The 56,075-nt window shown below is 67.2% G+C and carries 56 protein-coding genes (2 of these 56 only partly in view); 36 read left to right on the forward strand and 20 right to left on the reverse strand.

What is annotated here, in order from left to right:
- The 10 genes from E9536_RS35545 to E9536_RS35590 all read left to right on the forward strand — a co-directional run.
- Positions 1-338 carry the 3' end of a nitroreductase gene (locus E9536_RS35545; protein WP_136472415.1) on the forward strand. Its footprint begins 382 nt before the window's first position, so the window shows 338 of its 720 coding nt (coding positions 383-720); its start codon lies off the left edge, out of view; the stop codon is at positions 336-338.
- Between the two features lie 146 nt (positions 339-484).
- Complete coding sequence (locus E9536_RS35550; protein WP_027788898.1) at positions 485-973, forward strand: hypothetical protein; 489 nt, start codon at positions 485-487, stop codon at positions 971-973.
- A gap of 5 nt (positions 974-978) precedes the next feature.
- Complete coding sequence (locus E9536_RS35555; protein WP_021163082.1) at positions 979-1,794, forward strand: endonuclease/exonuclease/phosphatase family protein; 816 nt, start codon at positions 979-981, stop codon at positions 1,792-1,794.
- 158 nt (positions 1,795-1,952) lie between these two features.
- On the forward strand, positions 1,953-2,600 hold the full coding sequence (locus E9536_RS35560) for a LysE family translocator (protein WP_136472417.1): 648 nt from the start codon (positions 1,953-1,955) through the stop codon (positions 2,598-2,600).
- Positions 2,601-2,833: 233 nt separating this feature from the next.
- Complete coding sequence (locus E9536_RS35565; protein ID WP_027788896.1) at positions 2,834-3,604, forward strand: ferredoxin--NADP reductase; 771 nt, start codon at positions 2,834-2,836, stop codon at positions 3,602-3,604.
- Positions 3,605-4,019: 415 nt separating this feature from the next.
- Positions 4,020-4,835, forward strand: coding sequence for a quorum system sensor histidine kinase RqpS (gene rqpS / locus E9536_RS35570; RefSeq protein ID WP_059700434.1), 816 nt, complete (start codon positions 4,020-4,022; stop codon positions 4,833-4,835).
- Between the two features lie 7 nt (positions 4,836-4,842).
- Positions 4,843-5,499, forward strand: coding sequence for a response regulator transcription factor RqpR (rqpR, locus tag E9536_RS35575; protein WP_021157028.1), 657 nt, complete (start codon positions 4,843-4,845; stop codon positions 5,497-5,499).
- 232 nt (positions 5,500-5,731) lie between these two features.
- Complete coding sequence (locus E9536_RS35580; RefSeq protein WP_027788894.1) at positions 5,732-7,138, forward strand: amino acid permease; 1,407 nt, start codon at positions 5,732-5,734, stop codon at positions 7,136-7,138.
- Positions 7,139-7,722: 584 nt separating this feature from the next.
- Positions 7,723-8,226, forward strand: coding sequence for a hypothetical protein (locus E9536_RS35585; RefSeq protein WP_027788893.1), 504 nt, complete (start codon positions 7,723-7,725; stop codon positions 8,224-8,226).
- Positions 8,227-8,436: 210 nt separating this feature from the next.
- Positions 8,437-9,462, forward strand: coding sequence for an XdhC family protein (locus E9536_RS35590; RefSeq protein WP_027788892.1), 1,026 nt, complete (start codon positions 8,437-8,439; stop codon positions 9,460-9,462).
- Between the two features lie 106 nt (positions 9,463-9,568).
- Here the strand turns inward: E9536_RS35590 and E9536_RS35595 are convergent, their stop codons facing one another.
- From E9536_RS35595 to fliE, 6 genes are all read right to left on the reverse strand, one after another.
- Positions 9,569-10,303: a PepSY-associated TM helix domain-containing protein gene (locus E9536_RS35595; protein WP_059688321.1), complete on the reverse strand. Its 735-nt coding sequence runs from the start codon at positions 10,301-10,303 to the stop codon at positions 9,569-9,571.
- A 269-nt stretch (positions 10,304-10,572) separates the two neighbouring features.
- Positions 10,573-10,890 carry an EscU/YscU/HrcU family type III secretion system export apparatus switch protein gene (locus E9536_RS35600; protein ID WP_021157023.1) on the reverse strand — a complete coding sequence of 106 codons (318 nt, stop codon included), beginning with the start codon at positions 10,888-10,890 and terminating at the stop codon, positions 10,573-10,575.
- Positions 10,887-12,239, reverse strand: a complete 1,353-nt coding sequence (locus tag E9536_RS35605) for a flagellar hook-length control protein FliK (RefSeq protein ID WP_136472419.1) — start codon at positions 12,237-12,239, stop codon at positions 10,887-10,889. Before E9536_RS35605 ends, E9536_RS35600 begins: the two co-directional genes overlap by 4 nt.
- A gap of 145 nt (positions 12,240-12,384) precedes the next feature.
- A complete protein-coding gene (locus E9536_RS35610) occupies positions 12,385-12,717 on the reverse strand; it encodes a flagellar protein FliT (RefSeq protein WP_059523069.1) in 333 nt (110 codons plus the stop codon).
- On the reverse strand, positions 12,714-13,148 hold the full coding sequence (gene fliS, locus E9536_RS35615; protein ID WP_021164034.1) for a flagellar export chaperone FliS: 435 nt from the start codon (positions 13,146-13,148) through the stop codon (positions 12,714-12,716). Before fliS ends, E9536_RS35610 begins: the two co-directional genes overlap by 4 nt.
- 225 nt (positions 13,149-13,373) lie before the next feature.
- Positions 13,374-13,718: a flagellar hook-basal body complex protein FliE gene (fliE, locus tag E9536_RS35620; protein WP_021164033.1), complete on the reverse strand. Its 345-nt coding sequence runs from the start codon at positions 13,716-13,718 to the stop codon at positions 13,374-13,376.
- Between the two features lie 249 nt (positions 13,719-13,967).
- On the opposite strand from fliE, the gene fliF reads away from it, so the two are divergent.
- Genes fliF through E9536_RS35655 form a run of 6 tightly spaced genes read left to right on the forward strand, consistent with a single transcriptional unit; the run spans position 13,968 to position 20,795 of the window.
- The gene (gene fliF / locus E9536_RS35630; protein ID WP_059700441.1) at positions 13,968-15,731 is read left to right on the forward strand and encodes a flagellar basal-body MS-ring/collar protein FliF; all 1,764 of its coding nucleotides are present in this window, start codon (positions 13,968-13,970) and stop codon (positions 15,729-15,731) included.
- Positions 15,721-16,716, forward strand: a complete 996-nt coding sequence (gene fliG / locus E9536_RS35635; protein WP_027788887.1) for a flagellar motor switch protein FliG — start codon at positions 15,721-15,723, stop codon at positions 16,714-16,716. Before fliF ends, fliG begins: the two co-directional genes overlap by 11 nt.
- Entirely contained in the window at positions 16,709-17,392 is a 684-nt protein-coding gene (fliH, locus tag E9536_RS35640; protein WP_049117285.1) for a flagellar assembly protein FliH, read from the forward strand. Before fliG ends, fliH begins: the two co-directional genes overlap by 8 nt.
- A complete protein-coding gene (gene fliI, locus E9536_RS35645) occupies positions 17,386-18,954 on the forward strand; it encodes a flagellar protein export ATPase FliI (protein WP_027788886.1) in 1,569 nt (522 codons plus the stop codon). The genes fliH and fliI overlap by 7 nt, the downstream gene beginning before the upstream one ends.
- A 5-nt stretch (positions 18,955-18,959) precedes the next feature.
- A complete protein-coding gene (fliJ, locus tag E9536_RS35650; protein WP_021163734.1) occupies positions 18,960-19,418 on the forward strand; it encodes a flagellar export protein FliJ in 459 nt (152 codons plus the stop codon).
- A 30-nt stretch (positions 19,419-19,448) separates the two neighbouring features.
- Positions 19,449-20,795, forward strand: coding sequence for a flagellar hook-length control protein FliK (locus tag E9536_RS35655; protein ID WP_136472421.1), 1,347 nt, complete (start codon positions 19,449-19,451; stop codon positions 20,793-20,795).
- 27 nt (positions 20,796-20,822) lie between these two features.
- On the opposite strand, the gene E9536_RS35660 is transcribed toward E9536_RS35655, so the two are convergent.
- On the reverse strand, positions 20,823-22,463 hold the full coding sequence (locus E9536_RS35660; protein WP_136472423.1) for a GMC family oxidoreductase N-terminal domain-containing protein: 1,641 nt from the start codon (positions 22,461-22,463) through the stop codon (positions 20,823-20,825).
- A 221-nt stretch (positions 22,464-22,684) separates the two neighbouring features.
- On the opposite strand from E9536_RS35660, the gene E9536_RS41705 reads away from it, so the two are divergent.
- Positions 22,685-23,149: a hypothetical protein gene (locus E9536_RS41705; protein ID WP_168799610.1), complete on the forward strand. Its 465-nt coding sequence runs from the start codon at positions 22,685-22,687 to the stop codon at positions 23,147-23,149.
- Positions 23,150-23,188: 39 nt separating this feature from the next.
- Positions 23,189-24,631: a coniferyl aldehyde dehydrogenase gene (locus E9536_RS35675; protein ID WP_136472425.1), complete on the forward strand. Its 1,443-nt coding sequence runs from the start codon at positions 23,189-23,191 to the stop codon at positions 24,629-24,631.
- 81 nt (positions 24,632-24,712) lie between these two features.
- Here the strand turns inward: E9536_RS35675 and E9536_RS35680 are convergent, their stop codons facing one another.
- Together E9536_RS35680 and E9536_RS35685 are read right to left on the reverse strand one after the other, a co-directional pair.
- Complete coding sequence (locus E9536_RS35680; protein ID WP_059700450.1) at positions 24,713-25,744, reverse strand: serine/threonine protein kinase; 1,032 nt, start codon at positions 25,742-25,744, stop codon at positions 24,713-24,715.
- Between the two features lie 49 nt (positions 25,745-25,793).
- Positions 25,794-26,006 (reverse strand): hypothetical protein, encoded by a 213-nt coding sequence (locus E9536_RS35685; protein ID WP_004198969.1) that lies wholly within the window; start codon positions 26,004-26,006, stop codon positions 25,794-25,796.
- Between the two features lie 840 nt (positions 26,007-26,846).
- Between E9536_RS35685 and E9536_RS35695 the strand changes: the two genes are divergently transcribed.
- Together E9536_RS35695 and E9536_RS35705 are read left to right on the forward strand one after the other, a co-directional pair.
- Entirely contained in the window at positions 26,847-27,752 is a 906-nt protein-coding gene (locus E9536_RS35695; RefSeq protein ID WP_136472427.1) for a DMT family transporter, read from the forward strand.
- Between the two features lie 407 nt (positions 27,753-28,159).
- On the forward strand, positions 28,160-28,345 hold the full coding sequence (locus E9536_RS35705) for a hypothetical protein (protein WP_011353526.1): 186 nt from the start codon (positions 28,160-28,162) through the stop codon (positions 28,343-28,345).
- 110 nt (positions 28,346-28,455) lie between these two features.
- Here the strand turns inward: E9536_RS35705 and mgrA are convergent, their stop codons facing one another.
- The gene (gene mgrA / locus E9536_RS35710; protein ID WP_021163510.1) at positions 28,456-29,499 is read right to left on the reverse strand and encodes an L-glyceraldehyde 3-phosphate reductase; all 1,044 of its coding nucleotides are present in this window, start codon (positions 29,497-29,499) and stop codon (positions 28,456-28,458) included.
- A 193-nt stretch (positions 29,500-29,692) separates the two neighbouring features.
- Here mgrA and E9536_RS35715 point away from each other — a divergent pair, with 193 nt between their 5' ends.
- A complete protein-coding gene (locus E9536_RS35715; protein ID WP_021163509.1) occupies positions 29,693-29,899 on the forward strand; it encodes a DUF3185 family protein in 207 nt (68 codons plus the stop codon).
- A 149-nt stretch (positions 29,900-30,048) separates the two neighbouring features.
- Here E9536_RS35715 and E9536_RS35720 read toward each other — a convergent pair whose 3' ends face one another.
- On the reverse strand, positions 30,049-30,822 hold the full coding sequence (locus E9536_RS35720) for a phytanoyl-CoA dioxygenase family protein (RefSeq protein WP_136472429.1): 774 nt from the start codon (positions 30,820-30,822) through the stop codon (positions 30,049-30,051).
- A 352-nt stretch (positions 30,823-31,174) separates the two neighbouring features.
- Here E9536_RS35720 and E9536_RS35725 point away from each other — a divergent pair, with 352 nt between their 5' ends.
- The gene (locus E9536_RS35725) at positions 31,175-31,516 is read left to right on the forward strand and encodes a hypothetical protein (protein ID WP_021163507.1); all 342 of its coding nucleotides are present in this window, start codon (positions 31,175-31,177) and stop codon (positions 31,514-31,516) included.
- Between the two features lie 123 nt (positions 31,517-31,639).
- Here the strand turns inward: E9536_RS35725 and metK are convergent, their stop codons facing one another.
- Entirely contained in the window at positions 31,640-32,827 is a 1,188-nt protein-coding gene (gene metK / locus E9536_RS35730) for a methionine adenosyltransferase (protein WP_011353531.1), read from the reverse strand.
- Between the two features lie 265 nt (positions 32,828-33,092).
- Between metK and lpxL the strand changes: the two genes are divergently transcribed.
- Complete coding sequence (gene lpxL, locus E9536_RS35735; protein WP_021163506.1) at positions 33,093-33,977, forward strand: lauroyl acyltransferase LpxL; 885 nt, start codon at positions 33,093-33,095, stop codon at positions 33,975-33,977.
- Positions 33,978-34,007: 30 nt separating this feature from the next.
- Here the strand turns inward: lpxL and E9536_RS35740 are convergent, their stop codons facing one another.
- Positions 34,008-34,310: a HigA family addiction module antitoxin gene (locus E9536_RS35740; RefSeq protein WP_060197811.1), complete on the reverse strand. Its 303-nt coding sequence runs from the start codon at positions 34,308-34,310 to the stop codon at positions 34,008-34,010.
- Between the two features lie 236 nt (positions 34,311-34,546).
- On the opposite strand from E9536_RS35740, the gene dapF reads away from it, so the two are divergent.
- From dapF to E9536_RS35790, 9 genes are all read left to right on the forward strand, one after another.
- Positions 34,547-35,416: a diaminopimelate epimerase gene (gene dapF / locus E9536_RS35745; RefSeq protein WP_027788876.1), complete on the forward strand. Its 870-nt coding sequence runs from the start codon at positions 34,547-34,549 to the stop codon at positions 35,414-35,416.
- 37 nt (positions 35,417-35,453) lie between these two features.
- Complete coding sequence (locus E9536_RS35750) at positions 35,454-36,182, forward strand: DUF484 family protein (protein WP_136472431.1); 729 nt, start codon at positions 35,454-35,456, stop codon at positions 36,180-36,182.
- A 14-nt stretch (positions 36,183-36,196) separates the two neighbouring features.
- Positions 36,197-37,117: a tyrosine recombinase XerC gene (xerC, locus tag E9536_RS35755; protein ID WP_136472432.1), complete on the forward strand. Its 921-nt coding sequence runs from the start codon at positions 36,197-36,199 to the stop codon at positions 37,115-37,117.
- Between the two features lie 76 nt (positions 37,118-37,193).
- The gene (locus tag E9536_RS35760; RefSeq protein WP_136472434.1) at positions 37,194-38,408 is read left to right on the forward strand and encodes a class I SAM-dependent rRNA methyltransferase; all 1,215 of its coding nucleotides are present in this window, start codon (positions 37,194-37,196) and stop codon (positions 38,406-38,408) included.
- A gap of 201 nt (positions 38,409-38,609) precedes the next feature.
- Entirely contained in the window at positions 38,610-39,689 is a 1,080-nt protein-coding gene (locus tag E9536_RS35765) for a GTP-binding protein (RefSeq protein WP_021156274.1), read from the forward strand.
- Positions 39,690-40,185: 496 nt separating this feature from the next.
- Positions 40,186-40,602 (forward strand): RNA polymerase-binding protein DksA, encoded by a 417-nt coding sequence (gene dksA, locus E9536_RS35775; RefSeq protein WP_006477498.1) that lies wholly within the window; start codon positions 40,186-40,188, stop codon positions 40,600-40,602.
- Between the two features lie 242 nt (positions 40,603-40,844).
- Complete coding sequence (hslV, locus tag E9536_RS35780; RefSeq protein WP_021156275.1) at positions 40,845-41,381, forward strand: ATP-dependent protease subunit HslV; 537 nt, start codon at positions 40,845-40,847, stop codon at positions 41,379-41,381.
- A 10-nt stretch (positions 41,382-41,391) separates the two neighbouring features.
- Complete coding sequence (hslU, locus tag E9536_RS35785) at positions 41,392-42,735, forward strand: ATP-dependent protease ATPase subunit HslU (protein WP_042972634.1); 1,344 nt, start codon at positions 41,392-41,394, stop codon at positions 42,733-42,735.
- A gap of 178 nt (positions 42,736-42,913) precedes the next feature.
- On the forward strand, positions 42,914-43,276 hold the full coding sequence (locus tag E9536_RS35790; protein WP_136472436.1) for a hypothetical protein: 363 nt from the start codon (positions 42,914-42,916) through the stop codon (positions 43,274-43,276).
- 22 nt (positions 43,277-43,298) lie between these two features.
- On the opposite strand, the gene E9536_RS35795 is transcribed toward E9536_RS35790, so the two are convergent.
- The 3 genes from E9536_RS35795 to E9536_RS35805 form a co-directional block, all read right to left on the reverse strand.
- On the reverse strand, positions 43,299-43,841 hold the full coding sequence (locus E9536_RS35795) for a response regulator transcription factor (RefSeq protein WP_021156278.1): 543 nt from the start codon (positions 43,839-43,841) through the stop codon (positions 43,299-43,301).
- Positions 43,842-43,854: 13 nt separating this feature from the next.
- Positions 43,855-45,273 (reverse strand): ATP-binding protein, encoded by a 1,419-nt coding sequence (locus tag E9536_RS35800; protein WP_136472438.1) that lies wholly within the window; start codon positions 45,271-45,273, stop codon positions 43,855-43,857.
- Positions 45,274-45,365: 92 nt separating this feature from the next.
- Positions 45,366-45,590: a cysteine-rich CWC family protein gene (locus tag E9536_RS35805; RefSeq protein WP_136472440.1), complete on the reverse strand. Its 225-nt coding sequence runs from the start codon at positions 45,588-45,590 to the stop codon at positions 45,366-45,368.
- Between the two features lie 318 nt (positions 45,591-45,908).
- Here E9536_RS35805 and argB point away from each other — a divergent pair, with 318 nt between their 5' ends.
- From argB to slmA, 3 genes are read left to right on the forward strand one after another with little or no spacing between them, the layout of a single operon-like run.
- Positions 45,909-46,808 (forward strand): acetylglutamate kinase, encoded by a 900-nt coding sequence (gene argB, locus E9536_RS35815; RefSeq protein WP_006490510.1) that lies wholly within the window; start codon positions 45,909-45,911, stop codon positions 46,806-46,808.
- Positions 46,805-47,596: a pyrimidine 5'-nucleotidase gene (locus E9536_RS35820; protein ID WP_059700460.1), complete on the forward strand. Its 792-nt coding sequence runs from the start codon at positions 46,805-46,807 to the stop codon at positions 47,594-47,596. The genes argB and E9536_RS35820 overlap by 4 nt, the downstream gene beginning before the upstream one ends.
- Entirely contained in the window at positions 47,563-48,225 is a 663-nt protein-coding gene (gene slmA, locus E9536_RS35825) for a nucleoid occlusion factor SlmA (protein WP_059700462.1), read from the forward strand. Before E9536_RS35820 ends, slmA begins: the two co-directional genes overlap by 34 nt.
- 87 nt (positions 48,226-48,312) lie before the next feature.
- On the opposite strand, the gene E9536_RS35830 is transcribed toward slmA, so the two are convergent.
- The 4 genes from E9536_RS35830 to E9536_RS35845 form a co-directional block, all read right to left on the reverse strand.
- Positions 48,313-49,341, reverse strand: coding sequence for a fimbrial protein (locus E9536_RS35830; protein WP_124818074.1), 1,029 nt, complete (start codon positions 49,339-49,341; stop codon positions 48,313-48,315).
- A gap of 140 nt (positions 49,342-49,481) precedes the next feature.
- Complete coding sequence (locus E9536_RS35835; protein ID WP_136472442.1) at positions 49,482-52,106, reverse strand: fimbria/pilus outer membrane usher protein; 2,625 nt, start codon at positions 52,104-52,106, stop codon at positions 49,482-49,484.
- Positions 52,107-52,268: 162 nt separating this feature from the next.
- Complete coding sequence (locus E9536_RS35840; protein ID WP_136472444.1) at positions 52,269-53,036, reverse strand: fimbria/pilus periplasmic chaperone; 768 nt, start codon at positions 53,034-53,036, stop codon at positions 52,269-52,271.
- 124 nt (positions 53,037-53,160) lie between these two features.
- A complete protein-coding gene (locus E9536_RS35845; protein ID WP_059700468.1) occupies positions 53,161-53,694 on the reverse strand; it encodes a fimbrial protein in 534 nt (177 codons plus the stop codon).
- 670 nt (positions 53,695-54,364) lie between these two features.
- On the opposite strand from E9536_RS35845, the gene E9536_RS35850 reads away from it, so the two are divergent.
- Positions 54,365-56,075: the 5' portion of an autotransporter outer membrane beta-barrel domain-containing protein gene (locus E9536_RS35850; RefSeq protein ID WP_136472445.1), read on the forward strand. 1,154 nt of this gene lie beyond the right edge of the window; the window shows 1,711 of its 2,865 coding nt (coding positions 1-1,711); the start codon lies at positions 54,365-54,367; its stop codon lies off the right edge, out of view.

Below are 56,075 nucleotides of genomic sequence, written 5' to 3' on the forward strand. Positions count from 1 at the left end.
CGCGCATGCATGCGCAGCACGCGCGCAACTTCCGTTTCTTCGATGCGCCGGTCGCGCTGTTCTTCACACTCGACCGCGTGATGACCCACGGTGCATGGCTCGACTGCGGGATGTTCCTGCAAGGCGTGATGACGGCCGCGCGCGCACGCGGGCTCGATACTTGCCCGCAGGCCGCGTTCGTGCCGTTTCACCGGATCATCACCGAACACCTCCGCATTCCCGCCAACGAACAGTTGGTTTGCGGCATGTCGCTCGGCCATGCGGACCCGGACGCGATCGAGAACCGCCTCGTCACCGAGCGCGCGAGCGTCGCGGAGTTCGCGCGTTTTTTCGGTTGAAAACGCATGACGCGGCCCTACCTTTCGAACAGGACCGCATCGTGCGGCGAACCTGTCGCGACGCGTCCTGTCACATCACGACCAAAATCGATCGGGCGTAAGATGTGCGTCCGTTCCCCGCTATCGCGCGTTCCCGGAGACGTTTCATGCTGAAACACGGCCTGGCCGTCCTGCTCGCGAGCATCGTGCTCGCCGCCCATGCGCAGAGCCCCGCGCCGGCCTCCGTCGCGTGGGAGATCCAGGTGGTACGCGACGGTCAGACCATCGACACGTTCCAGCAGCGCACCACCGTGGGTCAGACCCGCACCGACACCCATCGCTATCCGTCCGCCGTGCCGGTCGGCTGCGGCAATGCCGCGCGCGTCGTGCCGACCGAGCGCTCGCGCTCGGTGACGGTCGCGCCGCTCACCGTCGATGCCGGCGCGAACACCGTGTCGCTCGCGCTCGACGTGCAGGAAACGCTCGACGACGAAAACGCGACGCGCAGCGATCCGTGCGTACCCGCTTCGCCGCGGCAAATCGTCGCGAGCCACCCCGGCCTGACGGTCGGCGCCGACGCGTGGACCGACTGGACGCTCGTCGAACAGCGTCCGCACCTCGTGTACCGCGTGCGCGCGCACGTCGCGAAGGATTGAGCGTCATGTCCGCCGACGCTCTCTCCCTGCCGTTCGCCGAACCGCACGCCGCGCCCGACGAAATCACCGCGGTGAGCTGGAACCTGCACAAGGGCCGCTCGCCGCTCGGCTTCACCGCGTGGAACGCGATGCGCAACTGGATGCAGTCGACGCACGCCGACGTGTATTTCCTGCAGGAAGCGATGGCGCGCCGCATGCCGCGCCCGATGCTCGCCCCCGGCTTCGGCGCGCCGATGGACGACGCGGTCGACGACGTGTGGCACTGCCAGGCCACCGAGATCGCGCAGGCGCTCGACTGGCAGATCGCGCTCGGGCCGAACGTGTTCAAGCCGTCGTGGCGGCACGGCAATGCGATCCTGTCGCCGCATCCGCTCGACCTCGGCGGCCGCTGGGACATCTCCGCGCACCGCTTCGAGCGGCGCGGGCTGCTGGTCGCGCGGGCGACGCTCGCGGGCGCGCGACCGGTCACGCTGCTGTGCGCGCACCTCGCGCTCACGCGCGCCGCGCGGCTGCGCCAGATGCACTGGATCGCGCACTGGATCGTGCGCAACGCGGGTGACGGCCCGCTGATGCTGGCCGGCGACTTCAACGACTGGCGCAACGATTCGGTCGCGCTGTTCGGCGAGATCGGGTTGTCCGAGGTCGCGACGCTGCTCGGCGAATCGGGCCGCACGTTCCCCGCGTTCTCGCCGGCGCTCGCGCTCGACAAGATGTTCGTGCGCGGGCTGACACCGCTCGAATGGCGCGCGCCGTCCGGCGAGGCCGCGTGGCTGTCGGACCACCTGCCGTACATCGCGCGCCTGCGCCTCGATCCGCAATAACGGCTAAACGGCTGCAAAACGCTCGCAACAACGACCGCGACCGCGAGTCGATCACGCGTCCGGTCGCCCCCGGCCAAAGCGCGGCCGCGCGGCGCGCGGCGCGCGCTACATTAACGGCTTGCCCGTTCCTCCCGCGCCCGCCGCCGGGCCGCGCCGCCATGAACTACCTGCCGATCCTGCTGCAAATCGCCGCCGTCTATCTCGTCGCCGCGATCACCCCCGGCCCGAATTTCTTCATGATTTCGCAACTGTCGCTCGCGGGGCGGCGCAGCCTCGGCGCCGCGTCGGCGCTCGGCGTCGGCACCGCGTCGGTCGCCTGGGCCTCGCTCGCGATGCTCGGCCTCGCGGCCGTGCTGCACCAGGTCGAATGGCTGTACGAGGCGATCCGGATCGGCGGTGCCGTGTACCTCGTGTATTTCGGCTTCAAGCTGCTGCGCTCGGGCGTGCGCCGCGACGCGGCACCGGCCGACGCGCCCGACGAACGCGCGCCGCTGGCCGCGCCGCACGCGCGCGACTACCTGCGCGCGTATCGCAGCGGCCTGTTCACCTGCCTGACGAACCCGAAATCGTGCGCGTTCTGGACCAGCGTGTTCGCCGCGATGCTGCCCGCGCACGTGCCGCTGTGGTTCAACGGCGCGGTGCTGGTGACGATCGGCGTGCTGTCGGCCGGCTGGTATTCGTGCGTCGCGTACCTGTTCGCGAGCCCGCGCGCGCAGCGCGGTTACCGGCGCGTGCGGCGCCCGCTCAACGCGCTGTGCGGCGTGGCACTCGTCGGCCTCGGCGCGAAACTCGCGGCCGAGCGCTGAAAACTGAAAGCAGATTGAAATAATTCGTTGCGCCAAATCCGCGCAGCCGCGGGGGTCAAGCCCGCGATCCGCGCCAACAGGGTAAAATAACGAGTTCCTCAATCGTCTGTCATCGAGAAGGCGCGTGTCCGACGCGCCGGCCGGCCGATCCTCGATCGGGCCGTCGCACTCGGTTTTTTGCCCGTTTTTGGGCCCGTTACTCGCGTTCGCTACGCGCGTCCGTTTTCAAAGCCATGAGCAAATACGACACCGCCACCGTCCAATCCGTCCATCACTGGACCGACACGCTGTTCAGCTTCACCTGCACCCGTGAGGCGAGCCTGCGCTTCAACAACGGCGAATTCACGATGGTCGGCCTCGAAGTCGACGGCAAGCCGCTCGCGCGCGCCTACTCGATCGTCAGCCCGAACTACGAAGAGCATCTCGAATTCTTCAGCATCAAGGTGCAGAACGGCCCGCTGACGTCGCGCCTGCAGCATCTGAAGGTGGGCGACACGGTGCTGATCGGCAAGAAGCCGACGGGCACGCTGGTTGCCGACAACCTGCTGCCGGGCAAGACGCTGTGGATGCTGTCGACGGGCACGGGCCTCGCGCCGTTCATGTCGATCATCCGCGACCCGGACATCTACGAACGCTTCGACAAGGTGATCCTGACGCACACGTGCCGCCTGAAGGGCGAGCTCGCGTACATGGACTACATCAAGCACGACCTGCCGGGCCACGAGTACCTCGGCGACATCATCAAGGAAAAGCTCGTCTACTACCCGACGGTCACGCGCGAAGCGTTCGACAACGAAGGCCGGATCACCGACCTGATCGCGACGGGCAAGCTGTTCACGGATCTCGACGTCCCGCCGTTCTCGCCGGAAAACGACCGCGTGATGCTGTGCGGCAGCACCGCGATGCTGAAGGACACGACCGACCTGCTGAAGCAGGCCGGCCTCGTCGAAGGCAAGAACAGCGCGCCGGGCCACTACGTGATCGAACGCGCATTCGTGGACTGATCGATCCCCAGATTTGCGCGTCATCAAGAACCGGAGCGAAAGCTCCGGTTTTTTTTCGTCCCTACTTGGCGAATTCGTAACAAATTGGGATCATCCCATCTCAAATAGTTACATTTGGATACGTCATCGTCCGGTGCTCGGGTGTCAGTGTTTTTCCTACAACACGTTCATTCCGATTATTCACATTTACCCTTAAATGTCCGCCCGACATGACCTTTTCGGAAATTTTGAGATATTATTCGCCGCGCGTGGTTGCCGTTCGGATGAGAGTGGAAGGGTCGGATGCAAGTGTTACAAGACGTAACTTTTGTTACCTCGGCAGGGGGCGATTCTCTGGCGGCGACCGTCTTCGAAACGGCAGCCGATCCACGCAGCCAGCCGGTGTCTGAACCGCTTTCTGACAGCAGGGAGAGTCATGGATACGTCGCTTAACGCGCCTTTGGGCGCCCACGCCCCGTTCCCGTCGCAACAGCTCGTGCCGGGCTGCGCCGCGACTCCGCCCATTACCGACGCCGCGCCGAAACGCGGCGCCTCCGCCGCGCGGATCGCAGCGCTGTCTGCCCAATTGCTCGCCGCCGACGAAGCCGCTCGCCGCCACCTGGCCGGCGAGTTGCATGACGGGCTCGGCGCCGAACTCACCGCAGCGCGTTTCGCGCTCGCAAACGTTCAAACGTGGCTGCCGGCCGACGCGCCGGACGGTTGCCTGCGCGCGCTGGAGCTGGCGCAGCAGGCGCTCGACGCCGCAACCGACGCGAATCGCCGGCTGATCGACGAGCGCGACACGCCGGCGCTCGACGCGGGCGTGGTCGGCGCGTTGTCGTCGTGGGTCGACACCCATGCGGCACGCACGGGCCTGCGCACCAGCTTCGTGTGCGCGGCCGATGCGCGCCTGACGCAGGTCGCCGGCGCCGGCGCACTCGCGGTATTCCGCGTCGCGCAGGAAGCGTTGTCGAACGTCGCGAAGCACGCCCGCGCGACGTCGGTCGACGTGCGGATCGTCACCGACGGCACGCATCTGTCACTGATTGTCTCCGACGATGGTACCGGTTTCGCCCGCAGCCGCCGCAGCGGCTACGGTCTCGCCGGCATGCGCGCCCGCTGCGAGGCGTTCGGCGGCAGCTTCGAGACGGCCACGCCGGAAGCCGGCCACGGCACGCGCGTCACCGCGCGCTTCGCCTGGGATTCGCTGCTCGCGGTGCCCGTCACGGCCCGCCGCGCGTCGCTTTCGTGAGGTCGTCATGAGCCTGAACATCCTGCTCGTGGACGATCACGCGATCGTCCGGCAAGGGATCCGCCAGTTGCTGATCGACCGTGGCGTCGCGCGCGACGTCACCGAGGCCGAGAACGGCGGCGACGCCATGGCCGCCGTCGACAAACAGGAATTCGACGCGATCCTGCTCGACATCTCGCTGCCGGACACGAACGGCATCGAGGTGCTCAAGCGCCTCAAGCGCAAGCTGCCGCGCACGCCGGTGCTGATGTTCTCGATGTACCGCGAGGATCAGTACGCGGTACGCGCGCTGAAGGCCGGTGCCGCCGGCTACCTGTCGAAGACGGTCAACGCCGCGCAGATGATCGGCGCGATCCAGCAGGTCGCGGCCGGCCGCAAGTACGTGAGCCCCGCGATGGCCGAGGCGCTCGCCGAATACGTGTCGTTCGAGAACGAGCCGCTGCCGCACGAGAAGCTGTCCGACCGCGAATACCAGACGCTCTGCATGCTCGCGTCGGGCAAGCGGCTCACCGACATCGCGAACACGCTGTCGCTGTCCGTGAAGACGGTGAGCGTGTACCGGTCGCGGCTGCTCGAGAAGATGCGGCTGTCGAACAATGCGGAACTCACGTTCTACGTGATGAGCAACCAGCTCGTCGACATGGCGCCCACGGCCGGCGCCTGATTTCCCCGCCCGGCCCGACTCACCTGACCCGCCCCGGCGACGCGGCGCATGCTGCGCCGCCGCCGAGTGCCGTCCGCCGACCGTCCTTTTGGCGCGCAAGCGCTTGTTTTATCGGACTATTTCGCGGCCTACCGCTGCGCCGCAGCGAGTCTTGCGCGCCAAATCGGCTAAAATTGCGGGTTTTCACTCAGTCAGCGCTATCGCGCCCGCGCGCGCTGGCGATTCATCCGCAATGTCTCTCTTCCGCAAGAAAAACGTCGATCGCATGATCGCCGGCGCGCAAGCCGCCGGGCTCAAGAAAGCGCTCGGCGCGATCGACCTCACCTTCCTCGGCATCGGCGCGATCATCGGAACCGGCATCTTCGTGCTGACCGGTACCGGCGCCGTGCAGGCCGGCCCCGCGCTGATGCTGTCGTTCGTGATCGCCGCGATCGCATGCGGCCTCGCGGCGCTGTCGTACGCGGAATTCGCGTCGACGATCCCCGTCGCCGGCTCGATCTACACGTACTCGTACGCGACGCTCGGCGAACTCGTCGCGTGGATCATCGGCTGGGACCTGATGCTCGAATACGGCCTCGCGTCGTCGGCCGTGTCGGTCGGCTGGTCGGGCTACCTGCAGTCGCTGCTGCAGGGCTTCGGGCTGACGCTGCCCACCGTGCTGACGGCCGCGCCCGGCGCGGTGCCGGGTGTCGTCACGTGGTTCAACCTGCCCGCGTTCCTCGTGATGATCGTGATCACCACGCTGCTGTCGATCGGCATCCGCGAGTCGACCCGCATCAACAACATCATGGTGTTCATCAAGGTGTCGGTCGTGCTGCTCGTGATCGCGGTCGGCGTGTTCCATGTGACGCCCGCCAACTGGAAGCCGTTCATGCCGCACGGCTGGAACGGCGTGTTCGGCGCCGCGGCCGTGATGTTCTTCGCGTTCATCGGCTTCGACGCGGTGTCGTCGGCGGCCGAGGAAGTGAAGAATCCGAAACGCGATTTGCCGATCGGCATCATCGCGTCGCTCGCGGTGTGCGCGGTGCTGTACGTGACGGTCGCCGCGGTCGCGACCGGCATCGTGCCGTCGGCCCGGTACGCGAACATCTCGCACCCGATCTCGTACGCACTGCAGGTCGCCGGCGAGACGTGGGTGGCGGGCTTCATCGATCTCGGCGCCGTGCTCGGCATGCTGACCGTGATCCTCGTGATGAGCTACGGCCAGACGCGCGTGATCTTCGCGATGTCGCGCGACGGGCTGCTGCCGGCGACGCTGTCGCGCGTGCACCCGCGCTACGCGACGCCGTTCCTGACGACCTGGCTCGTCGGCCTGTTCTTCGGGCTGATCGCCGCGCTCGTGCCGCTCAACGTGCTCGCCGAGCTGATCAACATCGGCACGCTCGCGGCGTTCTCGATGGTGTCGATCGCGGTGCTCGTGCTGCGCCGCACGCACCCCGACCTGCCGCGCGCGTTCCGCTGCCCCGGCGTGCCGGTCGTGCCGATCCTCGCGGTCGCATCGTGCCTGTTCCTGATGCTGAACCTGCAGCCCGTCACGTGGGCCGCGTTCGGCATCTGGCTCGTGATCGGCCTCGTGATCTACTTCCTGTACTCGCGTCACCACTCGAAGCTCGCGCACGGTCGCCACGACGCGCACTGAGCGCCGCCGTGCCGCACGGTCGCCATGACGCGCACTGAGCGCCGCCGTGCCGCACGCGGCACGGTGCGCACCCGCGGGGCCGCCATCCGGCCCCGCCCCCTCCCCTCCGCTCCCTCGCCCGTCTCGCCGCCGCGTTGCGTTTCCCGCAACGATTCGCGCGGCAGTTCCCGTTTTCATCGGCTGTTTTTCGAATACCGGTATATTCGATTCCGATCGACAAATTAATCGATGAAAAATGTAATTCAATTGAATTGAATATGAATAGAAGAAAATAATCTCGCGAACGACATTGAACTCTTTCATCCGCCAAACTAGTATTCAGGTCGGCCGGCCGCACACACCCGCCCAGCCTGCGTCAGACGGGGAATTCGCCGCAGCATGAGCGCAACGCGATGCAATCGGCTTCATCGAATCGCATTTCCATCAAACAGAAATTCATTGCGTGTTCACGAACGAATTTTCAGCATCTTTTTAATTAAAAACATTTAAAACCGGATAATCCGGTCGCTGGTATTGAATTGCCTCCGAGCGGAGGCATGTCGCTGCACCTGTCCGAAGTTCAACAAGAACCAGAGAGGTCTGTCATGAGCAATACATTGGTCAACGTCACGGCGAAGGTCGAAATCAGCGCGACCAACCAGACGATTGCGGGGCTCAGGGATTATCAAAGCAAGAACTGGGCGATCGGGCTGAACGGGGATACGCTCGCGCCGGATGGTTTCCTCACGTTCTTCACGGAACGCAACCTGCCGTTCAGCTACTACGTCCGCGCGCGTGGCGTCTCGGTCGGCGAGCCGAGCGCATACCAGGCGAACATCGAGACGCTGACGCAGCACATCGCCGCGATTCGCGCGTCGGAGACGAACCAGGTCCAGGCGACGATCCGCGAGCTCGAGCTGTACAAGTCGCGGAACTGGGCGATCGGCCTGAACGGCACGACGCTGCAGCCGGACAATTTCCTGCCGTTCTTCGGCACCCGCTCCGTGCCGTTCGAGTATTACGTGCGCAGCGGCGGCGTCGAGCTCGGCTCGCCGAGCGCGTATGACAACAACATCCGCAACCTGACGCAGTATCTGGGCTCGCTCTGACGCATCGCCCCGCCGGGCGGATGTGTCCGCCCGGCAACCTGCCGACGGCCCGGCACGGGCCGTCCCGCTCGCCTTCCCCGCCGCTGCGCGCCTCCCCCGCCCCGTTTTGCGCCTTCCCCCGTCCCTGCACGCTTGTCGCGGCCGGTTCATAATCGCGCCATCGAACGGCGGCCCGCATCGACGGGTGCGCCCGGCAACAGGAAGAAGATGATGGAAAGCGTCGATCTCGATGTATTGAAATCCAGCGCGCGCTGGCTCGAAGAAGGGCGCCGCGTGCTGCTCGTGACGGTCGTGAAGACCTGGGGCTCGTCGCCCCGCCCCGAAGGCGCGATGCTCGCGGTCCGCGAGGACGGGCTCGTGGTCGGTTCCGTGTCCGGCGGATGTATCGAGGACGACCTGATTGCCCGCGTGCATGCGAGCGGCATCGCGGCCGACGCGCGCCCGGAAGCGCTCAAGTACGGCGTGACGGCCGAGGAAGCACATCGCTTCGGGCTGCCTTGCGGCGGCACGATCCAGCTCGTGCTCGAGCCGCTCACGCGCGACAGCGGGATAACCGCGCTGTGCGCGGAAGTCGAGGCCGGGCGCCTCGTCACGCGCACGATGACGCTCGCGACGGGCCGCGCATCGCTGTCACCCGCGCAGGCCGCCGACGGGCTCGCGTTCGACGGCGAGCGGCTCGTGACGATCCACGGGCCGCGCTACCGGATGCTCGTGATCGGCGCCGGCCAGTTGTCGCGTTATCTGTGCCAGATCGCGGTCGGGCTTGACTACCAGGTGACGGTATGCGATCCGCGCGAGGAATACACCGATGCGTGGGACGTGCCGGGCACGCGCGTCGTGCACACGATGCCCGACGATACGGTGCTCGAGATGAACCTCGATGCTCGCTCGGCCGTGATTGCACTGACGCACGATCCGAAGCTCGACGATCTCGCGCTGATGGAGGCGCTGAAGACGCCCGCGTTCTACGTGGGCGCGCTCGGCTCGCGGCGCAACAACGCGGCACGGCGCGAGCGGCTGCGCGAATTCGACCTGAGCGAAGCGGAACTGGCCCGGCTGCACGGGCCGGCCGGCATCTACATCGGCAGCCGGACGCCGCCGGAAATCGCGATCTCGATCCTCGCCGAGATCACCGCCGCGAAGAACCACGTGTCGCTGCCGACAATCCTGCAGGTCGAGGGCGCGAAGGCCGCGCGGGAGATCGCGGCGAACAGCGGCGCGGCGTGCGGCCTCTGATCGGCGGGCGGTCGCGCGGGATATGCGGCCGCAACGGGCTAAGCCGACGAAGCCGACGAAACTGACGACAGCACACGCGCCGGCTGCCGGCCGGCGCGCCCGCCGGTCAGGTCAGGCCGGCGGCAAGCGCCGCGGCGACCGAACCGACCACCAGCACGACGCCGACCGTGCGGCGCTTGTTCAGCTCGGTCCACAGCAGCACGCCGGTCAGCGACAGCAGGATCAGCGAGCCCGCGATCGTGTCCATCAGCAGCACCCAGCCGAGATTCATCCCGACACCGCGATGCAGGTTGTTCAGCGTCGTCAGGAACGTGTTGCCCGTACGCTTCACGGAGACGTAGCCGTTGCCGACCCAGTATTCGGCCTGCAGGTTCTGGTGCGGGCCGAACAGGCCGAACTGCCAGTGCTCCGGCTGCATCACACGCTTGTCGCCCCACGCAACGGGCTGCGCGGCCTCCTTGCGCATGCGCCCCGGCTTGCCGTCGAAATTCAGCTCGTGCTGCAGCCACTTCGTCATCGCGGCGGGCGTCTTCGGCACCGGATCCGGCAGCGCGATCTGCATCTCCTCGACCTGCGGCTCGCCCGTCGAAATCTTCAGCGGCGGCGCGCGGTGGTTGAGCAGCACGCCCGTCACGCCGAACAGCAGGCCGAGCACCGCGCCCCACAGCCCGACCCAGCCATGCACCTTGCGCAGCCACTTGATGAAGGTCGCGCGGCGCGAACGCTGGCGGCGCGCGGCCAGTTCGTCGTCGCTCAGCGGGCGGGCCGCCGGGTGCAGCACGGTGACGCCCGCGCGGGCAGTACCCGTCTTGGGCGGATTGATCGTTTCGGGCGCGTTCACGCGAGAGGTTCCATTCGTTCAAAACAACGGGCGGCGCGCAAAACGTGCGCGCCGCCCGGGCAGCATGAAAATGAGAATGGATATCATTACACAAACAAACCGGCGGCTCAATCCACCCGGGTGCGTCGCGGCACGCCCGGCAAGAGCAAGAAGGCGGAAAAAGCGCGCGCGTTGCGCCACGATGCCGGCCGATAACCGGAAAATGCCGCCCGAATGACCTTGCAAGACCAGGACAGCATTTCGTAAGAAGTCGCGCGATGCCGGGCGATTCAGCGCAGCGGCGGCAGCGGAAAGCGCGGTGTGGTGTCGTCCGGCGCGGGTTCGGTGCGGTCGAGCGCGTACAGCCACGCGAGCAGATCCGCGACCGCCTGGTAGAGCTGCGGCGGAATCCGGTCGTCGAGGTCGACCTGCATCAGCAGCGACACCATCTCCGGTGCCGTATGCACGTACAAGCCCGCATCGTGCGCACGCGCGACGATCATCTCGGCGAGCACGCCGTAGCCCTTCGCGACCACGCGCGGCGCCGCATCGCCGCCCTTCGGATCGTAGACGAGCGCGGCCGCGCGCTTGCGGGACGTCATGCTCATGGCAGCGCCTCGTCGTCGCTATCCGGCGCCTGCGTCGCCGGGCCGCCGGCCGAACCGCGCGCATACGCGGCGGCGGCCGCCTGGGCTGCAAACAGGTCGAAGCCGTCCGGGCCGTCGTCGACCGCGCGGATCGACAATCCACCCACCCGCAGCCCCGACACCTCGAGCCGCTGCCGCAGCGCGGCCTCGTGCCGCGTGAGGCGGTCGGCGCCCGTCTGGTTCGCACGCAATCGCGCGACCAGTTGCGTGCCGTTCAGCACCAGTTCCGCGTCGACCGTGCCGAGCGACGGCAACGTCAGCGTCAGGCGCGTGCGCCATGCGATGCCGTCGCCCGGGCCGTCGTCGCCGCGCGGCGCGCGGCTGCCCGGATCGTCCGGCTCGATCGTCCAGTCGAGCCGCGCGCCGGGCCACGCCTCGCCCGTCCAGCGGAACTGGTCGGTCGCGAGCGCGTCGAGCTGCTGCCTGACGAGCGGCACGGCGGCCGGATGCACGGGCGCCAGCGTCTGCGCCTGGGAGTCGGACGACGCGGTGGCCAGTTGCGGGGGCGTCCCGCGCACATCAGGGCGTTCGCCGAGCAGATCGAACGTATCGGGCGGCAGCGACGCGCCGTGCCGCGCGCCCGCCGGCAAGCCTTGCGCAGGATCGCGTGTCGGTGCGCCACCCTGGGCCGGTGTACCCGGCTGCGCCGTCGCCCGCGCGGTCGCGGGCAGCGGCGGCCGCTGCGCGAGCAGTTCGTCTAGCACGTCGGTCGAGTCGTGCTGCGCGGCATCCGGGTCGACCGGCGCGAGCGCGGCCGCAAGGCGCGCCTGCGGCTCGCGCATCAACGCCGCGAGCGGGCGCTGGCCGGCCAGCCACTGCGCCAGATGGGATTCGTAGAAAAGGCCGCTTTCGCTCACGGCCTGCGCGAGCGCTGCGCGCAGCGCCGCGACCGGCAGGGCTGCGGCCGCTTCGTGTGCCGCCGCAGCAGCGGAAGATGCCGCGGCGGAGGCCGGTGTGGAAGGCGCAGCCGAATCGGAAGCGGCCGGCGCGCGGGCCGGCAAGGCCGTATCGGTCAGCAGCACGGTGGGATCGGCCAGCAGCGGCACGCGCCCGGCAATGGCCGGCGTCGAGTCGCCACCGGCCCGCGAGATCGCGTCGAGCACGCGCCCGACATCGGACAGTGCGGTCTGGGTAGAGGCCGGCGGCGCGGCCGGCGGGCTGCCGGCCGAAGGCGTGGACGCCGTGCCGGTGCCCGGCGTGCCGACCTGCGAGGTCGCGCCGCCGCCGGCGGGCGCCGATACGGTGCCGGTCAGCAGGCTGTCGAGGCGGCTCGCCAGCAGCGCGGCCGCAACGGAGTCGATACCGGTCATGATCGGAGCCTGCTCACCTCAGCCACATCGTTGCGAATCCGGGAACGGCACGCCGGTGCCGCTCGCGGGAACTGCGCGCCTCCCGCAACGGGCTCGTGCGCCCCGCGCCCGCCCCTCCGCCTCCCGGCTTCCCGGGAAACGGGCCCTACCCGCGCGCGCGGTAGAGATCGGTCAATACCTTGGTCGAGCGCCGCGCCTCGAACAGCGCGGACAGCCGCGCGACGTCCGGGCTCGCGAGGTCGCGGATCGCGGCGTCGTCGGCCAGGATGCGGCGGATCAGGTCGAGCTTGCGGCCGAGATCCGATTCGTCGAGCACGACGCCCGGATCGGCTTCCTTCAGCCCGTCGACGAGTGCCGTGAATTCGGCCTGCAACCCCGGCAACGCGCTCCAGTCGGCGCTGCGGGCGGCGCCCAGCATCCGGCCCGACACGGCGGCGAGCGCCTCGTAACGTGCGAAGTATTCGGCCTTGCGATTCATCTCGATGCTTCCACTGCCTGTTGCGCGGCCATCCGCGCGACTTCCGGGGCGATCCCCGTCCATGCTTCCTCGAGCGTCGCGAGCAGCCCGTCGACCTCGACCAGCATCGCGTCGCTCGCCTGTGCGTTCGCTTCCAGCAGACGCCGGCCGATATACGCATACAGCGCGTCCAGCCGCTCCGCGATCTCGCCGCCCGCGTCGCGGTTCAGCGACGCCTTCAGCCCGCTCTCGACGATCCGGATCGCCTTGCCGATCGCATCGCCGCGCGCGGACACATTGCCCTGCTGCAAATGCATGCGCGCCAGCGCAACCGCCTGCCGCGCGCCCTGGTACAGCATCGCGATCAAACGGTGCGGGGAGGCGCCCATCACCCCCGTCTCGACGCCGACACGCGCGTATGCACTGGCTCCAGCGTGTCCTGGGGAAAACATGCGCTTCTCCTTGTTATGCCTTGGCTATACGGGAACCGCCGCCGTGCATCGCACGACGCGGCCTTCACCGGAGTTATCGGAAGGGATTTGAAAAGCTTTAGGCAAGCGCGGCCTGCCGCCGGGGCGCCGAAGGCGCCGGCCCGGAGGCCTTCCCTGAACGACTTTCGCCGGATGGCCGCCCACGGGTGCCCGTCGCCGGGTACCCGTCCCCGGGTGCCGCACGCATCACACCGACATCTGCATGATGTCGTTGTAAGCGCTCACCAGCTTGTTGCGGACCTGGAGCCCGAACTGGAAGCCGATGTTGGCTTTCTGCATGTCGACCATCACGTCGTTCAGCGAGACGTTCGGCGCACCGACCTCGAACGCCTGCGCCTCGCCGAGCGCGTGCTGCTGGTCGCCGCTGATCTTGTCGAGCGACGCCTTCATCGCGCTCGCGAACGTGCCGGCCGTCGCCGCGCCTGAACCGGCCAGCGCTGCCGTCGGGCTCGCGACGCCGCCGGACGCCTGCGCGGCCATCGACTGCATCTGTTGCAACACCGAACCGATTCCGCTGACGTTCGCAGTCATGCTGTCCCCAAAACCGAGAGAAGAGACCCGGCGCACCGGGTGTTTCCGCCGGCGCCGCACCACGCGCACCATGCCGGATCGCGAAAAAGGATAGCAGCGCGCCGCGCGTCAAAGCCGAGAAAGTACGGGGGAAACCCCGCTCTTTTCAGTCGATCGGAACAGGGCCCGGGTCACGATAATCGCATCGTGTCATTGTCCGCCCGCTCGCCCGAGCGAGCTCAGTCGTCCCGCTCCGGAGAAACTCGACGCATGGATTCGCAGGCCAACTCGCTGATCAACCCAGACGCCCGCGCGGGCCTCGCCAGCCCGGCGCCCGGCGCCGCCGCGGCCGCCGCGTTGCCGGGCGCGGGTGGCGCAGGCGCGGACTTCGGGCTTGGCGGCTTCGCGGAACGCATTCCCGGCATCTCGCGGATGAAGGGCAACCCGAAGCTGCCGTTCCTGATCGCCGTCGCGTTCGCGGTCGCCGTGATCACCGCGCTCGTGCTGTGGAGCCGCGCGCCCGACTATCGCGTGCTGTACAGCAACCTGTCGGATCGCGACGGCGGCGCGATCATCGCCGCGCTCCAGCAGGCAAACGTTCCCTACAAGTTCGCCGATGCCGGCGGCGCGATCCTCGTGCCGTCGAACCAGGTACATGAAACGCGCCTGAAGCTCGCCGCGATGGGGCTGCCGAAGGGCGGCTCGGTCGGCTTCGAGCTGATGGACAACCAGAAGTTCGGCATCAGCCAGTTCGCCGAGCAGATCAACTACCAGCGCGCGCTCGAAGGCGAGCTGCAGCGCACCATCGAATCGATCAACGCCGTGCGCGGCGCGCGCGTGCATCTCGCGATCCCGAAGCCGTCGGTGTTCGTGCGCGACAAGGAAGCGCCGAGCGCGTCGGTGTTCGTCGACCTCTACCCGGGCCGCGTGCTCGACGAGGGCCAGGTGCAGGCGATCACGCGGATGGTGTCGTCCGGCGTGCCCGACATGCCCGCGAAGAACGTGACGATCGTCGACCAGGACGGCAACCTGCTGACCCAGACCGCCTCGGCATCCGGCCTCGACGCGAGCCAGCTCAAGTACGTGCAGCAGGTCGAGCACAACACGCAGAAGCGCATCGACGCGATCCTCGCGCCGATCTTCGGCACGGGCAACGCGCGCTCGCAGGTCAGCGCGGACCTCGATTTCTCGAAGGTCGAGCAGACGTCGGAAAGCTACGGCCCGAACGGCAATCCGCAGCAATCCGCGATCCGCAGCCAGCAGACCAGCAGCGCGACCGAGCTCGCGCAGGGCGGCGCGTCGGGCGTGCCGGGCGCGTTGTCGAACACGCCGCCGCAGCCGGCGTCCGCGCCGATCGTCGCCGGCAACGGCCAGAACGCGCCGCAGACGACGCCCGTGAGCGACCGCAAGGACCAGACGACCAACTACGAGCTCGACAAGACGATCCGTCACCTCGAGCAGCCGATGGGCAGCGTGAAGCGGCTGTCGGTCGCGGTCGTCGTCAACTACCAGCCGGTCGCCGACGCGAAGGGCCACGTGACGATGCAGCCGCTGCCGCCGGCGAAGCTCGCGCAGGTCGAGCAGCTCGTGAAGGACGCGATGGGCTACGACGCCAAGCGCGGCGACTCGGTGAACGTCGTGAACAGCGCGTTCTCGACCGCGAGCGACCCGTACGCCGACCTGCCGTGGTGGCGCCAGCCCGACATGATCGCGATGGCGAAGGAAGCCGCGAAGTGGCTCGGCATCGCGGCGGCCGCGGCGGCGCTCTACTTCATGTTCGTGCGCCCGGCGATGCGCCGCGCGTTCCCGCCGCCCGAACCGGTCGCGCCGGCGCTCGCCGCGCCGGAAGATCCGGTCGCGCTCGACGGCCTGCCGGCGCCGGAGAAGGCCGAAGAGCCCGACGCGCTGCTGCTCGGTTTCGAAAGCGAAAAGAACCGTTACGAACGCAACCTCGACTACGCGCGCTCGATCGCCCGCCAGGATCCGAAGATCGTCGCCACCGTCGTGAAGAACTGGGTGTCCGATGAACGCTGAAGGCTTGACCAAGAGCGCGCTGCTGCTGATGTCGATCGGCGAGGAAGAGGCCGCGCAGGTATTCAAGTTCCTCGCGCCGCGCGAGGTCCAGAAGATCGGCGCCGCGATGGCCGCGCTGAAGAACGTCACGCGCGAGCAGGTCGAGGACGTGCTGCAGGAATTCGCGAAGGAAGCGGAGCAGCACACCGCGCTGTCGCTCGATTCGAGCGACTACATCCGCTCGGTGCTGACCAAGGCGCTCGGCGAGGACAAGGCCGGCGTGCTGATCGACCGCATCCTGCAGGGCAGCGACACGAGCGGCATCGAGGGCCTGAAGTGGATGGACTCGGGCGCGGTGGCCGAACTGATCAAGAACGAGCATCCGCAGATCATCGCGACGATCCTCGTGCACCTCGACCGCGACCAGGCATCCGAGATCGCGTCGTGCTTCACCGAACGCCTGCGTAACGACGTGATGCTGCGGATCGCGACGCTCGACGGCATCCAGCCGGCCGCGCTGCGCGAACTCGACGACGTGCTGACGGGCCTGCTGTCCGGCAGCGACAACCTGAAGCGCAGCCCGATGGGCGGCATCCGCACCGCGGCCGAGATCCTGAACTTCATGACGAGCGTACATGAGGAAGGCGTGCTCGAAAGCGTGCGCCAGTACGACGCGGATCTCGCGCAGAAGATCGTCGACCAGATGTTCGTGTTCGAGAACCTGCTCGACCTCGAGGACCGCGCGATCCAGATGGTGCTCAAGGAAGTCGAGTCGGAAACGCTGATCATCGCGCTGAAGGGCGCGCCGCCCGCGCTGCGCCAGAAGTTCCTCGCGAACATGTCGCAGCGCGCGGCCGAACTGCTCGCCGAGGATCTCGACGCGCGCGGCCCGGTACGCGTGTCCGAAGTCGAGACGCAGCAGCGCCGCATCCTGCAGATCGTGCGCAACCTGGCCGAGAGCGGCGCGATCGCGATCGGCGGCAAGGCGGAAGACGCGTATGTCTGATTCGGCGAGCGATCGCGCGGGCACCCTCACCGCCTACCAGCGGTGGGAGATGGCGTCGTTCGACCCGCCGCCGCCCCCGCCGCCGCCCGACGACGCGGCAGCGGCCGCCGCCGCGCTCGCCGAGGACCTGCAGCGCGTGCGCGACGCCGCGCACGCCGAAGGCCATGCGGCCGGCCATGTCGAAGGCCAGGCGCTCGGCTACCAGGCCGGTTTCGAGCAGGGCCGCGCACAGGGGTTCGAAGCCGGCCAGGCCGACGCGCGCGAACAGGCCGCGCAGCTCGCGGCGCTCGCCGCGTCGTTCCGCGAGGCCGTGTCGAGCGTCGAGCACGATCTGGCCGCCGACATCGCGCAGCTCGCGCTCGACATCGCGCAACAGGTCGTGCGCCAGCACGTGAAGCACGACCCCGCCGCGCTCGTCGCGGCCGTGCGCGACGTGCTCGCGGCCGAACCCGCGCTGTCCGGCGCGCCGCATCTCGCGGTGAATCCGGCCGACCTGCCCGTCGTCGAAGCCTATCTGCAGGACGATCTCGATACGCTCGGCTGGAACGTGCGCACCGACGCGTCGATCGAGCGCGGCGGCTGCCGCGCGCACGCCGCGACCGGCGAGGTCGACGCGACGCTGCCCACGCGCTGGCAGCGCGTCGCCGCCGCGATCGGCAAGGTGAGCACGTGGTGACGCGGCCGCCCGAAGCGCTCGCGCACGACGGCCTGACGCCGCTCGAACGCGAGCTCGCGCTCGCGTCGTTCGGCCCCGACGCCGCACACGACACGCATGACGCACACCCGCACGGCGCCGCCGCAGCGGCCGACGCCTCCGGCGCCACGCCGCCCGCCGGGCACGCTCCGCGCGCGCCGCACAACCCGCATCTCGCGCACTGGCGCACGCACCTGAACGGCCTCGCAGCGCGCAGCCACCGCGCGCTGCCGCTGCGCCCGTGCGGACGCCTGACGCGCGCGGCCGGCCTCGTGCTCGAGGCAATCGGGCTGCGCCTGTCGGTCGGCGCCGAATGCACGATCGAACTGCCGCCCGGCAGCACGCTGCCGCACGCGGAAGCGGAAGTCGTCGGCTTCGCCGGCGACCGCCTGTTCCTGATGCCGACCACCGACGTCGCCGGCGTGCTGCCCGGTGCGCGCGTCTGGCCCCGCGAAACCGCGCCGGTGGCCGATCCGCTCGCGGGCGCGAAGCGTCTGCCGGTCGGCTGGGAGATGCTCGGGCGCGTCGTCGACGCGTCGGGCCGCCCGCTCGACGGCCTCGGCCCGCTCGCGTCGAAGGTCGACGCGCCGCTGTCGGCGCCGTCGATCAACCCGCTCGAGCGCGAACCGATCCACCACGTGCTCGACGTCGGCGTGCGTGCGATCAACGCGCTGCTCACCGTCGGCCGCGGCCAGCGGATGGGCCTGTTCGCCGGCTCCGGCGTCGGCAAGTCGGTGCTGCTCGGCACGATGGCGCGCTACACGAGCGCGGAAGTGATCGTGATCGGGCTGATCGGCGAACGCGGCCGCGAAGTGAAGGAGTTCATCGAACAGATCCTCGGCGAGGACGGGCTCGCACGCTCGGTCGTCGTCGCGGCGCCGGCCGACGTCTCGCCGCTGCTGCGGATGCAGGGCGCGGCCTATGCGACGTCGCTCGCCGAGTATTTCCGCGACCAGGGCAAGCACGTGCTGCTGCTGATGGATTCGCTGACGCGCTACGCGATGGCGCAGCGCGAGATCGCGCTCGCGATCGGCGAGCCGCCCGCGACCAAGGGTTACCCGCCGTCGGTGTTCGCGAAGCTGCCGGCGCTCGTCGAGCGCACCGGCAACGGGCCGGAGGGCGGCGGCTCGATCACCGCGTTCTACACGGTGCTGACCGAAGGCGACGACCAGCAGGACCCGATCGCCGATTCGGCGCGCGCGATCCTCGACGGCCACGTCGTGCTGTCGCGTGCGCTTGCCGAGGCCGGCCACTATCCGGCGATCGACATCGAGGCGTCGATCAGCCGCGCGATGACCGCGCTGATCGACGAAACGCATCTCGACCACGTCCGGCAGTTCAAGCAGATGCTGTCGCGCTACCAGCGCAATCGCGACCTGATCGCGGTCGGCGCGTACGCGCCCGGCCGCGACGCGCAGCTCGACCGCGCGATCGCGCTCTATCCGCGCATCGAGGCGTTCCTGCAGCAGGGCTTTCGCGAATGCGCGCCGTTCGCGTCGAGCCTCGCCGGGCTCGATGCACTGTTCGACGCTTACGGAGGCTGATCCAGATGGCTCACGGCTTTCCCCTTCAGTTGCTGCTCGACCGCGCGCAGGACGACCTCGACTCGGCCGCGAAGCAGCTCGGCACCGCGCAGCGCGACCGCACCGCGGCCGCCGAGCAGCTCGACGCGTTGCTGCGCTACCGCGACGAATACCACGCGCGCTTCTCGCAATCCGCCCAGCACGGGATGCCGGCCGGCAACTGGCGCAATTTCCAGGCGTTCATCGACACGCTCGACGCCGCGATCGCGCAGCAGCGCAGCGTGCTGGCCGCGGCCGAAGTCCGCATCGACGAAGCACGCCCGAACTGGCAACAGAAGAAACGCACCGTCGGCTCGTATGAAATCCTGCAGGCGCGCGGCGTCGCGCAGGAAGCGAAGCGCGAAGCCCGGCGCGAACAGCGCGATGCCGACGAACACGCCGCGAAGATCCTGCGCATGCGGGCCGACGCGGCCCGTTCGTCGTAACCGACCACCGCATTCGAACGAGAGAACGTCATGCCTCCCCTGCCCCTGCTCGGCGCGCTGCTCGACACCGCCGGCACCGCACTCCAGGCCGCCCGCGGCTCGGGTTCGTCCGGCGCCGCCGCCGGCAACGATGCCGCGACCGCGGTGCCGTTCGCGCAGACGCTGAAGCAAAGCGTCGTCACGCGTCGCGATTCGTCGAATGCCGGCGCGCCGGATGCTTCGACGAAACAGGCTTCGTCGAAGCCGGCCGCCGGCACGAAGCCGTCCGCGACCGATGACGACGACGCGACCGACGATACGACCACGAACACCGCCGCCAACCCCGACGCCGCCGCGCTCGCGGCCGCCGCTGCCGTGCAGGCGCAACTGCAGGCGCGCATGGACAACGCAGCGCCGGTCGATCCGGCTGCTGCCGCCGCCGCTGCACAAAAGGCGGCCGTGTCCGGCCAGCCCGATGCCACGGCCACGCTGGCGGATCACGCGGCCACGGACGCCGCCGCGGCCGCCCAGCCGGCCACGCCCGCGTCGGGCCGCGATGCGCTGCAGACCGCGCTCGACAGGCTGACGGGCGGCTCGGGCGCGATCGCGATACCCGCGGCCGGCCCGACCGCGTCGGCCCCGGCATCGACCGCATCGACCGGCGCCACCGCACCGCTGACACCGAAGGTCCCGACCTTCGACCGCACCCTCGCCGACGCGAAGGGGGCGCTCGCGCCCCAGCAAACGCCGACGCAGGCCACCGCGCAGGCGCTGCAGGCCAACGCGAATGCGCAGTCGGGCGAGCAGCACGCGCTCGCGGCAGCCGGCGACGCGACGGATCCGGCCGCCAGCGCGACGCTCGCGGCCGGCGCAACGGCGGCCGCCGCGACACAGGCGAACCTGCAGTTGTCGCCGGCCGCGGGAGCGATCGCCGCGGCGAACGCGCACGTGCTCGCCCCGCACGTCGGCACCCCGGACTGGACGGACGCGCTGAGCCAGAAGGTCGTGTTTCTGTCGAATGCGCACCAGCAGAGCGCCGAGCTGACCCTCAACCCGCCCGATCTCGGGCCGCTGCAGGTCGTGCTGCGCGTCGCGGACAATCACGCGCACGCGCTGTTCGTGTCGCAGCACGCGCAGGTGCGCGACGCGGTCGAAGCCGCGCTGCCGAAGCTGCGCGAAGCGATGGAATCGGGCGGGCTCGGACTGGGCAGCGCGACCGTCAGCGACGGCGGCTTCGCTTCGCAGCAGCAGAACCCGCAATCGTCCTTCGCCGGCGGGCAGTCGTCGCGGCGCGGGAGCGGCGGATCGTCAGCCGTCGATGCACCGGTCGACGCTGCGCAATCCGCACCGGTCGCCGCGAGCGTGAGCCGCGCCGGCCTCGTCGATACGTTTGCCTGAGCATGACTGCCCGCGTGCGCGCGCCGTTCAGCGGCCGTGCACCGCGGCAGCCGCCTCGCCGCGCGACACGCCGCCCTTGCGCGCCGCGACGATGAAGTCCGCCGCGCGTTCGCCGATCATCACCGACGGCGCATTCGTGTTCCCGCCGACCAGCGTCGGCATCACCGACGCATCCACCACGCGCAATCCTTCGACGCCGCGCACGCGCAGTTGCGGATCGACGACCGCGTGCGCGTCCGACCCCATCCGGCAGGTGCCGACCGGGTGGTAGATCGTGTCGGCATGCTCGACGATCGTCTTGCGCAGCTCCGCTTCGCTCTGGTCCGCCCGCGTGTACAGCTCGCGCCCGCCCTGCGACGCGAGCGGCGCCTGCGACAGGATCCTGCGCATCGCCTGCGTGCCCCGCACGAGCAGGTCGAGATCGCGCGAATCGCTGAAGAAGCGCGGATCGATCAGCGGTGCGTCACGCGCATCGCCGGTCGCGAGCGTCACCGTGCCGCGGCTGAACGGCCGCAGCGCGCACACGTGCAGCGAATAGCCGAAGCCCCAGTGCATCTTGCGGTTGTGGTCGTCCACGAGCGCCGTGCAGAAATGCAGCTGCAGGTCGGGGCGCTCGAGCGACGGATCGCTCTTGATGAAGCCGCCGGCCTCCGCGACGTTGCTCGTCATCATCCCGGTGCGGCTCGATAAATAGCGCGCGAGCGCGGGCGTCATCTTCGCGATCCCGCGCAGGCACACGCCGACCAGTTCCGACGAATTCACGCGCGTGTTGATGATGAAGTCGATATGGTCGATCAGGTTCGTGCCGACGTCCGGCGCATCCTGCACGACGGCGATCCCGTGCCGGCGCAGTTGCTCGGCCGGGCCGATTCCCGAGCACATCAGCAGCTGCGGCGAATTGAACGCGCCGGCCGACAGGATCACTTCCGCGCGCGCGTCGAGCGTCTCGACGCGCCCGTTGCGTGCAACCGCGACGCCGGCCGCGCGCTTGCCGTCGAACGTGACGCGCAGCACCGTCGCATCGGTGATCACGTGCAGGTTCGGCCGGTTGCGGCCGTAGATGTACGCACGCGCGACGCTGCAGCGCGAGCCGTCGCGGTGCGTGACCTGATAGAAGCCGACGCCTTCCTGCGTCGCGCCGTTGAAGTCGTCATTCAGCGGATAGCCAGCCGCATGCGCGGCCTGGATGAATCGTTCGGAGAACGGATTGCGAAAGCGCAGATCCGACACCGACAGCGGGCCGTCCGCGCCGTGCCACGCATCGGCGCCGCGTTCGTTGCCTTCCGCGCGCCGGAAATACGGCAGCACGTCCTGCCAGCCCCAGCCCGTCGCGCCGAGTTGCGCCCATTCGTCGTAGTCGCCCGGGTGGCCGCGCGTGTAGATCATCGCGTTGATCGCGCTCGAGCCGCCCATCCCGCGCCCGCGCGGCTGGTAGCCGCGCCGCCCGCCGAGGCCCGGCTGCGGCACCGTCTCGTAGCCGTAGTTCGTGCCGAGCTTGAACGGTACCAGCGCCGCGATGCCGACCGGCATGTTGACCAGCAGGTTGCGCTCCGTATGCGAGCCGGCCTCGATCAGCGCGATCGTCGCATCGGGGCAGGCATCGGCGAGGCGGCCTGCCAGGCTCGATCCGCCCGACCCGCCGCCGACGATGATGTAGTCGTATTGCATGTCACGTCTCCGTCGTCTCATGGAAGGCGCCCGGCACCGCCGCGCGACCGCGTCCTTGTAGTGTTCGGGCATTGTAGGAATCGCCACCGTGCGCGCGGCGCGCGGATTCAAGAGCGATTCCTCTAAACGCTCGCGTGAACTAAATTTAAGATGTATCGATTCGCTTTGCGCGACGCGCCGGCCACGAGAAGCCGATCCGTCGCGAAACGGGAGAGACGACGATGCAGCGCCAGGTTCTGCAGGCCGCGTGCCGACCGGGTTGTCCGGATGCGATGCGCGCAGCCCGCATTTCATTTCAAACGGCTGCCCGCGCGGAGGTGCCCCGCGTCATGCGCGCAGTCGATCGAAATCGAACGGCACGCGTCGTCGCCGACCGTTTGGACGGTTTGTCGCCACGGCGGCACGATGCGCCGCGGCATGGTTTGACGGCCCCGTCGCGCCACCCCGCTTCGGTGCGCAGGCGGGCAGTCGCGCCGCGGCGTCGCGCGCCCGGCAACGGTTGCATCGCACTGCATGCCCACGCGCCGCAACACGGTTTCCGGATGCACACACCGTCGCGTGGATGCGACGCCCGCTGCACGCTTGAACCGGTTTTCGAGCACACGTCGCATCCGGCCCCGCGCCGCGCGACACGCACCACCCCGATCCGCGTCGCCGCGCTCGCCGAGCGTGCGCATGCGGCGTGACGGCCGGCCGACCAGCCAGGCCCAACTGGAGGAGACGACATGAAGAACGACCTGCCCGAACTGGCCCCGCAAGCACTGCCGTCGGTCGATGCACTGACGTCGCTGCTGCGCGACCAGCGCGCGGCCTACCTGCGCGCACCGTACCCGGCATGGGAAACGCGCGTGCAGCACTTGCGCGCGCTGCGCACGATGCTGATCGACCACGCGGACGCACTCGCCGAAGCGATCAGCGCCGATTTCGGTCATCGCGCGAAGCAGGAAGTGCTGCTGTCGGAAATCTGGATGGCGAAGGAAGAGATCGACGACGCGCTCAAGCACGGCAAGCGCTGGATGAAACCGATCCGCAAGCCGATGAACAAGTGGCTGCGCCCGGCGCGCGCGAAGGTGATTCCGCAGCCTCTCGGCGTGGTCGGCATCGTCGTACCGTGGAACTACCCGGTGCTGCTCGCGGCCGGCCCGCTGATCTGCGCGCTCGCGGCCGGCAACCGCGCGATCATCAAGATGTCCGAACTGACGCCGCGCACGTCGGCGCTGTTCGAGCAGCTCATTGCGAAGACCTTCACGCGCGACCACGTCGCGGTCGTGAACGGCGATGCGGAAGTGGGCGCCGCGTTCAGCGGGCTGCCGTTCGATCACCTGCTGTTCACCGGCTCGACGCACGTCGGCCGCCACGTGATGCGCGCGGCCGCCGACAACCTCACGCCCGTCACGCTCGAACTCGGCGGCAAGTCACCGGCCATCGTCGGGCCGAACGCGCGCTTCGATGCGGCCGTCGACGCGATCGTCGCGGGCAAGACGCTGAACGCGGGCCAGACCTGCATCGCGCCCGACTACGTGCTGCTGCCGCGCGGGATGGAGGCCGCGTTCATCGAGCGCGCGCGGGCACGGTTCGCGAAGATGTACCCCGACCTGTCGACCAACGGCGACTACACGACGATCGTGTCGCCGCGCCACTACGCCCGGCTGCAGCAGCTCGCCAGCGACGCGCAGGCGGCCGGCGCGCAGCTGCATCCGCTGTCCGACGCACAATCCGATCCTGCATCGCGCCGCTTCGTGCCGTGCGCGGTCACGCAGGTGCCGGCCGCGTCGCAGCTGATGCAGGAGGAAATCTTCGGGCCGCTGCTGCCGCTCGTGCCGTACGAGCGGCTCGACGAAGCGATCGCATACGTGAATGCGCGCCCGCGTCCGCTTGCGCTCTACCTGTTCGACGAGGACGGCGGCACGATCGACCGCGTGATGCGCGAAACGGTCTCGGGCGGCGTGTCGATCAACGAAACGCTGATGCACATCGCGTGCGGCAGCCTGCCGTTCGGCGGTGTCGGTGCGAGCGGCATGGGCGCATATCACGGCTACGACGGCTTCGTGACGTTCTCGAAGATGAAGCCGGTACTCACGCAGACGCGCCTGAACACGCGCAACCTGCTCGCGCCGCCGTACGGCAAGCGCTTCTCCGCGCTGATCAAGCTGATGCTGAAGTTCTGAACGGAAGGGATCGAACGGGCCGCGCGCATCGCGCCGCGGCCCGCACCGGCAGGCCGCGCGGCGCCGGTGCCGCGCGCGCCGTCACACGGGCCAGAGCGGCCCTTCCTGCATCGCGCCGATCTGCTCGCGCAACTCGAGCACGCGTGCTTCCCAGTAGCGGTGCGTGTTGAACCACGGGAACGCGGCGGGGAAGGCGGGATCGTCCCAGCGTCGCGCGAGCCATGCCGCGTAGTGGATCAGCCGCAGCGTGCGCAGCGCTTCGACGAGATGCAACTCGCGCGGCTCGAATTCGCAGAAATCCTCGTAGCCGGCCAGCAGGTCCGCGAGCGCACGCGACGCGCCTTCGCGATCGCCCGGCAACAACAGCCACAGATCCTGGATCGCGGGCGCCATCCGGCTGTCGTCGAAGTCGACGAAGTGCGGGCCGGCATCGGTCCACAGCACGTTGCTCGGATGACAATCGCCGTGGGTGCGCAGCAGGCGGATCTCGCCCGCCCGCTCGAACGCGGCCTCGACGCCTTCGAGCGCGAGCGTCACGGCGGTCTCATACGCGGGCCGTACATCGTCCGGAATGAAATCGTGCGCGAGCAGGTAGTCGCGCGGCTCGTAGCCGAACGTACTGATATCGAGCACGGGACGCGCGGCATACGGCTGCGTCGCGCCGACCGCATGGATCCGGCCGATGAAGCGGCCGAGCCATTCGAGCGTGTCGCTGCGGTCGAGGTCAGGCGCGCGGCCGCCGCGCCGCTCGAAGATCGAGAAGCGGAAACCGTCGAACGCGTGCAGCGTGCGGCCGTCGAATGTGCGCGCGGGCACCGCCGGAATCTCGCGCGCGGCGAGCTCGGCGACGAACGCATGCTCTTCGAGGATCGCTTCGTCCGACCAGCGGGCCGGACGGTAGAACTTCGCGACGACCGGCGGGCCGTCTTCGATGCCCACCTGATACACGCGGTTTTCGTAGCTGTTGAGCGCGAGCAGGCGCCCGTCGGTGCGCAGGCCGGCCGGCATCAGCACGCTGTCGAGCGCATCGAGCACGCACTCGGGCGTGAGTCCGGCGAACGGCGGGCCGGCGGGAGAAGCGGGAGCGGAAGTGACGTCTTTCATGCCCCGCATTGTGCCGCCAGCCGGGCCGAAAGACGAGCGCCCGGTGCGGCGTATGCGCTCAGTGAAGCGCCGCGCCGGCCGGCAGCACGGATTCGCCGGTGTCGATCAGGTCCTCGAGAAAGAACGGCTCGGTGTTGAGTTCCTTCGACTCGCCCGGTACGCCCGCGTACCAGGTCACCATGGCCATGTCGCCCAGGATGCGCTGGACGATGCCGCGTGCGCCCTTCGGCACAGCGATATGGGTAGTGCAGACAATCGACCCGACATGCATGATGGTTCCCCACTCTTGACTCTTGAAACCCGGCTCGGTGGCGAGCCGGCAAATGCACGATCCGCGCGCTCTCGTCGGAGCGTTGCGCGTAATCCCATTGTTCACGGTTTATCGAAGCGCGAAAAGAAGAAGAAGCAGGCGAAGTGCCGCGAATTCGTCGAATGTCTCCAATCAACCACTGCGCCGGACAGGCGCTTGCCCGCCCGGTTACCCCCATCATACCCTGTCGAATGTGACTGCCCGCCGAATCCGCGTCGGCACCGCGACGCACCCGTGACGCATGCCGCACGCGCATCGCGGGCCCGGTGTCGCATCACCGGGAAATTTCGCGCGACCGCCGTGGCCGCACGACGTCGCACCGTCATCGCCTTCCCCGTACCTCGAACGCAACCGGCACGACGACGGTTGCGCACGCACCGCCCGCTTCGCCACCCACTTCGCCACCCGCATCACCGCGTGCTTCACCGCACGCCGCGCTGCGTCATGCAATGCCACCGACAGTGGTTGCGTCCGATGTCGGCCTTGCGGTACCTTTGATGCTTCATTCGCGTTCCAGCGCATTCCGATCCGATGCATCCGCTCACGTCCGCCCTTGCAAAATCCCGGCCGCAGTTCGACTCGCGGCCGCAGGCGTGTGCGCATCCGTCGGTTCTTCCTCCTCCTGTCGCACCGCCGCTCGTCGGCGCCGCGCCGCCCCCTCCGGCGGCACGCGCCGGCTGACCAGCCGGCTTCCGTTTCGTCTTCCATTCGCCCGCAGGCTTGCATTCGTGCGTCGTGACGCCCGGCTCGCTGCTGCGCGCGCGAATGGAACGTTCCGATCCGTTCGACAGGTGGATTCACATGGTTTCGTTCAAACGCGCGCTCGCCGCGCATGGCGCGACGTCGCTCTTCGTGCTGCTGTGGAGCAGCGGCGCGATCTTCGCTGAACTCGGTCTGCGTCACGCATCCGCATTCGTCTTTCTCACCGCACGTTTCGCCCTTGCATCGCTCGTGCTGCTCGGGCTGGCCTTCGTGCGCAAACGCTGGCTGCCGCCGCGCGGCGAACGGCGCATGGCCGCGTCGACCGGCTTGCTGATGATGGGCGGCTATTCGATCTTCTACCTGCTCGCGCTCGAACGCGGGATCGCGCCGGGTGTGCTCGCCACGATCCTCGGCGTGCAGCCGATCCTCACGCTCGCGCTCGTCGAGCGACGCTGGCAGCCCGTGCGCATCGCGGGACTCGCGCTGTCACTCGCCGGCCTCGCGCTCGTCGTGTGCCGCGGCGTGGGCGACGGCGTGGGCGACGGCGTGGGCGACGGCGGCCTGTCGCTCGCGGGCATCGCGTGCGCGCTCACCGCGCTCGTCGCACTGACCGCCGGCTCGCTGCTGCAAAAGCGCGTACGGGCGGCGCCCGCCGACGTGCTGCCGTTGCAGAATGCGATCGGCCTCGCGCTGTGCGTGGCGATCGTGCCGTTCCGGCCGGTGTCGTTCGACATGAGCTGGGCGTTCGTGATCCCGCTGCTGTGGCTCGGCATCGTGATTTCGGTGATCGCGCAACTGCTGTTCTACCGGTTGATGCAGCGCGGCGATCTCGTCAACGTGACGAGCCTGTTCTATCTCGTGCCCGTCGTCACCACGCTGATGGATGCCGTGTGGCTCGGCAACCGGCCCGAGCCGCTCGCGCTCGCCGGCATGGGCGCGATCATCGCGGGGCTCGCGCTCGTGTTTCGCGCGCCGGCCGGCCGCGTGCGACCCGACCGCGCATGAGCGGGCGTGCCGCCGCGCCCGCGGGTGCGGCGGCACGCCCCGGACACATGCGATGAATCCGCAGAAATCGAAAGGCACGAGAAAGATGTGCGCAAGGCGTTCGTCTGACTTGCGGGAAAAATGCGTGATACGCCGGGCATTCCGCTGATTTTTAATGGTTCGGATAGCGAAAAGCGCTGCCGGTTGCCTATACTCGAATTGACCGGCCCGCTCGCAATCGGGTCGCGACCAACACTAGAAACACCCGGCATGGAGCCGGAGCAAACGCTGAAGTGCCGACTCCGCCCGAGATCCCACAGGGATGGGGCCGGAGTAAGCGCTGAAGTGCCGACTCCGGCCGAGATCCCACAGGGATGGGGCCGGAGTAAGCGCTAAAGCGCTAACTCCGGCCGACACTGGAGACACGCATGACAACCTACTTCACGATCGGCGACTTCATCCTGTTGATTCCGATGGCGCTGGCCGGAGCGCTATTTCTCGGCGCGGTGCCGTGCGCAACCGAATTCCGCCACAACCTGCTACGCGTGCTGGGCGTCATCCTCGGCGTCGGCGTCGCGGTATTGCTCGTCGAAGGCCTGCCTGCGCTGATCTAGCGGCGCACCACCCGTGCGTGCCGTGCATCGCTGCACCGCAGCGATGCGACAGGCCACACGCGAGCCATTGATACGGCACGCGATATTTCGCATGCCGTATCGACCGCCGGTCAGATCGCCTGATCGGTGGACGGCTTTTCCCACAGATTGATGCCGCCTTCCGTCGCGTAACGGTCGATCTCCGCGAGTTCCTCCGCCGAGAATTCGAGGTGCTTCAGCGCACCGACGTTTTCACGCACCTGCTCCGCACGGCTCGCGCCGATCAGCGCGGACGTCACGCGGCCGTTGCGCAGCACCCATGCGAGCGCCATCTGCGCAAGGCTCTGCCCGCGCCGCTCGGCGATCGCGTTGAGCTTGCGCACGTGCTCGAGGTTGTCCGCGCTCAGGTGATCCTGCTTCAGCGAGCCGCCGCCCGGCTTGTTCACGCGCGCGTCGGCCGGCACGCCGTTCAGGTACTTCGACGTGAGCAACCCCTGCGCGAGCGGCGTGAACGCGATACTGCCCGTGCCGATCTCGTCGAGCGTGCCGAGCAGCTCGGTTTCGACCCAGCGGTTCAGCAGGTTGTACGACGGCTGATGGATCAGCAGCGGCACCTTGTACTGCGCGAGCAGCTCGGCCATCTCGCGCGTCTTCGCCGCCGAATACGACGAAATGCCGATATAGAGCGCCTTGCCCTGCTGCACGGCCGACGCGAGCGCGCCCGCCGTTTCCTCGAGCGGCGTGTGCGCGTCGAAGCGGTGCGAATAGAAGATGTCGACGTAGTCGAGCCCCATCCGCTGCAGGCTCTGGTCGAGGCTCGCGAGCACGTACTTGCGCGACCCGCCGCCGCTGCCGTACGGCCCCGGCCACATGTCCCAGCCGGCCTTCGTCGAGATCAGCAACTCGTCGCGATACGGCCGGAAATCCTCCTTCAGCAGCCGGCCGAAGTTGGTTTCGGCACTGCCGTACGGCGGCCCGTAGTTGTTCGCGAGATCGAAGTGGTTGATGCCGAGGTCGAACGCGGTACGCAGGATTTCGCGCTGCGTCGAGATCGGCGTCGAGTCGCCGAAGTTGTGCCACAGGCCGAGCGACAGCGCGGGCAGTTTGAGCCCGGATTTGCCACAGGTGCGGTATTGCATGTCGGCATAACGTTCGGAAGCTGCTTCGTAGGCCATGAGTCTGTTCCGTCAGGACATCGGAGGAAGGGACGCGCGCCGGCCGCGCCGATGGCGCGACGGCGGCGAAGGAGTCATACGACGACTATGGTAGCGAAAGCGGCCGGATCGCGCACGGCGGCACGGCGATGGACGCGGCCGCGGTCGTCGCCTACACTGCGGCGTCTCGAATCACCGTTTCAGCGAGGTTGGTATGTCCCGGGTCATCTCGGTTGCACTGCTCGTCGGCGGCGTCGTGCTGCTGTATTTCGGCGGCCAGTCGTTCCATTCGATCAACGACAACGTGTCGCGCTTCTTCACCGGTTCGCCCGCGACGAAGACGATCCTACTGATCGCGGGCGGCGCCGTCGCATCGTTCATCGGCCTGATCGGCCTCGCGATGCCGGGCAACAAGCGCTGATCGCGCAGCCGCGCGATGCACACGCGGCCCGCGTCGTGCGACCGCGCCGCGCCAAGCGAAACGGGCGGCCAGGCCGCCCGTTGCTTCATCCGCCGGCGATGCACCGCATCGCGTGACCGCGGTGGTGTCACCGCCCGTCCGGTCCGAACCTAGAACTGCACTTCCGGCTTCGACGCCGAGCGCGTGCCGGGTAGCGGCCGGTTGCTCGCGCCGTGATAGGTGTACACGAGCGAGAACTTCACCTGGTCGGAGCGGTTCTGCCCGGCCGAATGCAGCGTGTTGCTGTGGAAGAACACCACGTCGCCCGTCTGCAGCGACGGGCACGTGGCCGCATCGATCATCTTCCGGTTCGCCGGCAGGTCGCTGCGGAAGAACTTCGCATCGTCGAACGCTTCAGGCCCGAATTCGGCCGTATGCGACCCCGGCACGAGCCACAGTGCGCCGTTCTCGTTCGTTTCCGGCCCGAGTGCGAGCCACACCGACACCATGTCCGGGCGCTCGAACGACCAGTAGCGGAAATCGCGATGCCAGCCGGTCAGGCTGCCGTACGCGGGATGCTTCGTCATCATGCAGTTGTGATGCGCGCGCGACAGCACGGGTTCTTCGCCGAAATACTCGCGCATCCACGCCCCGATTTCGGGTGCGATCGCGCGCTCGGCGAACGCCGGATCGCGTGAATACGCATCGAGCAGCCGCCGCACCGTATGCCCGCCCGGCGCATGCTTGGACTCGGGGGCGCCCGGGTAGCGCAGATCCGCCTCGAACTCGATCGGCTCGGCCGCCTCCCGCAACTGGCGCTCCGCGATCTGCCTGAGCACCGCGCACTGCGCTTCGCCGACGAGGCCACGCGCGACGACAAAGCCGCGCTCGCGCAATTCCGCGACTTGCGCGCGGATCGATTCCGACTGCAATGGAGACGACATGGGATGCCAGACGTTTATTGTGTGAATGTGACGATTGTAAATCGGCGCCGGATGCCGCGAACAGCACCATTGTCATGCGCAGGGGCATGCCAATCGCGGATTTGATCCGGCTCAAGGGAACTGTTCGTCGCGGTACCTGCCTCACCGACAGGCGGTATGCGGCACACGCCTTGTGGCACAAGGGTTTATCGCGACTTTTGCCCGTCATGAATCCCCTGTAGCCTGTCGCGGCCTGTCAATTCTGGCGGGCGCGGCGCGCAGCGAGTTTCAGTAAGATCCGTTGCGTCATCCGAGGCCGTTCATACCAGTGCGCTCTCCAGGGCGCCATCCATACAAGCGAAGCATCGTTCACATGCCATTCCGTCTGACTTCCCGTCTCAGCCGCGCTGCGAAGCGCGTCGTGCCGACCGCTCCTGCCCGCTCGCTGCGCCATCACCGCGCACGCACGCAGGCGCTGGCCGAGCGCACGCCCGCCCACAGCCGGCTGGATGGTATCCGTGCGTGGTTCCACGCATTTTTCTCGATGATGAGTGCACAGGCGTTCTCGCGCCGTGCCGGCCTGCGCTCGCTGCTGCAGAAACCGTCGTCGCTGCGCGCGCTCGCGCTGCGCCGCACGCTCGGGCCGCAACGCCGCGTCAACCGTCCGCGCCGCCTCGCGGCCAGCAACGGCTGGTTCGGGTTCGGCGCGCGCTGAGCGCACGCCGGCGGGCACCGCGCGCGACGATCGCCGTCGCGCCGTTTGTCCGGTTGCCCCGACGATCGGATCCCATAAAAAAACCCCGGCTAGCCGGGGTTTTTCATTTCAGGCGAACGACGCTTACGCGACGCGTGCCGTCGGCTCGACGCCGGCCGCTTCGGCCAGTGCGAGCGCCTTGTCGGTCGCTTCCCACGAGAATTCCGGCTCTTCGCGGCCGAAGTGGCCGTAAGCAGCCGTCTTCTCGTAGATCGGGCGCAGCAGGTCGAGCATCTTGATGATGCCCTTCGGACGCAGGTCGAAATGCTCGCGCACGAGCTTCGTGATCACCGCATCCGACACGCGGCCCGTGCCGAACGTGTTGACCATCACCGAGGTCGGCTCGGCGACGCCGATCGCGTACGACACCTGGATCAGCGCGCGCGACGCGAGGCCGGCGGCGACGATGTTCTTCGCGACGTAGCGGCCTGCGTACGCAGCCGAACGGTCGACCTTCGACGGATCCTTGCCCGAGAACGCGCCGCCGCCGTGCGGTGCGGCACCGCCGTACGTGTCGACGATGATCTTGCGGCCGGTCAGGCCGCAATCGCCCTGCGGGCCGCCGATCACGAACCGGCCGGTCGGGTTCACCAGGAACTTGATGTCGCCCTTGATCAGGTCGGCCGGCAGCGTCGGCTTGATGATTTCCTCGATCACGGCTTCGCGCAGCGCGGGCAGCTCGATGTCCGGTGCGTGCTGCGTCGACAGCACGACGGTGTCGATCGAATGCGGCTTGCCGTCGACGTAGCGGACGGTGACCTGCGACTTCGCGTCCGGGCGCAGCCATTGCAGGCGGCCGTCGCGGCGCAGGCTGGCCTGGCGCTCGACGAGACGGTGCGACAGGTAGATCGGCAGCGGCATCAGTTCCGGCGTTTCATCGCACGCGTAACCGAACATCAGGCCCTGGTCGCCCGCGCCCTGATCGAGGTTGTCGTCGTGTGCACGATCGACGCCCTGGGCGATGTCCGGCGACTGCTTGTCGTACGCGACGAGCACCGCGCAACCCTTGTAGTCGATGCCGTAGTCGGTGTTGTCGTAGCCGATGCGCTTGATCGTGTCGCGCGCGATCTGGATGTAGTCGATGTTGGCCGTCGTGGTGATTTCACCGGCCAGGACGACGAGACCCGTGTTGCACAGCGTTTCCGCCGCGACGCGGGAATACTTGTCTTGCTCGAGGATGGCGTCGAGGATCGCGTCCGAGATTTGGTCCGCGACCTTGTCCGGATGGCCTTCGGAGACGGATTCGGACGTGAAGAGATAATCGTTTGCCACTTTTTCAGGCTCCTGTGTGGTTACGGTTGGTTTCACGTAGCCAGCTTCGTTGGGCCTGAAGCGGCGACGCTTTAGCGGATTACCAGGACCGGGCAGCGCGTATGACGCCAACCGGCTTCGCCCCGCAAGTTGTCAGTTAACTCGGCGAAGCCCGTATTATAGCGGCTTTCCTGAATTGTCACAGAGCGCCGCCCGTGCTGCATCTTCCGCTGTCTCACCTACCTGTTCGCAACGCGCCGGCCAGCCGGTTCCACGGAGGTTTCGCATGCTAGGTCGTCTAGGCACGCACCTCGCCATTGGCTTGCTGAAACTGCTCGCCCTGTTGCCGTACGGCCTGACCGCACGGTTCGGCGATGGTCTCGGCTGGCTGCTCTACAAGATCCCCAGCCGGCGAAAACGCATCGTACACACCAATCTGAAACTCTGCTTCCCGGATTGGAGCGACGCACGCCGCGAGGAAGTGGCAGGCCAGCATTTCCGCCATGCGATCCGCAGCTACGTCGAGCGCAGCGTGCAGTGGTTCGGCTCGGAGAAAAAGCTCGCGAAGCTGATCCAGGTCGACAGCGCGGTCGACCTCGACGATCCGGACCTGCCGCCGACGCTGTTCCTCGGCCTGCATTTCGTCGGCATCGAAGCCGGCTCGATCTGGCTGAACCGTTCGCTCCACCGCCGCTGCGGGTCGCTCTATCAGCCGTTCTCGAACGCCGTGCTCGAGGAAGAGGCGAAGAAGGCGCGCGGGCGTTTCGACGCCGAGATGGTCGGCCGCGCGGACAGCGCGCGCGTCGTGCTGCGCTGGCTGCGCGACCGCAAGCCGGTGATGCTCGGCGCCGACATGGATTACGGGCTGCGCAATTCGACCTTCGTCCCGTTTTTCGGCGTGCCCGCGTGCACGCTGACGGCGGTCGGCCGGCTCGCGAAGACGGGCCGCGCGCAGGTCGTGCCGTTCATCGGCGAAGTGCTGCCGAACTACAAGGGTTATCGCCTGAAGGTATTCAAGCCGTGGGATCACTACCCGACGGGCGACGACGATCTCGACGCGCGGCGGATGAACGAATTCCTCGAGGAACAGATCCCGCTGATGCCCGAGCAATACTATTGGGTCCACAAGCGCTTCAAGACGCGCCCGGCCGGCGAGCCGAGCCTGTACTGACCCTGCCGGAAGACGTTCGCAGGCGGGGCGTCATGCGCGCGCCTGCGCCCTCGCCACCTTCGGCGCGCCCTTCGCGCGCGCCCGCCACAGATCGTGGGCCGACTGCTGCGCGAGCCACAGATCGGCCCGCCCCCCGTTTTCCTCGCCGAGCCACGCTTCGAGGCGCAGCGCCATTTCCGGCGAGATGCCGGCATGGCCGTGCAGGATCCGCGACAGTGCGGCACGCGTCACGCCCAGCTGCGACGCGGCCTCGGTGACGGTCAGGCCAAGCGCCGGCAGCACGTCGTCGCGCAGCGTTTCGCCCGGATGGGGCGGATTGAAGATGCGGTTCATGGCTTGAATGAGCTCGCTGGAGGTTGACAGGGCGTATGGCGAAACAATACGAATCTCCGGGTGGCCTCATCAATTGAACGAGTACGAAAACGCCCGGAACGCCCGCGCAGGACGCCCCTGTCGGCTGCATGTATCATTTGCGGTTGAGATCAGCACGACGAACGAGGCCGCCCGGCATGGCGCGACGTCGCGCGAGCCGTGCTGACCGCCTTGTTCGCCATGGAAATCCGGACCCAGTGAAACTCTCGTTCACCAAGATGCACGGCGCGGGCAACGACTTCGTCGTGCTCGACGGCTATTCGCGCGCATTGCCGCCGCTCACCGAAGCGCAGGTGCGCGCGCTCGCCAACCGCCACTTCGGCATCGGCGCCGATCAGTTGCTGCTCGTCGAAAAACCGACCGTCGACGGCGTCGATTTCAAGTACCGGATCTTCAATTGCGACGGCGGCGAGGTCGAACACTGCGGCAACGGCGCGCGCTGCTTCGTGAAGTTCGTCAGCGACCGCGGCCTGACCGACAAGCGCAGCGTGCGCGTGCAGGTCATGAAGGGTCTGATCACGCTGACGATGCAGGACAACGGCGAAGTCGTCGTCGACATGGGTGCGCCCGTGTTCGCGCCGGCGCAGGTGCCGTTCGATGCGGCGGGCCTCGACGGCCGCACCGAGGGCCGCGACACGCTGTGGCCGCTCGACGTCGGCGGCGCGACGCGCTGGATCTCGACGGTGTCGATGGGCAACCCGCACGCGGTGCAGATCGTCGACGACGCCGAAGCGTATCCGGTGCTCGAGGAAGGCCCGCTGATCGAGCACCACGCGCGCTTCCCGGAACGCGTGAACGCCGGCTTCATGCAGATCGTGTCGCGCAGCGAAGTGCGGCTGCGCGTGTACGAACGCGCGGCGGGCGAGACGCTCGCGTGCGGCACCGGCGCGTGCGCGGCGGTCGCGGCCGGCATCCGGCGCGGCCTGCTCGATTCGCCCGTGACCGTGCACACGCACGGCGGCACGCTGACGATCAGCTGGGACGGCGCACGCGACGAAGCTGCCGCGCTGATGATGGCCGGGCCCGCCACGACCGTGTTCGAAGGCGAGATCGACCTGCCCGCCTGACCCTGCAACGTCCTTGATAACTGAACGCTCCAGCCACATGAACGATCGCGAAGTCGCCGACTACCTGCTCGCCAATCCCGAATTCTTCGCGCAGCACGCCGAACTGCTCGCGACGATCCGCCTCGCGAACCCGCACGGCAAGGCCGCGATCTCGCTGCAGGAGCGGCAGATGGAGATGTTGCGCGACAAGAACAAGCATCTCGAGCGCCGGCTCGCCGAACTCGTGCGCTACGGCCACGAGAACGACAGCCTGTCTGCGAAGTTCAGCCGCTGGACCGCCCGCGTGATCGCGGAACGCGATCCGTACGCGCTGCCGCGCACGATCGCCGACGGCATCGCCGACGTATTCGACGTGCCGCAGACGGCACTGCGCGTGTGGGACGTCGCCGACACCTATTCGCAGGCCGACTTCGCGCGCCAGGTCGGCGAGGAAGTGCGCCTGTTCACGAACGGCCTGTCGACGCCGTACTGCGGTGCGAACACGGGCTTCGAGGCCGCGCAGTGGCTCGCGCCCGCGGTCGCCGCCCCGGCCGCGAATGCGGCGGAAGGCGCGGACGCCGCGCCGCCGGCCGGCGACGGCTCGGCCGCTTCGGTCGCACTGCTCGCGCTGCGCGCGCCGCTCGCCGGCACCGATGCTTCCGCGTTCGGCCTGCTCGTACTGGGTTCGCCCGACCCGCGCCGCTTCCACGACGGGATGGCCACCGACTTCCTCGCGCAGATCGCAACGCTCGCGAGCGCCGCGCTCACGCGCCTGCTGCCGCACTGAGCCTGCCACACGCGATGACAGACGATCCGGTCGCCGCCTACCTGTCGAACCTGAAGCACGTCAGGCAGCTGTCGGAGCACACGCTGCGCGCCTACACGCACGAACTCGACGAACTGAAGAAGCTTGCGGCCGGCCGGCCGCTCGAAGTGCTGACGGCCGCCGACATGCGCGGCGCGGTCGCGCGCGCGCATGCGGGCGGGCTGTCCGCACGGTCGATCGCGCACCGGCTGTCCGCGTGGCGCGCGTTCTACCGCTGGCTCGCGCAGCGCATCGACATGCCCGCGAACCCGGTCGCCGCGGTGCGCGCGCCGAAACGCCCGAAGACCTTGCCGAAGGCGCTGTCGGTCGACGACGCATCGGCCCTGATGGACGCACCGCTCGCCGGCACGACCGAAAGCATCCGCGATCACGCGATCCTCGAGCTGTTCTACTCGTCGGGGCTGCGCCTCGCGGAGCTGATCGGGCTCGACGTCATGTACACGCAGGCCGACGGCTACCGCTCGGCCGGCTGGCTCGATCTCGCCGAAGCCGAAGTCACCGTGCGCGGCAAGGGCAACAAGGAGCGCAAGGTGCCGGTCGGCCGCAAGGCAATCGATGCGCTGAACGCATGGCTCTCGGTGCGCGGCGAATTCGTGAAGCACGATCCGCATCCGCTGTTCGTGTCCGTGCGCGGCAACCGGATGTCGCCGGGCGTCGTGCGCGAGCGCGTGAAGCGCGCGGCGCTCGCCGCGGGCATCCCCGCCAACGTCCATCCGCACGTGCTGCGCCACTCGTTCGCGACGCACGTGCTGCAGTCGAGCGGCGACCTGCGCGCGGTGCAGGAACTGCTCGGCCACGCGAGCGTGTCCGCGACGCAGGTCTATACGTCGCTCGACTTCCAGCATCTCGCGAAGATTTACGACAGCGCGCATCCGCGCGCGAAGAAGCGCGACTGACGCGCGTCCCGTGTTACCCGCCGCGCGCGGCGACCGGCCACGGTCGGCTTCGCGCACGGCCCATTTCGATCCCATCATGCAAACCGTCACCCTCAAGCCATCCAAGGACAAATCGCTGCTGCGCCGCCATCCGTGGATCTACGCCAATGCGATCGACCGCATCGACGGCAAGCCCGCGCCCGGCGCGACCGTGATCGTGCGCGCGCACGACGGCCGCTTCCTCGCGCGCGGCGCGTACAGCCCGCAGTCGCAGATCCGCGTGCGCGTGTGGAGCTTCGACGAGAACGAGCCGATCGACCACGCGTTCTTCAAGCGCCGCGTGCAGCGCGCCGTTGCGCACCGCACGACGATGGTGTCGGGCACGGGCGCGGTGCGGCTCGTGTTCGGCGAAGCCGACGGGCTGCCGGGGCTGATCGTCGACTATTACGTCGCGGACACTGCCGAAGCCGGCGCGGCGCCGCGCGGCCAGCTCGTCTGCCAGTTCATGGCCGCGGGCGTCGAAGCATGGAAGGACGCGATCGTGAAGGCGCTCGTCGGCGCGACCGGCTGCCCGAACGTGTACGAGCGCTCAGACGTGTCGATCCGCGACAAGGAAGGGCTCGAGCAGACGACCGGCGTGCTGGCCGGCGACGCGCCACCCGCGACGCTGATCTCGAACGAAAACGGCGTGCGCTATCACGTCGACGTGCCGAACGGCCACAAGACGGGCTTCTACGTCGACCAGCGCGACAACCGCGCGCTGGTTGCGCAGTACGCGGCTGATCGCGACGTGCTGAACTGCTTCTGCTACACCGGCGGCTTCTCGCTCGCGGCGCTCAAGGGCGGCGCGAAGCGTGTCGTGTCGATCGACTCGTCGGGCGATGCGCTCGCGCTCGCGCAGCAAAACGTCGTCGCCAACGGTTTCGACGCCGAACGCGCGACCTGGCTCGACGCCGACGCGTTCAAGACGCTGCGCCGCCTCGTCGACGAAGGCGACCGTTTCGACCTGATCGTGCTCGATCCGCCGAAGTTCGCGCCGACCCGCGACAGCGTCGATCGCGCGGCCCGCGCGTACAAGGACATCAACCTGAGCGGCTTCAAGCTGCTGCGTCCGGGCGGCCTGCTGTTCACGTACTCGTGCTCGGGCGCGATCGACATGGACCTGTTCCAGAAGATCGTCGCGGGCGCGGCTGCCGACGCGAAGGTCGACGCGCGCATCCTGAAGCGGCTCGGCGCGGGCGTCGATCACCCGCTGCTCGCGGCATTCCCGGAAGGCGAATATCTGAAGGGCCTGCTGTTGCAAATCGTCTGATCGCCCCGATCTACGCGCGTAACCTTCCGCCGGCCGCGGCCTCGCGCCCGGCGGATTCGCGTTCCCGCCTGTCGTTCGGACGACGGGCGGGGGCTTGACAGGTATGTTTCAATGGATGGTTGTGCGCCCCGGCTGGCAGCGCGAGCGGGCGCAACGCACATCCTGGTTTTGACCCCGATTCACGAACCACAGGCGATTGACATGGCCACTCCCGTCACCATCCTCACCGGCTTCCTCGGCAGCGGCAAGACGACGCTGCTCAAGCGCATCCTGAACGAACAGCACGGCATGAAGATCGCCGTGATCGAGAACGAGTTCGGCGAAGAGAACATCGACAACGAAATCCTCGTGCAGGATTCGAACGAGCAGATCATCCAGATGAGCAACGGCTGCATCTGCTGCACGATCCGCGGCGACCTTGCCCGCGCGCTCGGCGACCTGGCCGCGAAGAAGCGCGAAGGCAAGCTCGACTTCGACCGCATCGTGATCGAAACCACCGGCCTTGCGAACCCGGGCCCCGTCGCGCAAACCTTCTTCATCGACAGCGAAATCGCCGACGACTTCCTGCTCGACGCGGTCATCACGCTGGTCGACGCGAAGCACGCGAACGCGCAGCTCGACGAGCACGAAGTCGTGCAGCGCCAGGTCGGCTTCGCCGACCGGCTGTTCATCACGAAGTCGGACCTGGTCGACGACCAGACCGTGGCCGGCCTGAAGCACCGCCTGATGCACATGAACCCGAAGGCCGCGATCAAGGTCGTGAACTTCGGCGAAGCCGACATCAAGGAAATCTTCGACCTGCGCGGCTTCAACCTGAACGCGAAGCTCGAGATCGACCCCGACTTCCTCGCCGAGGACGATCACGCGCATCATCACCACGATCACGACCATGATCACGATCACGCCAATTGCGACCACGATCACGGCCAATGCGCGCACGATCACGACCACGGCCACCACCATCACCACCACGCGCACCACGACGACAAGATCAAGTCGTTCGTGTATCGCAACGACCGCCCGTTCGACCCGAACAAGCTGGAAGACTTCCTCGGTGGCATCCTGCAGATCTACGGCGAGCGGATGCTGCGCTACAAGGGCGTGCTGTACATGAAGGGCGTCGACCGCAAGGTCGTGTTCCAGGGCGTGCATCAGATGATGGGCAGCGACCTCGCCGCGAAGTGGCTGCCGATCGAGAAGAAGACGAACAAGATGGTGTTCATCGGCGTCGATCTGCCGCAGGACCTGATCACCGACGGCCTCGACGCCTGTCTCGCCTGACGCGCGCGGGCAACCGCCGCACACGCCGCCGCGCGGGCGCCCCGCGGGCGGCTGCGGCGCCCGCGGGGCGCCCGTTTCGGGCAGGGTTTCGCCGTCATCGCTTTTTCGCGATTTGCGCGTTATATTTTCTAGATATTGGCGCAGCCGACGGGGATCGACCCGATACGGCGCCCGCTTGCGATTCAGTTACAATACGTGCCCGCTGGAGTACGGCAACAAACAGGCCCGGTTCTTGCTGAACCAGTTTTCCGGGCATCGCAACCGCGCCGGATCGCCAATCCGCCTCCCGGCCGCGGCCGATGCGATGTGCCGCGCAGCACACCGGTTCGCAGCGCGCGCAACTCCGCGCCAGGCCTATCCTGGTATTTGAGAACCGGTTTTCCAGAGGCTTTCGGCCCCGCGGCGGCAAATCGCAAATGATTGCAAGCGCGGTTGCGGGTAATCCCAAAGTGCAGGCAATATCTCTCGATTTGCCGCACATTGAAGAAGCAAGCAGATGACGAAGAAACTCTTGACCGAAGCCGAAATCCTGAAGATGAGCGACAAGGATTACATGAATGAGGATCAGCTCGCCTTCTTCAAAAATCGGCTCGAACAGTTGCAGGCGGACATCCTCAAGAATGCAGGCCAGACGACCGAGAACCTGCGCGAGACGGTGATCGTCCCCGATCCCGCCGATCGCGCGACGATCGAGGAAGAGCACGCGCTCGAGCTGCGCACGCGCGATCGCGAACGCAAGCTCCTCAAGAAGGTTCAGCAGTCGCTCGCCCGCATCGATTCCGGCGATTATGGCTGGTGCGAGGAAACCGGCGAGCCGATCGGCATTCCGCGGCTGCTCGCCCGTCCGACCGCCACGCTGTCGCTCGAGGCGCAGGAGCGCCGCGAGTTGCGCCAGAAGCTGTTCGGCGACTGATCGAGCGGCGTTCCGCTCAGACACGCTGCTTCCCGAAAGCGCGCGGCCTGCCGCGCGCTTTTTGTTTTTCCGGCACCGGCTTGCGGTTGGCCGGTTTTCCGATTTGCCTCCCGCCTCTTGATATCCCCGCGCCCGCCCTAAAATGAAACGGACGCGCGCCGGGCCGCTTCCCGGCGCACTGCGAGTTACGCGGCGGCGCCTCGCGCCGCCCGACTCTTCCCCGTTTTTCTCAAGGAACGCAGATGGAGCAATTTCACGGCACGACCATCGTTTCGGTCCGGCGCGGCGACAAGGTCGCGCTCGGCGGCGACGGCCAGGTAACCCTCGGCAACATCGTCATGAAGGGTGGCGCGCGGAAAGTGCGGCGGATCTACAACAACCAGGTGCTGGTCGGATTCGCGGGCGGCACCGCCGATGCGTTCTCGCTGCTCGACCGCTTCGAGGCGAAGCTCGAGAAGCACCAAGGCAACCTGACCCGCGCGGCCGTCGAGCTCGCGAAGGACTGGCGCACCGACCGGATGCTGCGCCGCCTCGAGGCGATGCTGATCACGGCCGATGCCACCACCACGCTCGTGATCACCGGCAACGGCGACGTGCTCGACCCGGAAGAGGGCATCTGCGCGATCGGTTCGGGCGGTGCATATGCGCAGGCCGCGGCCCGCGCGCTCGCGGAGAACACCGAGCTGTCGCCGCGCGAGATCGTCGAGAAGTCGCTGAAGATTGCCGGCGACATGTGCATCTACACGAACCACAACCGCATCATCGAAACGATCGAGTAAGGACCGCACCATGAGCACCATGACCCCTGCCGAGATCGTCTCGGAACTCGACAAGCACATCATCGGCCAGGCCAAGGCGAAGAAGGCCGTCGCGGTCGCGCTGCGCAACCGCTGGCGCCGCCAGCAGGTCGCCGACCCGCTGCGCCAGGAAATCACGCCGAAGAACATCCTGATGATCGGGCCGACGGGCGTCGGCAAGACCGAAATCGCACGCCGCCTCGCGAAGCTCGCCGACGCGCCGTTCATCAAGATCGAAGCGACCAAGTTCACCGAGGTCGGCTACGTCGGCCGCGACGTCGACAGCATCGTGCGCGACCTGATCGAGATCTCGGTCAAGCAGACGCGCGAATCCGAGATGCGCAAGGTGCGCAGCAAGGCCACCGACCAGGCGGAAGACCGCATCCTCGACATCCTGCTGCCGCAGCCGCGCGCGGTGGGCTTCGGCGGCAATGCCGACCACGCGAACGACGACAACAACGCGACGCGCCAGACCTTCCGCAAGCGCCTGCGCGAAGGCCAGCTCGACGACAAGGAAGTCGAGCTCGACCTCGAGCAGCCGTCGGCCGGCATGGACATCATGGCGCCGCCGGGGATGGAAGAGATGACCGAGCAGATCCGCTCGATGTTCTCGAACCTCGGCAGCGGCAAGAAGCAGCGTCGCAAGGTGAAGATCAAGGAAGCGCTGAAGCTGCTGACCGACGAGGAAGCGGCGAAGATGCTGAACGACGAGGAAGTGAAGACGAAGGCCGTGCAGAACGTCGAGCAGAACGGCATCGTGTTCCTCGACGAGATCGACAAGATCACGTCGCGCAACAACGAAGGCAGCGGCGGCGAAGTGTCGCGCCAGGGCGTGCAGCGCGACCTGCTGCCGCTCGTCGAGGGCACGACGGTCAACACGAAGTACGGGATGGTGAAGACCGATCACATCCTGTTCATCGCGAGCGGCGCGTTCCACCTCGCGAAACCGAGCGACCTGATTCCCGAACTGCAGGGCCGCTTCCCGATCCGCGTCGAGCTCGACTCGCTGTCGGTGAACGATTTCGAGGCGATCCTCGTCGCCACCGACGCCAGCCTCGTCAAGCAGTACCAGGCGCTGCTCGCGACCGAAGACGTGCAGCTCGAGTTCGCCGACGACGGCATCCGCCGTCTCGCGGAGATCGCGTATGCGGTCAACGAGAAGACCGAGAACATCGGTGCGCGCCGGCTGTACACGGTGATCGAGAAACTGCTCGAGGAAGTGTCGTTCTCGGCCGGCAACCATGCCGGCGAGCGCGTGACGATCGACGCGAAGTATGTCGACCGCGCGCTGGGCGAAGTGTCGCAGGACGAAGACCTGTCGCGCTACGTGCTGTAACGCGCGCGGCGTCCGACGAAAAACGGGCGGCCCCTTGCGGGGTCGCCCGTTTTTTCATGGTCAGGCGATGCGGCGCCCGTGCCTGCCCCTGGAATGCGGCTGATGGCAAGCGCGCTGGTGCGTCCCTATAATCCGGACTCCTCCGGCCAAGTACCGACGCATTCGTCACCGCTTTCGAATGACCATCTACCCGTCCGTCGCCGGCCGAATCGTGCCGGCCTTGCTCGCGCTCACACGCGCCGACATCCTGTCGCTCCTGCGCCGGATCAGGCGGGATTCGCTGCGGCGCTACAGCGTCGCGTTTGTACTCGCGTGGCTGGGCACGCTGGCGGGCATCGCATTCGCCAGCGTGGCGATCAGCATCGGCATCCAGTTCGTCGCGCGTGCTGTATCGGCAACGCCGTGGCCGCTGGCCAGCGCCATCGTCGTCGGCGGATGCGCGCCGCTGCTCGCCAACGTCTTCTACTCGGCGCTGCTCACGCTCCTGCTGAAACGCGAGATCGTCGCCCGCCTGTCGCGAGCCCCGGGCTCGCCCGGCTGACGCGCCGGGCGCAAGTACCCGCTTACTGCCGCACCGGCTTCTTCGCGAGCTTGCGCTGCAACGTGCGGCGGTGCATGTTCAGCGCGCGCGCCGTCGCCGAGATGTTGTTGTTGTTCTCGGCCAGCACGCGCTGGATGTGCTCCCATTCGAGCCGGTCGACCGACAGCACGACCGGATTCTCGAGCGCTTCGTCGGCCTGCACTTCGGTCGCGTTGGTCTGCAGCGCGGCCAGGATCGACTCGACGTTCGCGGGTTTCGCGAGATAGTTGTCGGCGCCTTCCTTCACCGCCTGCACGGCGGTCGCGATGCTCGCGTAGCCGGTCAGCACCAGGATCCGCGCATCGGGCTGCAGGTCGCACAGCGGCGCGATCAGGCTCAGGCCCGAATCCTCGCCGAGATGCAGGTCGACGGTGATGAACTGGAACTTGCCGCCCGCGGCAAGCCGCAGCGCCGCCTCCTTGTCGTGCGCCTGCTGGACCGCGTAACCGCGGCGCTCGAGGCCGCGCGCGAGCGTGCCCGCGAACACCTCGTTGTCGTCGATCACCAGGAAATTGTTCTCGCTCATGTGGTTTCTCCGTCTACGTGTTGGTTGAGGCGACCGGCGCCGCGACGCGCACCGCCGGCAGGCGCAGCACGGCCCGCGTGCCGCGCGCGGCGGATGTGCCGGCCGCGCGGCTGTCCGGCGTGCCGGTTGTCCGTTCGGACGCGCGCTGGCCCGCACGCTGTCCCGAGCCGGCCGCGGCGTGACCATTCGCCGCCCCGCCGGCCCGCCCGTTGCCGCCCGCCGCGCGCGGCACGACATCGGACAGTTCGATCTCGCCGCCGAGCCGCGCGGCCGCGCTGAACGCGAGATACAGGCCGACCCCGTGCCCGCCCTGCGTGCTGTCGACCGGCATCGCGCCGAGCGACTCGCGCAGCGCGGCCGGAATGCCGGGCCCGTCGTCGCACACCTCGAATTCGATCTCGTCGGCCGCGCCGGCGTGCGCGACCTTCGCGGCCAGCGTCACGCGCTGCGGGCTCGCGCGCGCGGCGTTGTCGAGCAGGATCGTCAGGATCTGGCCGGCCGCGACCGTGTCGTCGAGCGCGACGCCCGCCGGGCGCGCACCGAGCAGTTCGAACTGCACGTGCGGATGCCGCAGGCGCCAGTGCTCGACGAACGTGTCGAGCCAGTCGTCCACCGGCTGGCGGCTCGCGGGTGCGCTCGCGCGGCTGCGCAGGCGCGCGAGCGCCGACGTGCAGAGTGTCATCTGCTCCTCGAGCACCTTCAGGTCGGCTTCGTAGCGGGCCAGCCCCGGATCGGCGCGCGCCGCGTCGCGCAGTTCCTCGGCAAGCATCGCGATCGTCGACAGCGGCGTACCCATCTCGTGCGCAACGGTGGCGGCCTGCACGCCGAGCGCGACCGCCCGCTCGTCGCGCAGCAGGTGCGCCTGCGCTTCGCCGAGCGCCGCGTCGCGCTGGCGCAGCGCATTCGACATGCGCGCGACGAACCACGCGATCAGCCCGACGCTGACCATGAAGTTCGCCCACATCCCGGTACGGTAGTAGTCGAACAGGTTGGCCGGGTTATCCATGTTGAGCGGCACCGAGTCGAAGCCGAGCGCCGCGTAGCACGCGACCGCGAACGCCGCGAGCCAGATCATCAGGTGCCACGGCAGCACGGCCGCCGCGATCGCGAGCGAAGGCAGGTACAGCGACACGAACGGGTTGGTCGTGCCGCCCGACAGGAACAGCAGCGCGGACAGCGCGCCGAGGTCGACCCACAGCTGGCCGAGCAGCTCGAAATTGGTCTCGGGCCGCGCGCGCAGCACGCGCACCCAGGTCAGCGCGTTGAAAACGATTTCGAGCGCGATGACCATCAGCATCGCCGGCAACGGCAGATGCACGCCGAAATAGGTCTGCACGACGCCGATCGTCACGAGCTGGCCGATGATCGCGAGATTGCGGAGCCAGAACAGGTGACTGAGGTTGACGCGCCCGGTGGTGGTGATTCGTTGCATCCGGGCAGTTTACCCGTTTAGCGGGCAGCGCCTCTAGCGGGGCCGGATCGGAACGCGGTGAACGGGATGCGCTGCGTGCACGGCCGGTGCCGTCAGCCGGCCGCGCCGGCCATCCGCTGCGCGATCTCGTCGGCCAGGCATTCGGGGCACCGGCAGCGCGCGCCGGCAGCCGGCGGCGTACTGCCGGGCACGACCGGCATCGACGCGCACCAGCATTCGAACGGTTGCGAGCGGGCGCCGCAGTCGAAGCTGCGCCCGCAGTGCGGGCAACGCGCGCGGCGCGGGGCGGAACGGGCGTCGGCGGCGGGATCGGTCATGGCGGAAACGCGGAAGCGGGCGTGAAACCGCCCTACGCGACAAGCATAGCGCGGCGAACGGATTTTGCACGCCGTCCATCCGGCCGACGACCGTCGTAAACGCTCGCGAGCCACCTCGGCGCCGCTACCCGCACACCGTTGCGCACACCGCCGCCCGAACGGCCGCCCGCATCGCGCCGCGCCATAGCCGGCGGGCCGCCGCGCGCTGTACCCGAGCCGCGCCGCACGTGTTCCGGCCCGTCCAAAAACCCGATGCTGCGCTGCGCCACTCCTGTACAATTCGCCGTGTTTCAACCGTTCCCAGCCAGAGCCGCCGCCATGTCCGAGCCCATCGACCTCTCGCAGATCGCCCCCACGCTGAAAGCAGAAATCCTCGCCGAGGCGCTGCCGTATATCCGCCGTTACCACGGGAAAACCGTGGTCATCAAATACGGCGGCAACGCGATGACGGAAGAGCGGCTCAAGCAAGGCTTCGCGCGCGACGTGATCCTGCTGAAACTGGTCGGCATCAACCCGGTGATCGTCCACGGCGGCGGTCCGCAGATCGATCACGCGCTGAAGAAGATCGGCAAGGCCGGCACCTTCATCCAGGGCATGCGCGTCACCGACGAAGAGACGATGGAAGTCGTCGAATGGGTGCTGGGCGGCGAAGTGCAGCAGGACATCGTGATGCTGATCAACCACTTCGGCGGCCACGCGGTGGGCCTGACGGGCAAGGACGGCGGCCTGATCCACGCACGCAAGCTGCTGATGCCGGACCGCGACAACCCGGGCCAGTACATCGACATCGGCCAGGTCGGCGAAGTCGAGGCGATCAACCCGGCGGTCGTGAAGGCGCTGCAGGACGACGCGTTCATCCCGGTGATCTCGCCGATCGGCTTCGGCGAGGACGGCCTCTCGTACAACATCAATGCCGATCTGGTCGCGGGCAAGCTCGCCACGGTGCTGAACGCCGAGAAGCTGCTGATGATGACCAATATCCCCGGCGTGATGGACAAGGACGGCAACCTGCTGACCGACCTGTCCGCGCGCGAGATCGACGCGCTGTTCGAGGACGGCACGATCTCGGGCGGCATGCTGCCGAAGATCTCGTCGGCGCTCGACGCGGCGAAGAGCGGCGTGAAGTCGGTGCATATCGTCGACGGCCGGATCGAACATTCGGTGCTGCTGGAAATCCTGACCGAGCAGCCGTTCGGCACGATGATCCGCTCGCATTGAGCGCGCGCCGCAAACCCTCCGGCCCCGACCTGCCGGCGTCGCTGCGACGCCGGCGCATCTCCCGCAGCCGGCCGCACGCCGGCTCGCCCGTCTGGCTGTTCGATCTCGACAACACGCTGCACCACGCATCGCACGCGATCTTTCCGGAGATCAACCGCGCGATGACGCAGTACATCATCGACGCGCTGCAGGTCGAGCGCGCCGAAGCCGACCGCCTGCGCACCGGCTACACGCAGCGCTACGGCGCCGCGCTCCTCGGCCTCACGCGCCATCACCCGATCGATCCGCACGACTTCCTGCGCGTGGTCCACACGTTCGCCGATCTTCCCGCGATGGTGCGCGCCGAGCGCGGCCTCGCGCACATCATCGCCGCGCTGCCGGGCCGCAAGTTCGTGCTGACCAATGCGCCCGAGAACTATGCGCGCGCGGTGCTGCGCGAATTGCGCATCGAGCGGCTGTTCGAACGCGTGATCGCGATCGAGCACATGCGCGACCGCCGCACATGGCGCGCGAAGCCCGATCACACGATGCTGCGCCGTACGCTGCGCGCCGTGCGTGCCCGTGCGTCCGACGCGATCCTCGTCGAGGATACGCTCGGCCACCTGAAGCGCTACAAGCGCCTCGGCATCGGCACGGTGTGGATCACCGGGCACCTGCCGGGCCACCTGCCAGGCACCGGACGCCCACTTTATGTCGACCAGCGCATTCGTTCGCTAAAATCGCTCCGACTGGGCACACGATCGGGGCGACAAAAATGCAGCCGACTTACCCGCAGGACCAAGCCGTAACCGAAGGCCGGACCACACCTGCTCGCCCGCGCCCGAAGCCGGGCGAGCGCCGCGTGATGATCCTGCAGACCCTCGCGGCGATGCTCGAAGCGCCGAAACCCGAAAAAATCACGACCGCCTCGCTCGCGGCCCGGCTCGACGTGTCGGAAGCCGCGCTGTACCGGCACTTCCCCAGCAAGGCGAAGATGTACGAAGGGCTGATCGAGTTCATCGAGCAGGCGCTGTTCGGGCTCGTCAACCAGATCGTCGCGAAGGAGCCGAACGGCGTGCAGCAGGCGCGCACGATCGCACTGACGATGCTCAATTTCGCCGCGAAGAATCCGGGCATGACGCGCGTGCTGACCGGCGAGGCGCTGGTCGGCGAGGACGAGCGTCTGACCGAGCGCGTGAACCAGTTGCTCGACCGGATCGAGGCGACCGTCAAGCAGTGCCTGCGGGTCGCGCGTACCGAGGCGCAAGCGCCCGACGGCGCGGCGCCGTTCGCGCTGCCCGCCGACTACGATCCCGCCGCCCGCGCGAGCCTGCTCGTCAGCTATGTGATCGGCCGGTGGCATCGCTTCGCGAAAGGCGGGTTCCAGAAACCGCCCGGCGAGCAGGCCGATGCGCATTTGCGGCTGATCCTGCAGTAAGCGTGGTCGGCGGCAAAACGGTTCATCGTCGCCACGCGCGGTCGGCAAAGCGTGCGACACATCGGGCCGCCCTCCGCCAGCGACGCCTCACTGGTAACTGAGCGTGAACGTCATTCGCCCCTTGGCCTTGCCCGCGGTAACGGTCGGCGACGTCTGAATGAATCGGGCGCTCAACGGGATCGAGAAGAAGCCGTTACCTGTCGTGCCGGCATACCACTGATTCTTGTTCCCCGCCACTGACGAGTCGGGCCCGTAGCTGAGCAGCGTCGAATCCTTGAAAACCTGGATACCCAATCCCTTGGCCGTCGAATCGGACGAGAGATTCAGCGTATTCGACGTGTTGGACTGGTACGTGACGTCGGTCAAAGTCATATAGAGCTTCGCATCGACGCTCTCGTCACCACCGGAACAGATCAAGTTGATCGCGAAAGGCTTCAAATCCGAGGTCGAGCCGATCCCGGTGAATTTCTTTGTGGAATAGGTACCGAGATCCACATTTTGCGTCGCCGCAGCAGCATTACAGGTCGGCGCCTTGATCTGTAAATCACCGGACCATCGATAGCTGACGACTTTGTCCGTCAGAGAGGTCACCGAGTGAAAAGCAAACTCGCCCGACAATCTGCCTTTTCCCGTAATGGGGCCGATTTTGTAAAATTGCAGCATCACGGACGCTTTGTTACCACCACCAACACCTATCTCATATTCCGGATAATACGCATCCCGACTATCTATCGGAAGAAACTTCCCACTGCTCGCTATTTTTACCGCAACGCCTTCAATCCCCGATTGAAACATCTTCTGATTGACACCGTAAGCCGGCAAAGGAGAATGCCAATAAGAAAGGCTAAATATAGGGTACACACATCGAATCCAAAACGGCGGCGGGACATTGTCCGACTCTAGCGTTATGCCGAGTAACAGCGTGCCATCCGGCACATTGGGATTGAATGGCGGTATTTTATTGGCGTCGAAATTGTACTCTGCCGTCTTTAACGGACCAGTCGGATTGATGGTGAAGCAATAAGGGGCTGCGTGCGCGAGACCCGACAGCCCCGACATCATCGCCATCGCAATAATCCATTTCCATTTTTTCATCGCAATTTCTCTATCGATCAACTTGAATGTCTTTCGCGGGGCATCGACCGCCGCGATCTTTCCGCGACGAGCCGTGTCTCTTCCAGTCAGCGCCCCGTCGGTGCTGGCGTCGCGGCTTGACGAGCGCGCGGCGCCTGCGACGTTGTCCGCGTAGACGCGTGTTACTCGCCGGGTGCAGCATCCGTTCCATCGGTCGGTGGCTCTGCGCTGCGACAAAGCGCATCAACACGCTGGTAGCTGTCCGATCCCGAATGTTTTTCGCGCACCGGCAGGTCATATGTGATGCGGCACCGCGCGTCGGGCTCCTCGCCCCATCTGACCGAGAGTTCGCCGCGATCCTCCAGCCCCCGGGCGAATATCTTGCTGGCCTGCCCGACTATGCCGACACGCTTGCCGTGTACGTCGATCACATCTGCACCGAACGGTAACGGCTTGCCGTTCGACCGCGTGGTGTGGATCACCGCCGAGCGGCCCATTTCGGTTTCATACTTCAGCATCACGATCGCCCCTGCGCGGGGAGCGATCTGCTGACTGGTGGATTTCAATTCGACATCGGTGGACAGCCCCTTCGGATCGATATCGACCGAATTGACGCTATAGGGTGTCAGGTAAGGCACGATCGCGTAGCCACGGCCATCCACTCGCAAACCCGATGAATTGAGGACGCGCGCCCCCTGGGCATTCTTTGCCTCGACGATCCCGAATGTTTCAGAAACCGGCTGCGACAGCGTGATCCCGCCCGGATGCGCAACCAATGCGCCGCGCACGCCGAGCGAGCCTTGCGAATACCCCTTTCCGGTGCCCGCGCTGGCCGAAATATCGGCTACGCGGCCGTGATACAGCGCATTTGCACTGCCCGACGTGCTGCCCTGATCGTTGCCGGAAACGTGGTTGACGTTCACGCCGTACGAAAGATTGCGATCCGCGCCAAGCGAACCCGTCATGGCCGTCCGAACCTGCGTGCTGCCGCTCGTATCGCGTGACACGCTTGAGCTGATGGTGAGCGGGCGATCACGGCCGAGCGGAATCGTCAGACTCGCGTAGTAAAGCGTGCTCTGCCGGCCGAATTGCATCTGCTGCCGCGTCGCCTGGAGGTTCACGCTGATGTTGCGGATCGTATTGCTGTAACCGACCGAGTAGTTGATATCGGAACCGGCGCGATTCCAGTAATTCACCGTCGACGCCGTCAGCGATACGACGCCGCCTCGCTGGCCGAGCGACTGACTGATCGTCGCCTGTGCGCGGTTGCGCGGACGCACCACGTTGCCTCCCGCAGTCAGGCCACGCTTGCTTGCGTCGCGCATCTGCATGGCATTGACCAGGTCAAGGAAGCCGCCGGTCGAATAGCGATAGGCTGCGATGGAAATGTCCGAGCCGGTCTGCGGAAGATTCTTCGAGTAACCGATTCGCATGCTGCCGCCCACCATCCGGCCCGATCCCGGAATCAGCGCGTTCGATTGCGTGTAGTCGAAGCTGAACGCACCGACCTTCGTGGCCAGCACGCCGCCCACCAACGCTGTCGCGTAACCCTCGGCGGCCGCCGCACCGACATATCCGGTCAGTGCATTCGTGAAACCGCGCTGCCAGGTCCCCTGGATGAACGGCGGATTGCCGGAGAGCGATGCATCGCGAAGCGTGCCCGCCGTGATGCTGTAACGGCTGATGCCCGGCCGCAACGACAACGGCAGCGCGGCATAGGGCACGCTGAAGGAATGCACGCGGCCGTCCGCCTCGGTAACGTCCACCTTGAGGTCGCCGCCGTACCCTGTCGCATAAAGATCGTTGATCTCGAATGCACCGGGTGCGACGACCGTCTCGTAAATCGTCGCGCCGTTCTGCCTGATCGTCACCCTGGCGTTGCTGTTGGCCACGCCCCGTACGGTCGGCGCGTAGCCGCGCAGCGAGTCGGGCAGCATCCGGTCGTCGCTTGCGAGCCGGGCACCACGGAACGCAACCGAATCGAAGAGTTCACCGGTGGTATACGACTCGCCAAGCGTGAGTTGGGACGACAGGCGCGGCACATCGCGTTGCACGAAAATCCTGAGGCTTTGATATTGCCCCTTGCTCTGCGAACTCCAGTTGTATGAACCGTCATGCCGAAAATGCCACGGGCCGAGGTTCATGCCGGCGCTCAGCCCGACATATCCCTGCGTTTGCGTTTCCGCACCGTGGCTGTTGTACATATAGACATTCGTGTCGTAGCCGAGAAATGCGGCGTTCACCCCGCTATCCCAGTACGCCTGGCCGACATAACCACGCGGATTTCGGCTGAGCGACATTTGCTGGATCGTCAGATCGAGACGTTGCGTGCCGAAATCGAAGTCTGCCTTTGCGCTGTCGATGACCCGTTCTATCGGCAGGCACGCGCCCGGCACGTCCAGCGCCTCGGCGGTTGCGGAGGCGAGCCGGGTCAGATCGACGCCGGTGCGAAGCAGCAGTGGCTTGTCAAAGCAGGCGCGCGCATTGCTGCCACGCAATCCGTCCGGCTCCTTGAACGGGACGTCGATACGGCCGACCCAGCGTTCGTTGACGTAAACGTCGACGTTGTATGTACCAGGCAGCACCGTGTCGCCCTTTTCGAAGCGCGAAAGATTGGTCGCCGCGCTGCTGCCAGGCGCGAGAAATTCCTTTTCGAACTCGATCGGCGCGACCATGAATCGCGCATTGCTCGATTCGACTTCAGCGGCCACCACCTGATAAGTGGACAACATCGACAGCACCGCGGCAGAAAGCGGCCGCAGGCGTGGCAGGATACCCTGCGCTTCGGGTTTTACGGTCTTCGTCATGGTGTCACGCACTTCATTACTCGGTGCGCCCGGAGACCGGGCAAAATGCTCCGTTGAATGCGCGGTTGTGTCTTTCGACGTCGGGAGGCAATTCAGGGAAGGACGGCCGCGTCGATGCGGCCGGTCAGGCACGGCGCGGCATGCGTGCCGCGCCGCCGCGGGTCAGCGTTGCGCCGGGCTCTTGAGCGGGTGCGTGCCCGGCACGCCGGCACCGTAGTCGTTGATGGACAGGTAATCGACTTCGGCGTCGGCATCCGGCTGCCGTGCCAGCCTTTCGATCGGGAAAGTTTGGGACGAGAACGGCGGGACGTAACCGTTTCCGGCGCTATAGCTGCGGCCGCCAGACTTCAGCGTGACCTCACCGAGATTGACGAAATACGGCGTCGGGTTCTCGCCTTTCAGCACATAACCGCCGCCCCCTTCGCTTCGCATAACCGACCATCTCACCTTCCCGGGTGCGTCCAGAGGATCGCCGGACAGCCCCTTCGGTCGGTACATCACCTTGATGCGGGTACGGAAGGCGAATTGCAGGTAGTTCTCGCCGGATTCCTCATCCGTCGCTTTCGGCGGCACCTCGAGCGCGTTCAGCCAGAACAGCGTTTCCCTGTCCTGCGCAAGTGGTTCCCGGGTATAGATCATGCGGACCGTCTGCCCCTTCTTTGCATCGAGCCGGAACATGGTCGGCGTCAACGTGAACGGTACGTCGATCGTCTCAGGCGACGCCTGAACCTCACCCTTGTCGATCCAGACCTGAACGAATGCGGGCCGGTCACCTGCATTCGTCATCTTGATCGACGTTTCACGCTCGGTGCCGCGGAAAATCACGCGCGTGTTGTCGATCACCACGCTCGCGTGTGCACTGTCGATCGCCGCGGCCGCGCTCAGGCCAAGCAGTGCGGCATACAATCCGTTTCTCCACGAAATTTTCATACGCATTCCTATTTAATATGTACTCGCGTCATTCCTGAGAAGCCGTCTCGCGTGACGACGAAACGGCTTGATACGAGAACGCGAAGGGGCGGCGGTGAAATTACCGGCCGCCTACGCGGCGTGCTTATTGATACGTGATCGTGTAGTTCACGCGCGACTTGACCGCACCCGCCGTGGCGTTGCCGAGCGACTGGTACTGTGCGTAGAACTGCAGGTCGGCCTTGCCCGAAGCAAGGCTGACCTTGTCGACGTTCTGCTGACCGATCGGCTTCGATGCATCAATCGGGTCGTAACTGCTGTTGAGCAGGGCAACTTCGACCTTCGTCGCCCCGCCGGCGTCAGGCTTCAGATTGCCGGTGGCCGAATTCACCGTCGGACCGGGCTCGAGGTACGCACTCACGATGCCCGTGGACGGCGTGCAATCGGTCAGGGACAGCTTGAACCCCTGACGACCGGCCCAGGAACCCGGCGCGGCCAGCGTCTTCGTGGACATCGGCGGCAGCGTGACGGTGAAATCCTTGCTGCCGTTATTGATCGTGCAGGTTGCCGATGTCAGCACACCATCGAACTCGACCAATCCGTCCGCGGCGTGCGCGGCGGGGGCAAGCATCAAGACTGAAATACCGGCCAGCAGCATCGGAACAAACGCTTTTTTCATGTCGATAATTGCCTATAAGGTTTAAGGTAAAGTTGAAATGTTCCGTCGCTTTTTTTCAGGACAAATCGATCATCCCCGTTGCCGGCGACGGCATTTCGCTGGGAATTTTCCGAAAAAACACAAGTTCATCACACCCATCGTCGTCCTAATTTATCGTCGGATTTCATCGTAAATGTACGAAAGTTCGTCGATCGACAGGCGTCACGCCATGTTTTATCGCCCACTGTCATCGATACATAACAATTGATGTCCGGCAGCGGTGCTCCTGCTTACCCTGTCTCGGGAACACACAACACTCGCACCTGCTTTGCCGCACCAGTTGATCGCGGTGCGATCACGCCCCAGCGCCCCGACCGCATCGCACGGCCGATTCACGACATGAATCGGATCAGTCACGGTGACCGTCTCCGTCGCCATTCAGTGCATGGCCCCCGTACCCGACATGACGGGTACGAACAGCGTGGCGCAATCGGGCATTCGCGATGCCGGTACGGCAACAATTCGGTCTGCAAATTCGAACTCGTCAAATTTCCAAACCCTCTCTCACAAGATACATTTCGCTCGAACATTCAAGCAAAACCGGAGTGAACCAGTGAAATGCAGGCATGTGCTCTTCAAATTTGGCATCGGTGGGCATTTCGCCCGTGCGGCGATACTCGCCGGCACGGCGATGTCATTGCCGTCCCAGGCCCAATCTCCCGGCGGTAACGGCCAGCGTGCGGACGGCACCGCGCTCGAAGTCGCGCCCGGCGACTATTCGACGTTCAGCCATGGCGCTCCAGCATTGGCCGCACTCAACGGCGGCACGCTCACTACCGGCGGCAAGACGCGCCTGTTCACGTTCGGCCACGGTTCAAGCGGCGCAATCGCCGAAGGGGCCCGCTCATATATCGAATTGAACAACGCCGAAATCCGCACGCGCGGCATATTCGGCACGGGAATCGATGCGCGCCAGGGAGGCAGCGTGGTGGCGCGACAGCTTTCCATCGATACGGACAATGACAGTGCCCACGGTGCCTATGTCGACGGCGCCGACAGCCACATCGATCTCTCCGACAGCCTGATTGCCACACGCGGCCGTGAAGCGCATGGCGTCGCCGTGCACTATGCGCCGGGCGCCTCCGTGAGCGTCGCCGATACGAAGATCATCACCGGCGGCGAATTCTCTTTCGGCGTGTTCGTGAGTCACGGCGACGTGCGTGCGGCCTTCGATCGAGTCGACATCATGACAATCGGCGACTACGCGTCGGCGCTGTCCAAACCGGGCACATCCACCGTCACGTTCAGCGACTCGCTCCTGCAAACGAGCGGCTATGCCGCGCTCGGCGTGGATGCCCGCGAAGGCCGTGTCGAACTCGCCCGCTCGAACGTGCTCACGCACGGCGAGAGCGCCCATGGCCTGTATGCCTCGAAGGAATTTGCGAACGCGCCCGTCGCACAAGCGATCGATACGTACGTCACCACAACCGGTACGCGCTCGATCGGCGCCATCGCCCGGCTCGGCGGCAAGGTCGCGATGACACGCGGCGGCATCGTGACGAGCGGCGAACGCGCGCGCGGCGTGCTGTCGGCCGGCGCAGGCTCCGTCGCCTCGCTCACCGAGACGAGCGTCGAGACGCACGGCGCCGAAGCCACCGCGTTGCATGCGAGTGTCGGCGGCTCGGTCGATCTGCTGCGCAGCGACGCCCGCACGACCGGTGCCGACGCGTATGGGGCGGCCGTCCATGGCGGCACGCTGACGATCGACGACGGCACGCTCGTCAGCGAGCGCCATGGCGCGATCGACGCATCCGATGCGACGGTCACGCTGAAAAACGGCACGCGCGCGATCGGCGGCAACGGCAAGCTGCTGTCCGTCCATGCCGAGTCGGGTGCGCCGGTACGCCTGACGCTCGACGAGCGCTCCCATGCCGCAGGCGACATCGTCAACCACCCGACCGACGACGGCAGTCCGACGCACGCGGTGACGGACGTCGCGCTCACGAACGCGTCCGCGTGGACGGGCGCGACCGACGCGGTTCGCACGCTGTCGCTGGACACGAACAGTCTCTGGACCGTCACCGCGGATTCGTCGGTCGGCTCCGTCGCGCTGAACGATTCGACGATCGCATTCGACGCGCCGGCGGCCCGAGGCGCGCCGACACCGCGCACGCTCGTGGTGACGGGCGACTATGCGGCCCGCAACGGCAAGCTCGTCCTCCATACGACGCTGCAGGACGACGCGTCGCCCAGCGACCGCCTCGTGATCGACGGCGGCCACGCATCGGGCGATACCGGCATCGTCGTGAAGCGCGCGGGCGGCGACGGCGCGGCGACGACCGTCGGCATCCCGCTCGTCGAAACCCGCAACGGCGGCACGACCGATGCATCGGCATTCACGC

The organism is Burkholderia sp. LS-044 (assembly GCF_004803625.1).
Classification (GTDB): domain Bacteria; phylum Pseudomonadota; class Gammaproteobacteria; order Burkholderiales; family Burkholderiaceae; genus Burkholderia; species Burkholderia cepacia.

Coding starts and splice junctions, on each gene's coding strand:
- E9536_RS35550 (WP_027788898.1), top strand. CDS start 485: ATGCTGAAACACGGCCTGGCCGTCCTGCTCGCGAGCATCGTGCTCGCC.
- E9536_RS35555 (WP_021163082.1), top strand. CDS start 979: ATGTCCGCCGACGCTCTCTCCCTGCCGTTCGCCGAACCGCACGCCGCG.
- E9536_RS35560 (WP_136472417.1), top strand. CDS start 1,953: ATGAACTACCTGCCGATCCTGCTGCAAATCGCCGCCGTCTATCTCGTC.
- E9536_RS35565 (WP_027788896.1), top strand. CDS start 2,834: ATGAGCAAATACGACACCGCCACCGTCCAATCCGTCCATCACTGGACC.
- rqpS (WP_059700434.1), top strand. CDS start 4,020: ATGGATACGTCGCTTAACGCGCCTTTGGGCGCCCACGCCCCGTTCCCG.
- rqpR (WP_021157028.1), top strand. CDS start 4,843: ATGAGCCTGAACATCCTGCTCGTGGACGATCACGCGATCGTCCGGCAA.
- E9536_RS35580 (WP_027788894.1), top strand. CDS start 5,732: ATGTCTCTCTTCCGCAAGAAAAACGTCGATCGCATGATCGCCGGCGCG.
- E9536_RS35585 (WP_027788893.1), top strand. CDS start 7,723: ATGAGCAATACATTGGTCAACGTCACGGCGAAGGTCGAAATCAGCGCG.
- E9536_RS35590 (WP_027788892.1), top strand. CDS start 8,437: ATGGAAAGCGTCGATCTCGATGTATTGAAATCCAGCGCGCGCTGGCTC.
- E9536_RS35600 (WP_021157023.1), bottom strand. CDS start 10,890: ATGAGCATGACGTCCCGCAAGCGCGCGGCCGCGCTCGTCTACGATCCG.
- E9536_RS35605 (WP_136472419.1), bottom strand. CDS start 12,239: ATGACCGGTATCGACTCCGTTGCGGCCGCGCTGCTGGCGAGCCGCCTC.
- E9536_RS35610 (WP_059523069.1), bottom strand. CDS start 12,717: ATGAATCGCAAGGCCGAATACTTCGCACGTTACGAGGCGCTCGCCGCC.
- fliS (WP_021164034.1), bottom strand. CDS start 13,148: ATGTTTTCCCCAGGACACGCTGGAGCCAGTGCATACGCGCGTGTCGGC.
- fliE (WP_021164033.1), bottom strand. CDS start 13,718: ATGACTGCGAACGTCAGCGGAATCGGTTCGGTGTTGCAACAGATGCAG.
- fliF (WP_059700441.1), top strand. CDS start 13,968: ATGGATTCGCAGGCCAACTCGCTGATCAACCCAGACGCCCGCGCGGGC.
- fliG (WP_027788887.1), top strand. CDS start 15,721: ATGAACGCTGAAGGCTTGACCAAGAGCGCGCTGCTGCTGATGTCGATC.
- fliH (WP_049117285.1), top strand. CDS start 16,709: ATGTCTGATTCGGCGAGCGATCGCGCGGGCACCCTCACCGCCTACCAG.
- fliJ (WP_021163734.1), top strand. CDS start 18,960: ATGGCTCACGGCTTTCCCCTTCAGTTGCTGCTCGACCGCGCGCAGGAC.
- E9536_RS35655 (WP_136472421.1), top strand. CDS start 19,449: ATGCCTCCCCTGCCCCTGCTCGGCGCGCTGCTCGACACCGCCGGCACC.
- E9536_RS35660 (WP_136472423.1), bottom strand. CDS start 22,463: ATGCAATACGACTACATCATCGTCGGCGGCGGGTCGGGCGGATCGAGC.
- E9536_RS41705 (WP_168799610.1), top strand. CDS start 22,685: ATGCAGCGCCAGGTTCTGCAGGCCGCGTGCCGACCGGGTTGTCCGGAT.
- E9536_RS35675 (WP_136472425.1), top strand. CDS start 23,189: ATGAAGAACGACCTGCCCGAACTGGCCCCGCAAGCACTGCCGTCGGTC.
- E9536_RS35680 (WP_059700450.1), bottom strand. CDS start 25,744: ATGCGGGGCATGAAAGACGTCACTTCCGCTCCCGCTTCTCCCGCCGGC.
- E9536_RS35685 (WP_004198969.1), bottom strand. CDS start 26,006: ATGCATGTCGGGTCGATTGTCTGCACTACCCATATCGCTGTGCCGAAG.
- E9536_RS35695 (WP_136472427.1), top strand. CDS start 26,847: ATGGTTTCGTTCAAACGCGCGCTCGCCGCGCATGGCGCGACGTCGCTC.
- E9536_RS35705 (WP_011353526.1), top strand. CDS start 28,160: ATGACAACCTACTTCACGATCGGCGACTTCATCCTGTTGATTCCGATG.
- mgrA (WP_021163510.1), bottom strand. CDS start 29,499: ATGGCCTACGAAGCAGCTTCCGAACGTTATGCCGACATGCAATACCGC.
- E9536_RS35715 (WP_021163509.1), top strand. CDS start 29,693: ATGTCCCGGGTCATCTCGGTTGCACTGCTCGTCGGCGGCGTCGTGCTG.
- E9536_RS35720 (WP_136472429.1), bottom strand. CDS start 30,822: ATGTCGTCTCCATTGCAGTCGGAATCGATCCGCGCGCAAGTCGCGGAA.
- E9536_RS35725 (WP_021163507.1), top strand. CDS start 31,175: ATGCCATTCCGTCTGACTTCCCGTCTCAGCCGCGCTGCGAAGCGCGTC.
- lpxL (WP_021163506.1), top strand. CDS start 33,093: ATGCTAGGTCGTCTAGGCACGCACCTCGCCATTGGCTTGCTGAAACTG.
- E9536_RS35740 (WP_060197811.1), bottom strand. CDS start 34,310: ATGAACCGCATCTTCAATCCGCCCCATCCGGGCGAAACGCTGCGCGAC.
- E9536_RS35750 (WP_136472431.1), top strand. CDS start 35,454: ATGAACGATCGCGAAGTCGCCGACTACCTGCTCGCCAATCCCGAATTC.
- xerC (WP_136472432.1), top strand. CDS start 36,197: ATGACAGACGATCCGGTCGCCGCCTACCTGTCGAACCTGAAGCACGTC.
- E9536_RS35760 (WP_136472434.1), top strand. CDS start 37,194: ATGCAAACCGTCACCCTCAAGCCATCCAAGGACAAATCGCTGCTGCGC.
- E9536_RS35765 (WP_021156274.1), top strand. CDS start 38,610: ATGGCCACTCCCGTCACCATCCTCACCGGCTTCCTCGGCAGCGGCAAG.
- dksA (WP_006477498.1), top strand. CDS start 40,186: ATGACGAAGAAACTCTTGACCGAAGCCGAAATCCTGAAGATGAGCGAC.
- hslV (WP_021156275.1), top strand. CDS start 40,845: ATGGAGCAATTTCACGGCACGACCATCGTTTCGGTCCGGCGCGGCGAC.
- hslU (WP_042972634.1), top strand. CDS start 41,392: ATGAGCACCATGACCCCTGCCGAGATCGTCTCGGAACTCGACAAGCAC.
- E9536_RS35790 (WP_136472436.1), top strand. CDS start 42,914: ATGACCATCTACCCGTCCGTCGCCGGCCGAATCGTGCCGGCCTTGCTC.
- E9536_RS35795 (WP_021156278.1), bottom strand. CDS start 43,841: ATGAGCGAGAACAATTTCCTGGTGATCGACGACAACGAGGTGTTCGCG.
- E9536_RS35800 (WP_136472438.1), bottom strand. CDS start 45,273: ATGCAACGAATCACCACCACCGGGCGCGTCAACCTCAGTCACCTGTTC.
- E9536_RS35805 (WP_136472440.1), bottom strand. CDS start 45,590: ATGACCGATCCCGCCGCCGACGCCCGTTCCGCCCCGCGCCGCGCGCGT.
- argB (WP_006490510.1), top strand. CDS start 45,909: ATGTCCGAGCCCATCGACCTCTCGCAGATCGCCCCCACGCTGAAAGCA.
- slmA (WP_059700462.1), top strand. CDS start 47,563: ATGCAGCCGACTTACCCGCAGGACCAAGCCGTAACCGAAGGCCGGACC.
- E9536_RS35835 (WP_136472442.1), bottom strand. CDS start 52,106: ATGACGAAGACCGTAAAACCCGAAGCGCAGGGTATCCTGCCACGCCTG.
- E9536_RS35840 (WP_136472444.1), bottom strand. CDS start 53,036: ATGAAAATTTCGTGGAGAAACGGATTGTATGCCGCACTGCTTGGCCTG.
- E9536_RS35845 (WP_059700468.1), bottom strand. CDS start 53,694: ATGAAAAAAGCGTTTGTTCCGATGCTGCTGGCCGGTATTTCAGTCTTG.